The following is a 57,671-nucleotide window of genomic DNA, read 5'->3' as shown; positions in this document are numbered from 1 at the left end:
CGGAACCGCCCGCACTCGACCCTGGCGCCGAGGAGCCGAAGGAGATCGCCGCCGCCCGCAAGACGGCGGAGAAACTCGAAGCCCAGCGCGCCAAGGAGGCGCAGGAAGCCCAGCAGGCCGAAGAAGCCCAGCAGGCCCAAGAGACCCAGCAGGTTCAGAGAGAAGAAGAGGGGGAGGAGTGACACTCGCAGCCGCCGCGGCCCACTCCGCCCACTCCGGCTTCCTCTCCCCGACCGGCATCGAGATCGCTTTCGTCCTCGTCGGCATTGCCACCCTCGGCGCAGCCCTCGTCACGGTCACGACCAAGCAACTGGTGCATGCCGCCCTCTGGCTGGTCGCGGCGCTCGGCGGTCTCGCCGTCGAGTACCTCCTGCTCACCGCGGAGTTCATCGCCTGGGTGCAGGTACTGATCTACGTCGGTTCTGTGGTCGTTCTCCTTCTCTTCGGGCTGATGCTCACCAAGGCCCCCATCGGCCGCTCCCCGGACGCCGACTCGGGTAACCGCTGGGCGGCCCTCGGTGTGGCGGTCGCCGCCGCCGGCACGCTCGTCTGGGTCGTCGTCGACGCCTTCCGTGCCACCTGGATCGACCTGGACGGACCGGCCCAGGGCTCCACCGAGGTGACCGGCGCCTTCCTCTTCCGGCACTGGGTGCTGCCGTTCGAAGCGCTCTCCGTCCTGCTGCTCGCCGCCCTCGTCGGCGCGATCGTCCTGTCCCGCAAGCGCAGCAGGGAGCAGAGCTGATGCACCTCGCCTATCCCGCCGTGCTCGCCGCCCTCCTCTTCTGCACCGGGCTGTACGGAGTGCTCGCCCGCCGCAACGCGATCCTGGTTTTGATGTCCGTCGAGCTGATGCTCAACGCCGTCAACCTCAACCTGGTCGCCTTCGACGTCTGGCTCCGCGACACCCTGCACTCCGGCCAGGCCCTCACCCTCTTCACCATCGCCATCGCGGCGGCGGAGATCGGGATCGGCCTGGCGATCGTCCTCGCCGTCCACCGCAACCGCGGCAGCTCGGACGTCGACCGCCTCCGCGACACCGCCGAGACCGACGCCGCCGAAACCCTCCCCGGCGACGAGGCCGACGAGACCCACGGCACCGAAGACCAGGCCACTGCTCCGGCAGGGAAGGCAAAGAAGGCAGAGGCCACCGCGTGACCACCACGACCCTCGCCGTCCTCGTCCCCCTTCTTCCGTTCCTGGGCGCCGCGGCCGGTCTCCTTCTCGGACGCACCGCCCCCGGATACGTACGCCCCCTCGCCGTACTGCCCACCCTCGCCGCCTTCGTGCTCGCCGTCGTCGTCGCCTCGGACCAGGGCGGCGGCCGGGCCATCGACGCTGCGACCAGGCTCACCCCCACCGGCTCGGTCCCGATCGACCTCGCCCTGCACCTCGACGGTTTCGCGGTCCTCGTCGCCGTCCTGGTCGGGCTCGTCGCGACCTGTGTGCAGATCTATTCGACCGCCTACCTGCGCGACGACCCCCGCTACCCCTCGTACGCGGCTCTCGTCTCCCTCTTCACCGCCGCGATGCTGCTCGTCGTCTACTCCGGCGACCTGATGGTGCTCCTGGTCGGCTGGGAGATCATGGGCATCTGCTCGTACTTCCTCGTCGGCCACTACTGGGAGACGCCCGAAGCCCGCGCTGCCTCCCTCAAGGCCTTCCTGGTAACCAAGCTCGGCGACGTCCCCTTCCTGATCGGTCTGTTCGCGCTCGCCGCCGACACCGGCACGTTCCGCATCACCGGCATCCTGGGCGCCGTCGCGAACGGTGGCCTGGACCACCCCACCGTCGTCGCCCTGCTGCTCCTCGCGGGCGTCGCGGGCAAGTCCGCGCAGTTCCCCCTGCACACCTGGCTGCCCGACGCGATGGCCGGCCCCACCCCCGTCTCCGCGCTGATCCACGCCGCGACGATGGTCGCCGCCGGTATCTACTTCGTGGCCCGGCTCCTCCCCGTCTTCGCCCAGTCCGGCGCGGCCCTCGTCGTCCTCGCCGTGATTGCGGCGATCACGATGATCGGTTCGGGACTCGCCGCCCTCGCCCAGGACGACATCAAACGCGTCCTCGCCTACTCGACGATCGGCCAGCTCGGCTACATGTCCGGCGCGCTGGCCGTCGGCGACCGTGGTGCCGCTGTCTTCCACCTCCTCTCCCACGGTGCGTTCAAGGCCGTCCTCTTCCTCGCGGCGGGCGTCGTCATCCACGCCGCCGGGACCAACTCGTTGGCCGCCATGTCCCGTATGGGCGGCCTGACGAAGCGCATCCCGGACGCCTACTGGACGATGACCGTCGCCCTCCTCGCGCTCGCAGCCATCCCGCCGTTCGCCGGCTTCTTCTCCAAGGAAGCCATCCTCGTCGCCGCCGAGCACACCGCACTCGGGGATCGGCACGTTGCCCCGGCCGCCGCCGGCTGGACCGTCCTCGTCGCCGGACTGCTCGCCGCCGTCCTCACCGCCGCGTACGCCACCCGCCTCTGGCTCCTCGCCTTCCGAGGCCGCGGAGCCGAGGTCCCCGACCACGGCAGGCAGCCCGTCGCGATGACCACCGTCCTGTGGGTGCTCGCCGTCCCCACCATCGCCTTCGGACTGACCGTCGGCGCGATCACCGACTGGTTCGACGGCCACAGCCTCACCCCGTCCGTGACCACCGCCGTCCTCTCCACGGGCGTCGGCCTCGTCGGCGGCCTCGTCACCTACGGCGCCTGGCGCCACACATCGGCACTCGCCGCCCGCACCCCCGTCGGCACCGTCGTGGCCCACCCCGACGCCGAACCCGCCCTCGTCGAGGCCCAGGCCATGTCGGCACACACCGCCGCCTACGGCACCGACGGGGACGCCCCCGACCCGGCCGACCCCGGCCGCCTGCTGCTCGGCCCGCTCCACCGCCACGCCGCAGCCGGCTTCCACCTCGACGCCCTGTACACGGCCCTGTTCGTCCGCCCCGTCCAGGCCGCGGCGAGCCTCGTCCGCTTCCTGGACCGCGAGGTCGTCGACACCTACGTACGGGGCTCCGGCACCGGCGCACGCTGGCTCGGCACCGCCGTCCGCCGCGCCCAGACCGGCAATGTGCAGACCTACCTCAGCGCACTGCTCGCCGGTTCTCTAGTCCTGGCGATCGCCGCCGTCGTTTTTGCCAACGTCAACGCCGGGTCGTGAGCCGTGATCGATATCAGCGAATCCGTGATGCAGTTCCTTCTCGCGTTCATCGTCGTCGTCCCGCTCATCGGCGCCGTGGCCGCCCTTCTGCCGGCCCCGCCCGGGCTGAAGGGGACCAGCCCCGACCAGGCCGTGCTCCGCCACGGAGTGACCGTCACCGGTGCGATCCTCATCGCCGCGATCGTGCTCGCCGTCGGCTTCGACCGCGACCACCCGTCGAAGATGCAGGCCACCACCGACATCAGCTGGATCCCGGCGCTCGACGTCCGCATCCACCTCGGCATCGACGGCATCTCGCTCCCCCTTCTCGTACTGACCGCGCTGCTGACCTTCCTCTGCGCGCTCTACAGCTACTTCAAAATGCCTGAAGGCCCCTCCCCGAAGGCCTTCGTCGCACTCATCCTCGTCCTGGAGTCCGGCACCCTCGCGACCTTCGCCGTCCTCGATCTGCTGCTGTTCTTCCTGGCGTTCGAGATGGTGCTCATCCCGATGTACTTCCTCATCGCCCGCTGGGGCGGTGCGCAGAAGCAGGCTGCCGCCTGGAAGTTCATCCTCTACACGCTGCTCGGCTCGGTGATCATGCTGCTGGGCCTGCTCCTCATCGGACTGAAGAGCGGCACCTTCGACATGGTGGCACTCGCCACTGACAACGGCCGTGGGCTCACCTCGTCCGTGCAGGTCATTGCCGTTCTGGCGATCGGCATCGGGCTCGCCGTGAAGACCCCGATGTGGCCGCTGCACAGCTGGCTCCCGGACGCCCACACCGCCGCCCCGACCGTCGGCTCGGTCCTGCTCGCGGGAGTCCTGCTGAAGATGGGTACGTACGGATTCATCCGCATCCTGCTCCCCATCACCCCCGACGGCATGCACACCTTCGCGCCCTACCTCGCCGCCTTCGCGGTCGTCGGCATCGTCTACGGATCGCTCGCCTGCCTGGCGCTGGCCCGCCCGGGCTCCAAGGGCGACCTCAAGCGCCTGATCGCGTACTCCTCCGTCGGGCACATGGGCTTCGTACTCCTCGGCATCGCGAGCATGACCCCCACCGGAGTCAACGGCGCGCTCTTCGCCAACATCGCCCACGGTCTCATCACCGGCCTGCTGTTCTTCCTGGTCGGCGCGGTCAAGGACCGGTACGGCACCGCCGACCTCGACACCCTCTCCGGCGCCACCGGGGCCGCGCTCTACGGCCGCGCCCCCCGCCTCGGCGGCCTCCTCGCCTTCGCCGCCGTCGCCTCCCTGGGCCTGCCCGGGCTCGCCGGGTTCTGGGGCGAGATGCTCGCCCTGTTCGGCTCCTTCGACCCCGCCGACGGCCTCAGCCGCCCCGCCTTCCTCACCTTCATGTCGATCGCCGCGTTCGGCACCCTGCTCACCGCCGCGTACATGCTGATCGTCGTACGCCGGGTCTGCATGGGTGAGAAGCGGGAAGAGCCGCAGCAGCCGGCCGATGTCCAGACGTACGAATTCGCCGCCTGGACCCCGCTCGTCGCCCTCACCGTCCTCGCCGGTCTGTGGCCCGCCGTCCTCCTCGGCCTCACCGACCCGGCCGTGCAGAAGCTCCTCGCAGGAGGCAAGTCGTGACCACAGCCGTCGTCACCCCGGGCGTCGTCACCACAGCGGCCGAGAGCACCACCAGCCTCGTCCAGTCCGTCGACTGGCTCGCGATCGCGCCCCCGGTCGTCGTCGCGACCGTCGCCCTGATCGTCCTGGTCGCCGATCTCTTCCTGCCCGAGGAACGCAAGCCGCTCCTCGGCCCGGTCGCCATCGCCGGGCTCGTGGCCGCACTCGCCTTCCTCATCCCGCTGCGCGACGGCGACCGCTCCACCTTCTGCCTCACCGCAGCAACCACCGGCACCAGTGGTACCGGGGCCTGCAGCTACACCGCCGACCACTTCGCCCTCGTCATCCAGGCACTCGTACTCGGCGGCGCCCTGCTGACGGCGCTGCTCTCCCTCGGCGACACACGCAAACTCCCCGCGGGCGAGTTCTGGTTCCTCCTGCTGTCCTCCGCGTCCGGCGCCGCACTCCTGCCCGCCGCCCGCGACCTCGCCACCCTCGTCGTCGCCCTCGAAGTCGCCTCGCTGCCCGCCTTCGCCCTCGTCGGCATCAAGCGCGGCGACAGGCGCTCCTCCGAAGCCGCGCTGAAGTTCTTCCTCTCCTCCGTCGTCGCGACCGCCGTCATGCTGCTCGGCGTCAGCTTCGTGTACGCCACCACCGGCACCCTGCACCTCACGGAGATCGCCGCCCGGCTCGACGACGTACCCGGGCAGCTCGACACCCTCGCCCAGGCGGGTGTGGTCCTCACCCTGGTCGGCTTCGCCTTCAAGACGGCCGCCGCGCCCTTCCACTTCTGGGTTCCCGACACCTACGTCGGCGCGCCCCTGCCGGTCGCCGCCTACCTTTCGGTCGTCGGCAAGGCGGTCGGCTTCTCCGGCCTCATCCTCGTCACCGTGATCGCGTTCCCGGCGTACGCCGACGTCTGGGGACCGGCCCTCGCCGTCCTCGCCGCGCTCACCATGACGACCGGCAACGTCGCCGCCCTGCGCCAGAACGCCACCCGCGTCCGCAGCGCCGTACGCCTGCTCGCCTGGTCGTCCGTCGCCCAGGCCGGCTATCTCCTGGTGCCGATCGCCGCCGCCGCGTACTCCAGCGACGAGCACATCGGCTCCACCGTCGCCTACGCGCTCATGTACGCCGTCGTGAACCTCGGCGCATTCGCGGTCGCGGCCCTCGTCGCGCGTACGAACCCCGGAAACCGGATCTCCGACTACCGCGGCCTGTACGCCACCCGCCCCCTGACCGCCCTCGCGATGGCCTTCTTCCTGCTCTGCCTGGCCGGCCTGCCGCCCGGCATCGTCGGCCTCTTCGCCAAGGTCACGGTCTTCTCCGCGGCCGTCGACGCGGGACTCGGCTGGCTCGCCGTCGTCATGGCCGTCAATGTCGTGATCGCGCTCTACTACTACCTGCAGTGGACCGCGGCGCTCTTCCGCGCTCCGGAAGAGACCCCGGCGGACGAGGCCGCACCCGCCCCCACCAGGCACCGCGCCCCGGCCTCCCTCACTGCCGCGATCGCCCTCACCGCAGTCGTCGGCGTCGTACTCTCCGGTGCCCCGCAGACGGTCCTCAGGTTCGCCGCCGTCAATCTCTTCTGATGTACGCAAGATCGGTTTGCCCGGGACGACCCGTACAGGGCAAGGTCATGCCCGCACATCCCCACAAACGTACGCATGTCCCAGAGGAGCAAGAGCAGTGCTGAACGGGTTCAAGGACTTCATCCTGCGCGGAAACGTCATCTCCATGGCCATCGGGCTGGCCGTCGGAGCCGCGTTCACCGCGGTCGTCACCGGATTCAGCACCGCCTTCATCACCCCGCTGATCGGCCTCGCAACCGGTTCCGTCGGAGACTTCAGCGCGGCGGAGTTCTCGATCGAGGGCGCCATCTTCCCGTACGGGAAGTTCCTCGCCGCCGCCATCGCCTTCCTGATCACCGCGGCGGTGCTCTACTTCTGCGTCGTCGTCCCCATGACGAAGGTCCAGAACCGCTTCTCCAAGGCGGACGAGAAGGTCGACATCAAGGCCGCCGTGCGCGACTGCCCCCGCTGCTACACCGAGATCCCGGCCATCGCCTCCCGCTGCGCCCACTGCACCAGCGAGATCAAGCCGGACCCCGAGGCCCTCGCACTCGCCGGCCTCCCCGCCCAGCGCTGAGCCGCCCGACGCCGACCGGCACACGTGGATCCCTCCACCCGTACGGCCCAGGGCCTGATCCGGCCGCCAATGCCGGACAGGCCCTGTTCCCGTGGCCGCGCGCACAAGGGAACTAGCTCTCCTCGCCTGGCGTTGACCAGTACGGGAGGCTCCACTGGGGGAGTGGAGACCACCAAGCAAAGGGTTCCCCTGCCGCACCACTTGGAGGGCGTACCGTGCACCGCCGGCACAATGGGCTGAGAACCGCCGTACTCCTCGGGGGCCTGTCCGCACTCATCATCGTCATCGGAAGCTTCTTCGGACGTACAGGCCTGATCGTCGCGCTCCTCGTAGCCATCGGCACCAACGCCTACGCGTACTGGAACAGCGACAAGCTGGCGCTCAGGGCCATGCGCGCCCGCCCCGTCAGCGAATTCGAGGCGCCACAGCTCTACCGCATGGTCCGCGAGCTCTCAACAGCAGCCCGCCAGCCCATGCCCCGGCTCTACATCTCCCCGACACAGGCGCCCAACGCCTTCGCCACCGGCCGCAATCCACGCAACGCGGCGGTCTGTTGCACCGAGGGCATCCTGCAGATTCTGGACGAGCGAGAGCTGCGCGGAGTCCTTGGCCACGAGCTGAGCCATGTCTACAACCGCGACATCCTGATCTCGTCCGTCGCCGGGGCGCTCGCCTCCGTCGTCATGTTCCTGGTCAACTTCGCCTGGCTGATCCCGGTGGGCCGGTCCGACGACGACGAGGGCCCCGGCATCCTCGGCATGCTGCTGATCATGATCCTCGGCCCGCTGGCCGCCTCCGTCATCCAACTGGCCGTAAGCCGCTCCCGCGAATACGAGGCGGATGCCTCGGGCGCCCAGCTGACCGGCGACCCACTGGCCCTCGCCAGCGCCCTGCGGAAGCTCGAAGCCGGTACGAAACAGCTCCCTCTGCCCCCCGAGCCGAGGATCGAGACCGCGAGCCACATGATGATCGCGAATCCCTTCCGCCCCGGCCAGGGCATCTCCAAGATGTTCTCGACACACCCGCCGATGGCGGAGCGCATCGCACGCCTGGAGCAGATGGCAGGTCATCGTCCGTGAGGACGATCCGTGCGGACGCCGCCAGTGGAAGTCGGAGAAGAGCAGGCCGAAGAGAATCCACAGAGGAATACCGGGCACAACGAGCACGGCGATCGCCAGCCCGGTCAGGCAGCCGCACCCCGTCAGCCGGTTGCTGATTCTCCCGTACTCATCGTCGCTCCCACGCCGTCATTGAAGCGCGTCCCCTGCCAGGGGACGACGACAGCTGCCAGGATCTGTCCGACAGATGCTCATGGGGCCCGACGCGTCTGCACGGCAGCAGATGTGTGCGCCCCAGGCGCGTCGGCGGTTGTTGATGTCGACGCCTTGATCGGCGGGAGGGCGGCGGCAGGGCATGCGGGTGACAATGACGAGCGCTGCGGCGCGGGCCGGCCACGCGAACGAGGACTTCACTGGCGCCCTACCGACGGCAGCGGTGCTGATCGACGGCGCCGGCATCTCCGGTACCGAATCGATCTGCCGGCACGGCGTGGCCTGGTACGCCGGCCGCCTGGGAGGCAGCCTCCTCAGCCTCCTGTCACTCGTGCGGGACCGCGGTCTTTCGGCGCTGCTCGCCGAGGCCATCAAGCAGGCGACGGACGATCACCGGGGCACCTGCGACGTCGCCGACCCCATCAGTCCGTCGGCGACCGTAGCCATCCTGCGCCTGTACGACGGCCTCATTGAGTACTTGGTGCTCGGTGACTCGGTCCTCGTGCTCGACAGAGCAGACGGTGGGCCGCTCGTCGTCTCCGATCCCCGGGAGTTGATCATCAGTCGGCCGTACCGGTCCGCGCTCGAGGCCGCCACCGAGGGGACCGATGAGTACCACCGAGTCCTCCGAGACCTGCGTGCCAACCGGAACCGGCCGGGCGGCTTCTGGGTGGCCAAGGACGACCCGCGGGCGGCAGACGAGGCGATCACCGGAAGCCGTCCGATCTCCGAGCTGACCGGTGCCGTCCTGCTCAGCAATGGAGCCAGCCGCATCGTGGACCGGTTCCGGCTCGCCGACTGGCCAGAGGTCATGACCGTCTTGGCATCGAGCGGACCCGCCGAAATCATCCATCGTGTCCGGCAGGCGGAGGCGCGCCACGCGGTGACGGCGGACGATGCGACGATCGCGTACTGTACCGACCTCGGCGAGGCCTGACCGCCGCCGACGGAGTGCGCCCGGCTGTCCGGCGTGGTACCGCCTACTGCCGTCGGCGCCCCTGGGGGCAGCGATGGACGGCCTGGGGCCTGGCCGGTAATCGGGGTCGTCCGTGGCGGGATCACCACACTGACCTAGCGGGCTCCGAACGCTTCATCGGTCGTGACCACCTCTCGGCCCAGCGGCATGAGCGAGATGGGGATCATCTTCAGGTTTGCCCAGCCGAAGGGGATTCCGATGATCGACACGAACAGCGGGATGCTCGTGATCAGGTGCCCCAGTGCGAGCCACCACCCGGCGAAGATGAGCCAGATCACGTTACCGACGCATGAGGGCGCACCCGCGTCGGGCCGCTCCACGGTGGTCCGCCCGAATGGCCACAACACATAGCCGGCGATCCTCAGCGAGGCTATGCCGAACGGGATCGTCACGATCAGGATGAAGCAGATGATCGCGGCGAGCAGGTAGCCAAGGGCCATCCAGAACCCACAGAACACCACCCACAAGACGTTCAGGATCAGCTGTACGAGCTTCATGATCACTAGCCTTCCGCAAGTTTCGCCTGTCAGGGCTGTTCAAAGCCAGTATCGGTCCCGGAACCGAAGAGGGCTCGCCTGACTGTCAGTGCCGTCGTCCACCATGAACCCATGAACGACACCGAGCAGTTGCTGGCAGCCGCGGAGAAGACCGCACGCACCACCCCGCGCTGGGACAGGTACCCCCTTCCGGCACCCCTGACCGCCGAGGGCGTCGCGCGTGCCGAAGCCGCCCTCGGCTTTGCCCTGCCGCCGCTGCTCACCGCCCTGTACACCCGGATCGCCAACGGCGGCTTCGGGCCGGAGTACGGTCTGATGCCGCTGATCGGCGACCGGGCTCCGGACGGGGAGGAGTCCGTCGTCGCGCAGTATCTCGCCCACCGTCGGAGAGCAACCGAGGAGGGCGAGTGGCCGTGGCCGGAGGGCGTGCTGCCGATATGCAGCCTGGGCTGCGGGATGTTCTCCTGCGTGGACTGCCGCAGCGAACACACCACGGTGCTGCTCTTCGAGCCGAACGCCGACGAGCCGGAGCACGCCTGGTACGTGGACCAGCCCGACCTCGCACAATGGCTGCGCAGCTGGCTGGACGGCACTGCGTGGTACTCCGAGGAGTCCGAGGACGAAGGGGCCGACATGGCACCCTGGCCGGATTTCAGCGCCCGCGCATGACCCATGGACAGGCGGGTGCGGCCCGTTCGCAGACCGCGCACTGCAACCACCCGACCGGCAGGAACGTCTTGGATTCCAAGACCGAGTGACGGGTAGGTTCGCACGCATGAGCATCATTGGCTGGATCATTCTCGGACTGCTTGCCGGCGCCATCGCCAAGGTCCTGCTCCCGGGCCGCGACCCGGGCGGCCTGGTCGGCACCACCCTCATAGGGATCATCGGTGCCTTCCTCGGCGGCTGGATATCGTCGCGCTTCCTCGACCGGCCGATCTCCAACGACTTCTACGACACGGCCACTTGGGTCGCGGCCGTCGGCGGTTCGCTGGTCCTGCTGATCCTCTACCGGCTGCTCTTCGGGAACTCCCGCGAACGCCGCTGACGCCCGTCAGCGGATGGGGTGCCCAACCCGGTCTCGCGCAGGGTCAGATTGAGCCGGCCACGGCTCATCCCCGTCGCAGGATCGGCCGTCCCCGGACGGACCTTCGGTACGCCGTGGAACGCGAAGCGTGAAGGCCCGCCGAAGACGAACAGGTCACCGGAGGCCAACTCCACATCCGTGTAGGGCTTTCCACGGTTCTCCGTGTTCCCGAAGCGGAAGACACAGGTGTCGCCGATGCTGAGTGACACCACCGGAGCGCCGGACCGTTCCTCCTTGTCCTGGTGCATGCCCATCCGCGCCGCGCCGTCGTAGAAGTTGATGAGGGCGGCGTCCGGCGCGTACATCCGGGCCGCCGGGCTCTCGTCCCCGTACGCCTCGGCCAGCGCTTCCCGTCCCAACTCCGCCAGCCAGTCGGGGAAGTCGGCAACCCGCGCACCGTTCACATCGTCGGCCGTGCGCGAATACCGGTACGGCTGCCAGTGCCACCCCAGACAGACCGTCTGTACGGACATCACCCCGCCACCCGGCACCACCGTGTGCCGCAAGGGCACAGGCCCGCGCGCCCATTCCCGGCAGGCCGCCACCAACTCCCGTCGGCGCTCCGGCGGAAGCCAATCGGGCACATGCACGGCCCCCGGCGCGACGACGGCCCGCGGCCTCGGAAAGAGCCCGGACATGTCAGCGCACCGCCAAGGCGCCCTCTAGCCCCAGAAGCTGTTCCTTGCGCTCCAGGCCACCCGCGTACCCCCGCAAGGCGCCGTCCGCGCCGATCACCCGATGGCATGGCCGTACGACCAGCAGGGGATTGCGCCCGATCGCCGTACCCACGGCCCGCACGCCGGCCCCGGGCGTACCGATCCGTTCGGCGATCTGCCCGTACGACACGGTCTCCCCGTACGGGACAGTGTCCAGCGCCGCCCAGACCCGGCGCTGGAAGGCGGTGCCCAGGCCGTCCGCGTACACGATGTCGAAGTGGGTCAGCCGCCCCTCGAAGTACTCCCGCAGCTGTGCGGCGATACCCGCGAAGGCTTCCGGCGCGTGGATCCACCCGTCCTGGACGACTGCGGCGCCCTTCTGGCCGGGCAGCGAGAGTGAGGCGAGCGCGACTTCGCCGGCCGTGCCGGTGGCCTCCTCGCCGACCAGCAGCAGCTCACCCAGCGGGCTGTCGACCGTTGCGTACATGGTCATGACTGGTCCCTCTCCTTGCCCGGCAAGCCGGAAATCGACAGGATCGTCGTCCGGCATGGACAAGTCTGCGTCCCCCGCTCCGCCGCGACCGGCGGTATTCGGACATCGCATCCCGGGTGCGGGGCGGAGCGGCGCATCCGGCTCCGCGCCACCCCGCGCCCGGAAGGCACACGGCCTGCCGGAGACCTACCGGTAGTTCACGAACTGCACGGCGAAGTCGAAGTCCTGGCCCTTCAGCAGCGCCTGCACGGCCTGCAGATCGTCCCGGCTCTTCGAGCTGACCCGCAGCTCATCGCCCTGGACCTGCGCCTTGACGCCCTTCGGGCCCTCATCGCGAATGATCTTCGCCACCTTCTTGGCGTTCTCCTGGGAGATGCCCTCCTCGATCGTGGCGAAGATCTTGTACTCCTTGCCGGACAGCTGCGGCTCGCCCGCGTCCAGAGACTTCAGCGAGATGCCACGCTTGATCAGCTTGGACTGGAAGATGTCGAGGATCGCCTTGACCCGCTCCTCGCCGTTCGCCTCCATCAGGATCTTCTCGCCGGACCAGGAGATCGAGGCGCCGGTGCCCTTGAAGTCGTAACGCTGCGAGATTTCCTTGGCGGCCTGGTTGAGGGCGTTGTCGACCTCCTGCCGCTCGACCTTCGAGACGATGTCGAAACTGGAGTCGGCCATGACGTGTGGCTCCTTGTATCGGGGGTGCTGGGAAACGGGGTGCATACGGGCGGCTGCGGGCCTGCCGACCCCGCGCCGCCGATCAAAGCCTAGCCACCCACGCCCGATCGGGCCGCTGATCAATCCAGTGGCGTAGCACCCCCGGGCATCGGGTATCGTTTACGTCGTTGCCACGGAGCACCGCCGAAATGCGGTTCTCACGGCAGCAATCCCCGGCGGTGTGCCCGAGTGGCCAAAGGGAGCAGACTGTAAATCTGCCGGCTCAGCCTACCCAGGTTCGAACCCTGGCGCCGCCACATAGCAAGGCCCCTGTCCCAGGACAGGGGCCTTCTTTGTTTCTGCTGCGAGGGGTCGTGAAGAGGCTCGTGAACATGGAATCTGTGCTGGTCAGCGCCTGTCTGCACGGCGTGCCCTGCCGCTTCGACGGCCGCGGCAAGGCCTCCGCCGCAGTGACTGAGGCCATCGGGGACCGCCACCCCGTCGCCTTCTGTCCCGAGGTCGCGGCCGGACTGCCCACCCCGCGCCGCCCCGCCGAGATCGTCGGCGGCGACGGCCACGACGTGCTGGACGGTCGCGCCCGCGTCGTCGACGACACCGGGCACGACGTGACGGAGGAGTTCGTGGACGGCGCCCGGCGGGCGCTGGAGGCCGCGCGCAGGGCCGGGTGCACCGAGGCGCTGCTGATGGCGCGCAGCCCTTCCTGCGGGCGTGGCACGGTCTATGACGGTACGTTCACGGGCGAGTTCCGCGAGGGCGACGGCGTCACCGCCGCCCTGCTGGAGCGCCACGGCATCACGGTCCGCCCGGCGCCGGGCGGCTGAACCGTGGCGGCGGGCCGCCGCCACGGACCGGCCGTGCAGTCGTCGGAAAGCCGAACCAACGGCTCAGTTCCCCGCCACGTCCTTCACGGCGACCGACACTGGCATGTTCCCCGAGATGAGTTCCAGGGTCAGCCCCGCCGTCGCCGGGGTCTCCAGCAGCTCCAGCAGCGCCGCCGCCACATCGTCGCGCGGCACCGGTCCGCGGCCGGTCGAGGCGGTCAGGAGGACCATCCCCGTGCCCGCGTCGTTCGTCAGCATTCCGGGGCGCAGGATCGTCCAGTCGAGTGCGGTCCTGGAGCGCACGTACGCGTCCGCCGCGCCCTTCGCCCGCAGGTAGGCGTCGAAGACCTCGTCGCCCGGGTGGTCGGGGTCGGCGCCCATCGACGAGACCACTACATAACGCCGTACGCCTGCCCGTTCCGCCGCGTCCGCGAACAGCACCGCCGCGCCGCGATCCACCGTCTCCTTGCGTTCCGAGCCGCTGTTCGGGCCCGCACCGGCCGCGAAGACCGCTGCGTCGGCGCCACGCAGCACCTCCGCCACCTCCTCGACGGAGGCCGATTCGAGATCCAGGACGACCGGCTCGGCGCCTGCGGCCCGGAGGTCCTCGCTCTGTTGCGGATTCCGGATGACGCCTACGGCCTCGTCCCCGCGCGCGGCGAGCAGTCGCTCCAGCCGCAGCGCGATCTGACCATGTCCACCTGCGATGACAATGCGCATGGTCACGACCGTACGCCGCAGCGGGCCCACGCGCTCAGGGCCCGCCGCAGGGACCGGAATCCGGCCGGGCCTGGCGGGGCAGACCGAGGGCGACGACGGTCTCCGAGTCGCAGTACTCGCGCACCGCACTCGTCCGCGTCACGACCCGGCCGCGATGCACCACGACCCGGCTGTAGGCGAGCGACAGCACGCCCGAGAGCTGCTCCCCGCGTACGGCGAGCAGCTCGGCCGGGAAGCCGGCCTCGACCCTGACCTCGGGCAGCCCCATCGCCTTCCTCGCGACCGAGGAGACCGCCTCGTACGCCTCGTCGGCCCGCATCCCGCTCTGCGAGGCCAGCAGGTAGGCGGCCTCCAGCGGATCCCCGCGGCCCACAGGGTTTGCGACGTCCCGCAGCGCTCCGCTGCCCGCCGCGACCCGTACTCCGGCCGCCCGCAGCAGTCGTACGGGGGCGGTGCCCCGGCCTTCCACCCCGCAGCAGCCGCCCTGGGGAAGGCAGATCACCGTCACTTCGGCCGCGGCGAGCTGGTCGGCGGCGCGGGCCGCTGCCTGAGGAGGAAGCCGCGCGAGGCCGACGCACGGGCCGATGGAGACACCGGGCCGCAGCCCGCCCGCCATGGCGGCCAGTCGGCCGAGCCGGGCCGGATCGTCACCGTCCGTGTGCAGATCGACGGGGCAGCCCTGTTCGGCGGCGATCTCCAGGACGGCTTCCGCGTAGCCCGCCGGATCCGGGTCGAGGTCGGGGCAGCCGCCGACCGCGCCGGCCCCCATCTTCACGGCGTCACGCAGCATGGCCAGGTTGTCGGCGCCCGCGACGCCGGTGAGCAGGCGGGGTACGGCGACGGGGGTCAGCTCGGCGAGTCCGCGCAGCGAGCGGCGTGCCTGCAGTACGGCTTCGAGGGAGGTGAGGCCCTGGACGTCCCCGATCCGCACGTGTGTGCGCAGTGCGGTGGCGCCGTGGCCGAGCTGCAGCAGGGAGGCCTCGGTGGCGCGGCGCTGGATGTCCTCCCGGCGGTGCGACACGGGTCCCGGACTGTCGGGGCCCGCACCGTGCGCGGTGAGCGCGGTGTCGCTGTGGGCGTGGGGCTCGGCGGGGGCGGGGAGCAGCAGGTAGCCGCGCAGGTCCACCCGCGGGCCCGGTGCGGTCAGGCTGCCCGCGGTGCCGACGGCCTCGATGCGGCTGCCGCCGAGCCGTACGTCCACGATGCGGCCGTCGGTGAGACGGGCGCCGCAGAGCACCAGGGTGCCGGTCTCGGCGGTGGCGGCGGTGTCGGGGCTGCTGGTCGCGTCGGCGTCGTCGTCCGGCCGTCGCGGCTGGCTGTCGGGCATCGCGCTCCTGGGAAGGGGTACAAGATCACGCAGAGTGAGTCGAGCCTAGGGGTGTGTTCGGTCCGGTTCGAGGAGGAGCGAAATAGTCGTACCGGTGTGGCCCTGAGGGGTATCCGGGGCACGGGTGTACGGCTGGGGCCGCGGTGGCTCAACCGGTGGCCGAGGCGCTGTTGAAGCAGCTGGTGGGCGGGCCGGAAGGCCGCCGGTCTGGGGATCGGCGGGGTCTCGATCAAGGGCGCAGGTCGGGGCTTCGAAACGGATTTGGGCGATCGGCGACCGACCGTGTAATGTCTTCATCGCTCGCCCCAATAGCTCAGTCGGTAGAGCGTCTCCATGGTAAGGAGAAGGTCTGCGGTTCGATTCCGCATTGGGGCTCTGGTGATCGGGAAACCCCGCTTCGGCGGGGGGACTCGTCATCAAAGCGGTGTAGCTCAGTCGGTAGAGCAAGCGGCTCATAATCGCTGTGTCACCGGTTCAAGTCCGGTCACCGCTACTTACGGTAGCCGATTGTGGGGTCGGTCCTTCGATCGGCTACTCTTTTTTGCGTTCATCCGTCCATCCGTCCGTCCAAGGAGCACTCACGTGGCTGCCACCGACGTCCGCCCGAAGATCACGCTGGCCTGCGTGGAGTGCAAGGAGCGGAACTACATCACCAAGAAGAACCGGCGTAACAACCCGGACCGTCTTGAGATGAAGAAGCACTGCCCGCGCTGCAACTCTCACACTGCGCACCGCGAAACGCGCTGAAACAGGCTCGTACACGAGGCCGTCCCCACTGGGGGCGGCCTCGTGTCGTTGTATGGGGGCTGTCCTTCGGCCTTTTCAACTTTCATCAGGAGGTAGCGAGCTCATGGCGCTCGACCAGTCCTTCGTGGGGCGGATCTATCCGCCCACCCCGCCGTACGAGGTCGGCCGGGAGAAGATTCGCGAGTTCGCCGAGGCGGTGGGCGACACGAATCCGGTGTACGTCGACCCCGAGGCCGCCAAGGCGCTCGGCCACAGCGATGTGATCGCGCCGCCGACGTTCGTCTTCTCGATCACCTTCAAGGCCGCGGGACAGGTGGTGCAGGACCCGCAGCTGGGCCTGGATTACAGCCGCGTGGTGCACGGGGACCAGAAGTTCGCCTATGTGCGCCCCGTGCGGGCGGGGGACCGGCTGACGGTCACCTCGACGATCGAGGGCATCAAGTCCCTGGCGGGCAACGACGTCCTGGATATCCGTGGCGAGGTCCACGACGAATCCGGTGAGCACGTCGTGACCGCGTGGACGAAGCTGGTGGCGCGCGCCGCCGAGGAGGCGTGATGACGGCGAAGGTTGCTTACGAGTCGGTCGAGGTCGGTACGGAGCTGCCGGCGCAGTCCTTCCCGGTGAGCCGGGCGACGCTGGTGCAGTACGCAGGCGCTTCCGGTGACTTCAACCCGATCCACTGGAACGAGAAGTTCGCCCGCGAGGTCGGACTGCCGGATGTGATCGCGCACGGCATGTTCACCATGGCCGAGGCGATCCGGGTGGTCACGGACTGGGTCGGCGACCCGGGCGCGGTCATCGAGTACGGAGTGCGGTTCACCAAGCCGGTTGTCGTGCCGAACGACGACAAGGGCGCCCTGATCGAGGTCAGCGCCAAGGTGGCCGCCCTGCTGGACGACAAGCAGGTGCGGGTGGACCTGACGGCCATGAGCGAGGGCAAGAAGGTGCTGGGCATGTCCCGTGCGGTGGTGCGGCTCGGCTGAAGCCGTTGAGTGCGGCGTAAGGGGCACCGTCCATAGGGCGGTGCCCCTTACGTGTTTCTTGCACCTGCCCCTCCCGGCGTACCGGTTGACGAAGTTAGTGATTGACTACTAACTTAGTGGCATGGCAAGGATGAGTGCGGAAGAGCGGCGCGAGAGCGTCATTCGTGCGGCGATCACCGAGTTCGCCCGAGGCGGCTACGCCGCCACCTCCACCGAGGCGATCGCCAAGCGCGTCGGCGTCTCGCAGCCGTACCTGTTCCGCCTCTTCCCCAACAAGCAGGCCATGTTCCTCGCCGCCGCCGACCGCTGTCTCGCGGACACCCGGAAGGTCTTCTCCGATGCGGCCGAAGGGCTTGAGGGCGAAGAGGCGCTGCATGCCATGGCCACTGCGTATCAGCGTCTGATCGTCGACGATCCGGACAAGCTGCTCATGCAGATGCAGATGTACGCGGCCGTCGCGGCGGCCGAGGCCTCGGGGGATCACGAGTTCGGCGAGTCGGCTCGCGCCGGCTGGCTGCAGATGTGGGACGAGATCCATCCCGTGCTCGGCGCCGAGGTCAATGAGACGACGACGTTCCTCGCGTACGCCATGCTCGTCAACACGCTGACCTCGCTCGGCTTCCCGGCCGGTCACAGGGTCTGGTCGGGGTTCTATGACTCGGCCAGGCCGATCGCCTGAACAGTGCGACCCGGGTTCTGTCCGGTTTTCTGCCCAGAGAAGTTAGTCATTGATAACTAACCCCCAGGGGGAGCAGTGAACCAGCACACGGCAGGTCGCTCAGGAGCGGTCTGGGCCCTTGTCATCACCAGCGTCGCCGGATTCATGGCGGCCCTCGACAACCTCGTCGTCACCACCGCCCTGCCCTCCATCCGCAAGAGCCTCGGCGGCGAACTGGCGGAGCTCGAATGGACGGTGAACGCGTACACCCTCACCTTCGCCGTGCTGCTGATGCTCGGGGCAGCCCTCGGCGACCGGTTCGGCCGGCGTCGGCTCTTCCTCGCCGGGCTCACCGTCTTCACAGGTGCCTCCGCCGCGGCAGCACTCTCGCCCGGGATCAACGAACTGATCGCCTTCCGAGCCGTCCAGGGCGTGGGCGCCGCGATCATGATGCCGCTGACGCTCACGCTGCTCACGGCCGCCGTGCCGCCCGCACGCCGCGGTGCCGCGCTCGGCATCTTCGGCGCCGTCACCGGACTGGCCGTGGCCAGCGGACCGCTGATCGGCGGCAGCCTCACCGAGCACCTGTCCTGGCAGTGGATCTTCTGGCTGAACGTCCCGATCGGTCTGGTCCTGCTGCCGCTGGCGCGGCTGCGCCTGGCGGAGTCGCACGCGCCGGACTCGCGGCTCGACATACCCGGCACGCTCCTGGTCAGCGCCGGACTCTTCGGCATCGTCTACGGCTTGGTCAACGCCAACTCCGACGGCTGGACCAGCCCCACCGTCCTCACGGCCCTGTTCGCCGGCGCCGCGCTCATCGGCGGATTCATCCACCACGGCTTCCACGCGAAGAACCCGATGCTGCCCATGCGGCTCTTCCGCAGCCGTGCGTTCTTCGGGATCAACATGGCCGGCCTGCTGATGTTCCTCGGGATGTTCGGGTCGATCTTCCTGCTCAGCCAGTACTTCCAGGGCGTGCTGGGCTACTCGCCCACCGAGGCCGGTCTGCGGATGCTGCCCTGGACCGGAATGCCGATGCTGGTCGCGCCCGTCGCGGGGATGCTCTCCGACCGCTTCGGCGGTCGGCCCGTGGTGGTGGCCGGGCTCGTGCTCCAGGCGGTCGGCCTCGCCTTCTTCGCGATGGCTCTCGGCCCCGATGCCTCGTACGCCTCGCAACTGCCCGGTCTGATCGTCGGCGGCGTCGGCATGGCCCTGTACTTCGCGCCCGCCGCCAGCCTCGTGATGTCCAGCGTCCGCCCCGCCGAGCAGGGCATCGCCTCGGGCGCCAACAACGCCCTGCGTGAGGTCGGCGGATCCCTCGGGGTCGCCGTGCTCGCCACCGTCTTCTCCTCGCAGGGCGGTTACGACTCCGCGCAGTCCTTCACGGACGGGACCGTTCCGGCGGTGTGGATCGGCGCCGGTGCGGTGGCGCTGGCCGCCCTGGTCGCCCTGCTGATCCCCGGCCGCCGCAGTGCGGCCGCCCCAGGGCCCGAGGCAGCCGAGGAGCGCATCCTGACCGCAGCCTGAGCCACGGCTGCGCGTGTACGGTCCGTGGCCCCGCCCGAGCGGCGGGGCCACGGACCGTACTCTTGTCCCCGTGCAGGAACTCCACGACGCCCCCCTCGCCCCCCTGACCACCTTCCGGCTCGGCGGCCCCGCCGCCCGCCTTCTCACGGCGACGACCGACGCCGAGGTGATCGAAGCCGTGCGGGAGGCCGACGAGAGCGGCACCCCGCTCCTCGTCATCGGCGGCGGCAGCAACCTGGTCATCGGCGACAAGGGCTTCGACGGCACCGCCCTGCGCATCGCGACCGAGGGCTTCGCCCTGGACGGTACGACGCTGGAACTGGCCGCCGGGGAGGTCTGGACGGACGCCGTCGCCCGCACCGTCGAAGCCGGTCTCGCAGGCATCGAGTGCCTGGCCGGAATTCCGGGCTCCGCGGGGGCGACGCCGATCCAGAACGTGGGCGCCTACGGCCAGGAGGTGTCCTCCACCATCACGGAGGTCGTCGCCTACGACCGGTACACCCGCGAAACAGTCACCATCCCGAACGCCGAGTGCGCATTCTCGTACCGGCACAGTCGCTTCAAGGCAGAACCCGACCGCTTCGTGGTGCTGCGTGTCCGCTTCGAGCTGGAAGAGGCGGGCGGTCTGTCCGCGCCCCTGAAGTACCCCGAGACGGCCCGCGCCATGGGCGTCGAACAGGGCGAGCGCGTGCCCGCCGCGGCCGCCCGCGAAACCGTGCTCAGGCTCCGCGCCGGCAAGGGCATGGTGCTGGACCCGGAGGACCACGACTCCTGGTCGGCCGGTTCCTTCTTCACCAACCCGATCCTGGAGGAGGCGGAGTACGAGGCGTTCCTCGCCCGCGCCAAGGACCGGCTGGGCCCCGAGGTGACGCCACCCGCCTTCCCCGCGGACGGGGGACGCACCAAGACCTCCGCGGCCTGGCTCATCGACAAGGCCGGTTTCACCAAGGGATACGGCACGGGACCGGCCCGTATCTCCACCAAGCACACCCTCGCGCTCACCAACCGCGGCGGCGCGACCACCGAGGATCTCCTCGCGCTCGCCCGTGAGGTCGTCGCCGGGGTCCACGAGGCATTCGGCGTCACGCTCGTCAACGAACCCGTGACGGTCGGCGTGAGCCTGTAGCAGGCGCGCCGCTCAGTACGCCACGCCCACGCCCTGCTTCACCGCCGCCGGATCGTCGATCAGCGCCAGCATCGCGTGCGCCACGTCGGCCCGCGAGATGGACCGGCCGCTGCGTGGGTTGCTGCCGTAGACCGTGCGGTACGTCCCCGTCAGCGGCCCGTTGGTGAGCTTCGGCGGCCGTACGGACGTCCAGTCCGTCGCGCTGCGGGCCAGTGCGGCCTCCATCAGCGTCAGGTCCGCGTAGACCTCCTTGAGGATCGCCCCGATCGCCTTCAGCATCATCCGGTCCAGCAGCGGGTCGTCCGCGGGCTTCGGTGCGACCGGGGCCGCGCTGACCACCAGCAGCCGCCGGGTCCCCTCGGCCTCCATCGCCCGCAGCACCGACCGGGTGAGCCGCTCGGCGATCCCGTCGGCCTTCCGGCCGCGCGAGCCGAGACCGGAAAGCACCGCGTCCCGGCCCGCGACCGCCTCGCGCAGCGCCTCCGGGTCGTCGATGCGCGCCGCCGTGTGGACCTGTACGGCGGAGAGCGGGACGGGCAGTCGAGCCGGATCGCGGACCACCGCCGTCACTTCATGGCCCGCCGCCACCGCCTGGCGGACGATTTCCCGACCGACGCCGCCTGTCGCACCGAACACCGTGATCCTCATTGCGCACCCTCCCAGGGGTGAGTAAGTATTCACTCACCTCTAGAGTGAGCGGATACTCACCACCTCGTCAAGCTTCATTGGAGTGCACATGGAGCAGAAGCCGGCCCGCGTCCGCATCATCGACGCCGCCCATCAGCTGATGCTCACCATCGGCCTGGCCCGTGCCACCACCAAGGAGATCGCCAGAGCCGCAGGCTGCTCGGAGGCCGCGCTCTACAAGCACTTCCCCAGCAAGGAAGAGTTGTTCGTGGCCGTGCTCAAAGAGCGGCTGCCCAGGCTCAGCCCGCTGCTGAAGCGGCTCATCGCGACCCCTGGAGTGGGGGAGCGCACCGTTGAGCAGAACCTCACCGAGATCGCCCGCCAGGCCGCCCTCTTCTACGAACAGAGCTTCCCGATCGCCGCCTCGCTGTACGCCGAGCCCAGGCTCAAAGAACGCCACAACGCGGCGATGAGGGAGCTGGGCACCGGCCCGCACATGCCCATCCGCGGCCTGGACGCGTATCTGCGCTCCGAGCAGGCCGCCGGGCGGGTGCGGGCCGACGTGGACACCTATGCGGCCGCGTCGCTGCTCCTGGGGGCCTGCGCGCAGCGGGCGTTCGCCTACGAGGCCACGGAGGGCGGGGGGCCGCCGCAGTCCCTCGACGCGTTCGCCGCGTCCGTGGCCAGGACGCTCATACAGGGCGTCGGGGCGTAGGCCGGGCCCGTCCGGCGGCCGGGGGAGAACAATCCCGGACCAGGTTCCTGGCCCGCCGGCTTCGACAGCCAGTCATCGATGCCCGCCAGGAGCTCCGTCCGTACCGCGGCCGGAGCCGCGGAGCCCCGCACCGACTGCCGGGCCAGTTCCGCCAGCTCCTCGTCCGTGAACGCGTGGTGGTGCCGTACGAGGTCGTACTGTGCGGCCAGCCGCGAGCCGAAGAGCAGCGGATCGTCCGCGCCCAGCGCCATCGGCACCCCGGCCTCGAACAAAGTGCGCAGGGGTACGTCTGCGGGCTTCTCATAGACGCCCAGTGCCACGTTCGACGCCGGGCACACCTCGCAGGTCACTCCCCGCTCCGCCAGCCTGCGCAACAGCCGGGGATCCTCGGCGGCCCGTACGCCGTGCCCGATCCGGGCCGCGTCGAGATCGTCCAGACAGTCCCGCACGCTCGAAGGGCCGGCCAGCTCGCCGCCGTGCGGGGCCGCCAGCAGACCGCCGTCGCGGGCGATGGCGAAGGCCCGGTCGAAGTCCCGGGCCATCCCGCGCCGCTCGTCGTTGGAGAGCCCGAATCCGACCACGCCCCGGTCCGCGTACCGCACCGCGAGCCGCGCCAGGGTCCGGGCGTCCAGCGGGTGCTTCATCCGGTTCGCCGCGATCACCACCCGGATCGGCAGACCGGTCTCGCGCGACGCGCTGTCCACCGCGTCCAGGATGATCTCGATCGCCGGGATCAGCCCGCCGAGAAGCGGGGCGTACGAGGTCGGGTCGACCTGGATCTCCAGCCAGCCGGAGCCGTCCGCGACATCCTCCTGGGCCGTCTCGCGCACGAGCCGCCGGATGTCCTCGGGGGTCCTCAGACAGGACCGGGCGATGTCGTAGAGCCGCTGGAAGCGGAACCACCCGCGCTCGTCCGTGGCCCGCAGCCTGGGCGGCTCGCCGCCGGTCAGGGCCTCCGGCAGATGCACGCCGTACTTGTCGGCGAGTTCGAGCAGGGTCGTGGGCCGCATCGACCCGGTGAAATGCAGGTGCAGGTGGGCCTTGGGCAACAGCCGGACGTCACGATCCATGTCCGATCACCTTCTGTAGCTGCTACGCTCCGCACTGTGCCGAAAGGCATCGGGCAGGGCTTGTCCGTCACGAGGCCGATCATCAGGCCGAATGAGAAGCCCCCTGTTGTTGGGGGAGGAGTCACTCGAAGATCCTGCCGCAAGGATCTCGGCCCAGGCAGCCGGATTCATCGAACGAGCGCTTGCCTGAACGCATAAGCGGGCTCCCGGCTCGGCCGGGAGCCCGCTTATGTGCAACACGGAACGTCAGGCCTTGGCCTCGCCCAGCAGCTTCTGGAGCCGCGAGACGCCCTCGACGAGGTCGTCGTCGCCCAGGGCGTACGAGAGCCGCAGGTAGCCCGGCGTGCCGAAGGCCTCGCCCGGTACGACCGCGACCTCGGCCTCGTCCAGGATCAGCGCCGCCAGCTCGACCGAGGTGGCCGGGCGCTTGCCGCGGATCTCCTTGCCGAGCAGCTCCTTGACCGAGGGGTACGCGTAGAACGCGCCCTCGGGCTCCGGGCACAGCACGCCGTCGATCTCGTTGAGCATCCGGACGATGGTCTGCCGGCGCCGGTCGAACGCGGTCCGCATCTCGGCGACCGCGTCCAGGTCCCCGGAGACGGCGGCCAGCGCGGCGACCTGGGCGACGTTGGAGACGTTGGACGTGGCGTGCGACTGCAGGTTGGTCGCGGCCTTGACCACGTCCTTCGGGCCGATGAGCCAGCCCACCCGCCAGCCGGTCATCGCGTACGTCTTGGCGACGCCGTTGACCACGATGCACTTGTCGCGCAGCGCGGGAACGAGTGCCGGCAGCGAGGTGAACTTCGCGTCGCCGTAGACCAGGTGCTCGTAGATCTCGTCGGTGAGCACCCACAGGCCGTGCTCGACGGCCCACTCGCCGATCGCCTTGGCGTCGGCCTCGCTGTACACCGCACCGGTCGGGTTCGACGGGGAGACGAACAGGACGACCTTCGTACGCTCGGTGCGCGCGGCCTCCAGCTGCTCGACGGAGACCCGGTAACCGGTCGTCTCGTCGGCCACGACCTCCACCGGGACACCGCCGGCGAGACGGATGGACTCGGGGTAGGTGGTCCAGTACGGAGCCGGGACGATGACCTCGTCGCCCGGGTCGAGGATCGCGGCGAACGCCTGGTAGATGGCCTGCTTGCCGCCGTTGGTCACCAGGATCCGGGAGGCGTCGACCTCGTAGCCGGAGTCGCGCAGCGTCTTCTCCGCGATGGCGGCCTTGAGCTCCGGGAGCCCTCCCGCCGGGGTGTAACGGTGGTACTTCGGGTTGCGGCAGGCCTCGACCGCGGCCTCGACGATGTAGCCGGGGGTCGGGAAGTCGGGCTCACCGGCACCGAAGCCGATCACCGGACGGCCGGCGGCCTTGAGGGCCTTGGCCTTGGCGTCGACGGCGAGGGTGGCGGACTCGGAGATTGCACCGATGCGGGCGGAGACCCGGCGCTCGGAGGGAGAAGTTGCAGCGCTCATGGCCCCCATGGTCCCAGACCGCAATCCCTGTCGGCACAGGGGTTTCAGGGACCGGACAGGACTCGGACAGCATGTGGACAACATGCGACCAGGAGTTGTCGGGAGCTATCTGTTCGACGCCGGGCCGCTGAACACGTACACTCACCTGTCGTTGGCCTTCACCAGCCGCACCGTTCCTGCACCCGGAGCATCGGGGAAGATGCGGTAGGTTGGTGGAAACCACAAAGGGTCGTAGCTCAATTGGTAGAGCACTGGTCTCCAAAACCAGCGGTTGGGGGTTCAAGTCCCTCCGGCCCTGCTACACACTCCTTCGCCAGGATGTGTGCGCATGTACGTACTTCAATGCACCGCCGTGCGGCTCCACCGGGCGCGGCACGGCCATGACCCGGAATCAGGTGAGAAGCGTGACGGACGCCGTGGGCTCCATCGACATGCCTGATGCCGAGGATGAAGTGCCCGAGTCGAAGAAGAAGGCCCGGAAGGGCGGCAAGCGCGGCAAGAAGGGTCCTCTGGGCCGCCTCGCGCTGTTCTACCGCCAGATCGTCGCCGAGTTGCGCAAGGTTGTCTGGCCGACTCGTAATCAGCTGACGACATACACCTCAGTGGTGATTGTCTTCGTCGTCGTCATGATTGGTCTGGTGACCGTGATTGACTTCGGATTCCAGCGGGTCATCAAGTACGTCTTCGGCTGATCCCGCGGAGGGCGCCTCATGGGCGCCCCTTTCGCATGTTCCACCCATTTGTATCCAGGAAGAAGCAGCCACCGTGTCTGACCCGAACCTGAACGACGCCGTCGAGCCGACGGCGGGCGCCTTCGAGTCCGCCGAGGACGAGCTCGACATCGTCGAGGGGGCGGACGCCGAGGAGCCGGACCAGGCCGAAGCTGCCGACGCCGCCGCAGGTGAGCCCGCCGAGCAGGCCGCCCTGCACACCGAGGACGACGACGAGGCCGCGGAGGCCGACGCCGGTTCCGAGAACGACGACGAGCCCGCCGAGGGCGACGCCGGTTCCGAGAACGACGACGAGCCCGCCGAGGACGACGACGAGGAAGCCGGGGAAGAGGCCGAGCCGGCCGCCCCCGTCGACGCCGTCACCGCCCTGCGCGAGGAGCTGCGCGGCCTTCCCGGCGAGTGGTACGTCATCCACACGTACGCCGGTTACGAGAAGCGCGTGAAGGCCAACCTGGAGCAGCGCGCCGTCTCGCTCAACGTCGAGGAGTTCATCTACCAGGCCGAAGTGCCCGAGGAAGAGATCGTCCAGATCAAGAACGGCGAGCGCAAGAACGTCCGCCAGAACAAGCTCCCGGGCTATGTCCTGGTGCGCATGGACCTGACGAACGAGTCCTGGGGCGTCGTCCGTAACACCCCCGGCGTCACCGGCTTCGTGGGCAACGCCTACGACCCGTACCCGCTGACCCTGGACGAGATCGTCAAGATGCTCGCCCCGGAGGCCGAGGAGAAGGCCGCCCGCGAGGCCGCCGAGGCCGAGGGCAAGCCGGTTCCGTCCCGCAAGGTCGAGGTGCAGGTGCTCGACTTCGAGGTGGGCGACTCGGTCACCGTCACCGACGGCCCGTTCGCGACGCTGCAGGCGACGATCAACGAGATCAACGCGGACTCGAAGAAGGTCAAGGGTCTCGTCGAGATCTTCGGCCGCGAGACGCCGGTCGAGCTCAGCTTCGACCAGATCCAGAAGAACTAGCGGCTTCCCGCCAGTTTCTGGACACATGCCTACCCAGCAGGTCAGACCGGCTTCACAGCCGGTCTGACCTGCTCGGTTTTTGGTCGCGCAGCTATACCCGTTATCGTTGTGCGGTATGCCTCCATCCGGATGACCGGACGGCGGCGAAAAACTCTCACTAGGACCCGGAGAGAGCAATGCCTCCCAAGAAGAAGAAGGTCACGGGGCTTATCAAGCTCCAGATCAACGCCGGTGCGGCCAACCCGGCCCCGCCGGTCGGCCCCGCGCTCGGCCAGCACGGCGTCAACATCATGGAATTCTGCAAGGCCTACAACGCCGCGACCGAGTCGCAGCGTGGCATGGTCGTGCCGGTGGAGATCACGGTCTACGAAGACCGTTCCTTCACCTTCGTCACCAAGACTCCGCCGGCCGCGAAGCTGATCCTCAAGGCCGCGGGCGTGGAGAAGGGCTCCGGCGAGCCGCACAAGACCAAGGTCGCCAAGCTGACGGCTGCCCAGGTCCGTGAGATCGCCACGACGAAGCTCCCCGACCTGAACGCCAACGACCTCGACGCCGCGTCGAAGATCATCGCTGGCACCGCCCGTTCGATGGGCATCACGGTCGAAGGCTGATTCAGCCCCTCACGTCCTCAGTGGTAGGGCCAAGCGCTGGCCCGCACCACGACTCCACACCCTGAAACCACAGGAGTAGAAGTGAAGCGCAGCAAGAACCTCCGCGCTGCGGACGCCAAGATCGACCGGGCGCGCAACTACGCCCCGCTCGAGGCCGTCCGTCTCGCCAAGGAGACCGCCTCCACCAAGTTCGACGGCACCGTCGAGGTCGCGTTCTGCCTGGGCGTTGACCCTCGCAAGGCCGACCAGATGGTCCGTGGCACCGTGAACCTCCCGCACGGCACCGGCAAGACCGCCCGGGTCCTGGTCTTCGCGACCGGTGACCGTGCTGCGGCCGCGGAAGCCGCGGGCGCCGACATCGTCGGCGCCGACGAGCTCATCGACGAGGTGGCGAAGGGCCGTCTGGACTTCGACGCCGTCGTCGCCACCCCGGACCTCATGGGCAAGGTCGGCCGCCTCGGCCGGGTGCTCGGTCCGCGTGGTCTGATGCCGAACCCGAAGACCGGCACCGTCACCCCCGATGTCGCGAAGGCTGTCAACGACATCAAGGGCGGCAAGATCGAGTTCCGCGTCGACAAGCACTCGAACCTGCACTTCATCATCGGCAAGGTCTCGTTCGACGACACCAAGCTGGTGGAGAACTACGCAGCGGCGCTGGAGGAGATCCTCCGTCTGAAGCCGTCCGCCGCCAAGGGCCGCTACATCAAGAAGGCCACCCTGGCCACCACGATGGGCCCCGGCATCCCGCTGGACGCCAACCGCACCCGTAACCTCCTCGTCGAGGAGGACCCGGCCGCCGTCTGAGCCTCAGCGCTCGGCAGCAAGCCGCGTCACGTGTGACATTGACGGGCCCCGCAACCTTTCGAGGTGCGGGGCCCGTCCTCGTATCCGTATGTAACCGGTGGCTGTGTCGGAGCTGTGCGTTAGCGTGAGGCTTCGAGAGCCGAACGAGGGGTGGAAGCGGACATGAGGACCAGTACCGTGCGACGTTTGAGTCTGTCGATAGCGGTGGGGGCGGCGCTTACGTCGGTCGCGGCCTGCGGGGGATCGGACGGCAGCGGCGGCAACCGCGGCAGCGCCGTGGTGAAGGCCGACCCCATCGCCGCGTTGCGCGACGTACAGAAGAAGACCGGTGGGGAGAGCTCGGCGAAGGTCGAGGGCACCACCCAGATGGGCACCACCATGTCCATGAAGCAGAGCGGCACCATCGACTGGACCGACGGTCTCACCGGCACCATGGAGATCACGTACACCGGCGGCAGCATGGCGGACGCCATGAAGCAGAACGGTGCCAGCGGCACGATGCAGGCCCGCTATTTCAAGGACGGCTACGTCGTCAACATGGGCGACGCCTTCGCCAAGCAGGCCGGCGGCAAGCACTGGATCAACTACGGCTACGCCGACCTCGCCAAGCTCGCGGGCGCCTCCGGCGAGGCGATGAAGCAGCAGATGCAGAACACCACCCCCGACCAGGGTGTGAAGTCTCTGCTGGCCTCCGGTGACGTGAAGAAGGTCGGCCAGGAGGACGTACGCGGGGTCTCCGCCACGCACTACTCCGGCACCGTCGACGTCGCCGAACTGACCGCGAAGAATTCCGCGCTCGATGCCGACCAGCTCGACCAGCTGAAGAAGCAGCTGAGCGATGCCGGGATCACCACGGAGAAGGTCGACATCTGGGTCGACGAGAACAACCTGCTGGTCAAGAAGACCGAGCGCGGCCAGATGAAGACCGGCGAGCTCAATTCGACGGTGTACTACAGCGACTACGGCACCGAGGTCTCGGTCGAGAAGCCCCCGGCCGGCGACACGGTCGACTTCACCGATCTCGTGAAGCAGCAGCAGGGGGCCGGTTCGGGCGCGAGCTAAACCTCCCGCACCGCCCGAAGAGGGACGGATTTGCTCGGCGCGACCCCGGTCGCGTACTCTCCTACAGAAGCCAAAGACCGCTGGTCGTTGCTGTGCTCTCGCAAGAGGGAACAGCGACCGAAGGATCCGTTGAGTACGGGCGACCTGCGCAGGTGACTGTGGAAAGCTCCCGGACTTCGTTCGGTCGAGCTACGCCCTGGCGCCTGCGCCGGGGCGTTTCGTCTTTCCCGGCCCCTTCTGAGCGGTCCTCATCACCCGGAAGGAGGCCGACGCTCATGGCAAGGCCCGACAAGGCTGCCGCGGTAGCCGAGCTCGCGGATCAGTTCCGCAGCTCGAACGCCGCTGTGCTGACCGAGTACCGGGGTCTCACCGTGGCACAGCTCAAGCAGCTGCGCCGTTCGCTCGGTGAGAACGCCCAGTACGCCGTGGTGAAGAACACGCTGACCAAGATTGCGGCCAACGAGGCCGGGATCAACACGCTGGACGACCTGTTCGCAGGTCCGACGGCGGTTGCCTTCGTCACCGGTGACCCGGTGGAGTCGGCGAAGGGTCTTCGTGACTTCGCCAAGGACAACCCCAACCTCATCATCAAGGGCGGTGTCCTTGACGGTAAGGCGCTGACCGCGGATGAGATCAAGAAGCTCGCGGACCTCGAGTCCCGCGAGGTTCTGCTCGCCAAGGTGGCCGGTGGAATCAAGGCGTCGATGGCCAAGGCCGCGGCGACTTTCCAGGCCCCGCTGTCGGAGTTCGTCCGCACCGCGGACGCGCTTCGCGCCAAGGTCGAGCAGGGCGGTGCCGGTACGCCGGCTCCCGCCGACGCCGAGGTGGCGGAGTAACCCTCCGCTCCACGGCTCGCAGCGGGCCCGTACGCCCGCCTTCATATACACCCGGCACCTGCCGACTTAGTGGAAGGACGCCATCATGGCGAAGCTGTCCCAGGACGAGCTGCTCGAGCAGTTCGAGACCCTGACCCTCATCGAGCTCTCCGAGTTCGTCAAGGCGTTCGAGGAGAAGTTCGACGTCAAGGCTGCCGCTCCGGTCGCCGTTGCCGCCGCCGGTGGCGCTGCCGCCGCCGCTGAGGCCGTCGAGGAGCAGGACGAGTTCGACGTCATCCTCACGGGCGCCGGCGAGAAGAAGATCCAGGTCATCAAGGTCGTGCGTGAGCTGACCTCGCTGGGCCTGAAGGAGGCCAAGGACCTCGTCGACGGCACCCCGAAGCCGGTCCTCGAGAAGGTCGCCAAGGAGGCCGCCGAGAAGGCTGCCGAGTCCCTCAAGGCCGCCGGCGCTTCCGTCGAGGTCAAGTGACTCAGGGAGTCTGCTGACTCCTTCTGACTGACTGTGCCGCACGGCACGGACGTCAAAACGCGAAGGGCGATCACCCATCCGGGTGGTCGCCCTTCGGCGTACCCGCGGCGGCTGCCTTGCTCTTCCGGTGGCGACGAGTATGGTGATCTTCGCCGTTGCCTCGCGGGGGCGGCCGGCCGGCGCCGGGAGGCGGTCGGGTGAGGACCGCGCGGCGCTGTCCCGGCAGGGGGGCCTTGACGAACCGCACGCGGCGCGCAATTCTCAGGACGCGTCGTCATATCGATCCGAATCCGAGGCATGGATCGTGGGCGAAGAGGGCAGTAAAGAAGAGCGCACCGCGCACAAGGGCTAGCTATAGGTGTTGAGAACAGCTGTTGAGAGCAACGTGGGTCTCTGAGAACCCCGACTGGACATCAGTGTGCCGTTTGGCTACACTGACCCTTTGCGCTGCCTGTTAGCTGCCTCCTGCCCGTCACCAGAGGCATGCCCACGCTTGAGCACCGATGGCCGATCCTCCCTGACCTGGGATTTCTGTCTCCGTGTCCAACTTGGGACCGGTACGCGCGTAGTGAGTCCGAGCCCTCGGAAGGACCCCCTCTTGGCCGCCTCGCGCAACGCCTCGACCGCGAATACGAACAACGGTGCCAGCACCGCCCCGCTGCGCATCTCCTTTGCAAAGATCAAGGAGCCCCTCGAGGTTCCGAACCTCCTCGCGCTGCAGACCGAGAGCTTTGACTGGCTCCTCGGCAATGCCGCCTGGAAGGCTCGCGTCGAGGCTGCTCTGGACAGTGGACAAGACGTCCCCACCAAGTCCGGCCTGGAGGAAATCTTCGAGGAGATTTCACCGATCGAGGACTTCTCCGGGTCGATGTCGCTTACGTTCCGCGACCACCGCTTCGAGCCCCCGAAGAACTCGATCGACGAGTGCAAGGAGCGCGACTTCACGTTCGCCGCCCCGCTCTTCGTCACGGCCGAGTTCACCAACAACGAGACCGGCGAGATCAAGTCCCAGACGGTCTTCATGGGCGACTTCCCGCTCATGACCAACAAGGGCACCTTCGTCATCAACGGCACCGAGCGTGTCGTCGTGTCGCAGCTGGTCCGCTCGCCGGGTGTCTACTTCGACTCCTCCATCGACAAGACGTCCGACAAGGACATCTTCTCCGCCAAGATCATCCCGTCCCGGGGTGCCTGGCTGGAGATGGAGATCGACAAGCGCGACATGGTCGGTGTCCGCATCGACCGCAAGCGCAAGCAGTCCGTGACCGTTCTCCTGAAGGCTCTCGGTTGGACCACCGAGCAGATCCTCGAGGAGTTCGGCGAGTACGAGTCCATGCGCGCCACCCTGGAGAAGGACCACACCCAGGGCCAGGACGACGCGCTGCTCGACATCTACCGCAAGCTCCGCCCGGGCGAGCCGCCCACGCGCGAGGCTGCTCAGACGCTGCTCGAGAACCTCTACTTCAACCCGAAGCGCTACGACCTCGCGAAGGTCGGCCGCTACAAGGTGAACAAGAAGCTCGGCGCCGACGAGCCGCTGGACGCCGGCGTTCTCACCACCGACGACGTCATCGCGACCATCAAGTACCTGGTCAAGCTGCACGCCGGTGAGACCGAGACGGTCGGCGAGTCCGGTCGTTCGATCGTCGTCGAGACCGACGACATCGACCACTTCGGCAACCGTCGTCTGCGCAACGTCGGCGAGCTCATCCAGAACCAGGTCCGTACGGGTCTGGCCCGTATGGAGCGCGTCGTGCGTGAGCGCATGACGACCCAGGACGTCGAGGCGATCACGCCGCAGACCCTGATCAACATCCGGCCGGTCGTCGCCTCCATCAAGGAGTTCTTCGGTACCAGCCAGCTGTCCCAGTTCATGGACCAGAACAACCCGCTGTCGGGTCTGACGCACAAGCGTCGTCTCTCGGCTCTGGGTCCCGGTGGTCTGTCCCGTGAGCGGGCCGGCTTCGAGGTCCGTGACGTGCACCCGTCCCACTACGGACGCATGTGCCCGATCGAGACCCCTGAAGGCCCGAACATCGGTCTGATCGGTTCGCTCGCCTCGTACGGCCGCGTCAACGCGTTCGGCTTCATCGAGACGCCGTACCGCAAGGTCGTCGACGGCCAGGTCACCGACGAGGTCGACTACATCACGGCCGACGAGGAAGACCGCTACGTCATCGCTCAGGCGAACGCGACCCTCTCCGAGGAACTGCGTTTCGTCGAGCCCCGCGTCCTGGTCCGCCGCCGTGGCGGAGAGGTCGACTACGTGCCCGGCACGGACGTCGACTACATGGACGTCTCGCCGCGCCAGATGGTGTCCGTCGCCACCGCGATGATCCCCTTCCTGGAGCACGACGACGCCAACCGTGCCCTCATGGGCGCGAACATGATGCGTCAGGCGGTGCCGCTGATTAAGTCGGAGGCCCCGCTCGTCGGTACCGGCATGGAGTACCGCTGCGCCACCGACGCCGGTGACGTGCTGAAGGCCGAGAAGGACGGTGTGGTCCAGGAGGTCTCCGCGGACTACATCACCGTGACCAACGACGACGGCACGTACACCACGTACCGCATCGCCAAGTTCATGCGCTCCAACCAGGGCACCTCGGTCAACCAGAAGGTTGTCGTCTCCGAGGGCGACCGGGTCGTCGCCGACCAGGTCCTCGCCGACGGTCCGGCCACCGAGAACGGTGAGATGGCCCTCGGCAAGAACCTGCTCGTGGCGTTCATGCCGTGGGAGGGTCACAACTACGAGGACGCGATCATCCTGTCGCAGCGCCTCGTGCAGGACGACGTCCTCTCCTCGATCCACATCGAGGAGCACGAGGTCGACGCCCGTGACACCAAGCTCGGCCCGGAGGAGATCACCCGGGACATCCCGAACGTCTCCGAAGAGGTCCTCGCCGACCTCGACGAGCGCGGCATCATCCGTATCGGTGCCGAGGTCGTCGCCGGTGACATCCTCGTCGGCAAGGTCACGCCCAAGGGTGAGACCGAGCTGACCCCCGAGGAGCGCCTGCTCCGCGCGATCTTCGGTGAGAAGGCGCGCGAGGTGCGCGACACCTCGCTGAAGGTGCCGCACGGTGAGATCGGCAAGGTCATCGGCGTCCGCGTCTTCGACCGCGAAGAGGGCGACGAGCTGCCGCCGGGCGTGAACCAGCTGGTCCGCGTCTACGTCGCGCAGAAGCGCAAGATCACCGATGGTGACAAGCTCGCCGGCCGTCACGGCAACAAGGGCGTCATCTCGAAGATCCTCCCGATCGAGGACATGCCGTTCCTGGAGGACGGCACCCCGGTCGACATCATCCTCAACCCGCTGGGTGTCCCGTCCCGAATGAACCCGGGACAGGTCCTGGAGATCCACCTCGGCTGGCTCGCCAGCCGCGGCTGGGACGTCTCCGGCCTCGGTGACGAGTGGGCCAAGCGCCTGCAGGCCATCGGCGCCGACCAGGTCGCCCCCGGCACCAACGTCGCCACCCCCGTCTTCGACGGTGCGCGCGAGGACGAGATCTCCGGTCTCTTCGAGGCCACGATCCCGAACCGCGACGGCGACCGCCTGGTGCAGCCCTCCGGCAAGGCCCACCTGTACGACGGCCGCTCCGGCGAGCCGTTCCCGGAGCCGGTCTCGGTCGGCTACATGTACATCCTCAAGCTGCACCACCTCGTCGACGACAAGCTGCACGCTCGTTCGACGGGTCCGTACTCCATGATCACCCAGCAGCCGCTGGGTGGTAAGGCCCAGTTCGGTGGACAGCGCTTCGGTGAGATGGAGGTGTGGGCCCTTGAGGCTTACGGCGCCGCATACGCCCTCCAGGAACTGCTGACGATCAAGTCCGACGACGTGACCGGCCGCGTGAAGGTCTACGAGGCGATCGTCAAGGGCGAGAACATCCCCGAGCCCGGCATTCCCGAGTCCTTCAAGGTGCTCATCAAGGAAATGCAGTCGCTCTGCCTCAACGTGGAGGTGCTGTCCTCGGACGGCATGTCCATCGAGATGCGCGACACGGACGAGGACGTCTTCCGCGCGGCGGAGGAGCTCGGTATCGACCTGTCCCGGCGCGAGCCGAGCAGCGTCGAAGAGGTCTGACGGGTTGGCCGGCCGGATCCCCGTGATCCGGCCGGCTCTCCCCGGACCCGTTCAGACCATTGCTGAAGTGCCCCGATTTCTCGCGTGACGCGAGGGGGCTCGAACCCCCGAAAGAGGGATTGACGACAAGTGCTCGACGTCAACTTCTTCGACGAGCTGCGGATCGGCCTTGCCACCGCGGACGACATCCGGACCTGGTCCCACGGCGAAGTGAAGAAGCCGGAGACCATCAACTACCGCACGCTCAAGCCCGAAAAGGACGGACTCTTCTGCGAGAAGATCTTCGGTCCGACCCGGGACTGGGAGTGCTACTGCGGCAAGTACAAGCGTGTCCGCTTCAAGGGCATCATCTGTGAGCGCTGTGGCGTCGAGGTCACGCGCGCCAAGGTGCGCCGTGAGCGCATGGGTCACATCGAGCTTGCCGCTCCCGTCACCCACATCTGGTACTTCAAGGGCGTCCCGTCGCGCCTGGGCTACCTGCTGGACCTCGCGCCGAAGGACCTCGAGAAGGTCATCTACTTCGCCGCGTACATGATCACGTTCGTGGACGAGGAGCGCCGTACGCGTGACCTGCCCTCGCTGGAGGCACACGTCTCCGTCGAGCGTCAGCAGGTCGAGAACCGTCGCGACGCCGACCTTGAGGCCCGCGCCAAGAAGCTCGAGACCGACCTGGCCGAGCTCGAGGCCGAGGGTGCCAAGGCCGACGTGCGCCGCAAGGTGCGCGAAGGTGCCGAGCGTGAGATGAAGCAGCTGCGCGACCGTGCGCAGCGCGAGATCGACCGTCTCGACGAGGTGTGGAGCCGCTTCAAGAACCTCAAGGTCCAGGACCTGGAGGGCGACGAGCTGCTCTACCGCGAGCTGCGTGACCGCTTCGGCACGTACTTCGACGGCTGCATGGGTGCCGCTGCTCTGCAGAAGCGCCTTGAGTCGTTCGACCTCGACGAGGAGGCCGAGCGCCTCCGCGAGATCATCCGTACCGGCAAGGGCCAGAAGAAGACCCGTGCGCTCAAGCGCCTCAAGGTCGTCTCCGCGTTCCTGCAGACCAGCAACAAGCCCAAGGGCATGGTGCTCGACTGCGTGCCGGTCATCCCGCCGGACCTGCGTCCGATGGTGCAGCTGGACGGTGGCCGCTTCGCGACCTCCGACCTGAACGACCTGTACCGCCGTGTGATCAACCGCAACAACCGCCTCAAGCGTCTCCTTGACCTCGGCGCCCCCGAGATCATCGTGAACAACGAGAAGCGGATGCTGCAGGAGGCCGTCGACGCGCTGTTCGACAACGGCCGCCGCGGTCGCCCGGTCACCGGTCCCGGTAACCGCCCGCTCAAGTCCCTCAGCGACATGCTGAAGGGCAAGCAGGGTCGTTTCCGTCAGAACCTTCTCGGTAAGCGTGTGGACTACTCCGCGCGTTCCGTGATCGTCGTCGGTCCGCAGCTGAAGCTGCACCAGTGCGGTCTGCCCAAGGCCATGGCGCTGGAGCTCTTCAAGCCGTTCGTGATGAAGCGCCTGGTCGACCTGAACCACGCGCAGAACATCAAGTCGGCCAAGCGCATGGTCGAGCGTGGCCGCACCGTGGTGTACGACGTCCTCGAAGAGGTCATCGCCGAGCACCCGGTGCTGCTGAACCGTGCACCGACCCTGCACCGCCTCGGCATCCAGGCCTTCGAGCCGCAGCTCGTCGAGGGCAAGGCCATCCAGATCCACCCGCTCGTCTGCACCGCGTTCAACGCGGACTTCGACGGTGACCAGATGGCCGTGCACCTGCCGCTCTCCGCGGAGGCGCAGGCCGAGGCCCGCATCCTGATGCTGTCCTCGAACAACATCCTGAAGCCGGCCGACGGTCGTCCCGTCACCATGCCGACCCAGGACATGGTGCTGGGTCTGTTCTTCCTGACCACCGACGGTGAACTCCGTGACACCAAGGGCGAGGGCCGCGCGTTCGGCTCCACGGCCGAGGCGATCATGGCTTTCGACGCCGGCGAGCTGGCGCTCCAGTCGCCCGTCGACATCCGCTTCCCGGTGGGCACCATCCCGCCGCGTGGCTGGGTGCCGCCGGTCGCCGAGGAGGGCGAGCAGGAGTTCCAGCAGGGCGACACGTTCCGGCTGCGTACGTCCCTGGGCCGTGCGCTCTTCAACGAGCTGCTGCCCGAGGACTACCCGTTCGTCGACTACTCGGTCGGCAAGAAGCAGCTCTCCGAGATCGTCAACGACCTCGCCGAGCGCTACCCCAAGGTCATCGTGGCGGCGACGCTCGACAACCTGAAGGCGGCGGGCTTCTACTGGGCGACCCGTTCCGGTGTCACCGTGGCCATCTCCGACGTCGTGGTCCCCGAGGCCAAGAAGGCGATCGTCGCCGGCTACGAGGCGCAGGACGAGAAGGTCCAGAAGCAGTACGAGCGCGGTCTGATCACCAAGGACGAGCGCACGCAGGAACTCATCGCGATCTGGACCAAGGCGACCAACGAGGTTGCCGAGGCGATGAACGCGAACTTCCCCAAGACGAACCCCATCTTCATGATGGTTGACTCGGGTGCCCGAGGAAACATGATGCAGATGCGTCAGATCGCCGGTATGCGTGGTCTGGTGTCCAACGCCAAGAACGAGACGATCCCGCGTCCCATCAAGGCGTCCTTCCGTGAGGGCCTCACCGTTCTGGAGTACTTCATCTCCACGCACGGTGCCCGTAAGGGTCTGGCGGACACCGCCCTGCGTACCGCCGACTCGGGTTACCTGACCCGTCGTCTGGTGGACGTCTCGCAGGACGTGATCATTCGCGAGGAGGACTGCGGCACCGACCGTGGCCTCAAGCTGAAGATCGCCGTCAAGGGTGCGGACGGTGTGCTCCGCAAGACGGAGGACGTCGAGACCTCGGTCTACGCCCGCATGCTCGCCGAGGACGTCGTCGTCGACGGCAAGGTCATCGCGCCTGCCAACGTCGACCTCGGTGACGTCCTGATCGACGCCCTGGTGGGCGCCGGCGTCGAGGAGGTCAAGACCCGTTCGGTCCTGACCTGTGAGTCCGCGGTCGGCACCTGTGCCTTCTGCTACGGACGCTCGCTCGCCACCGGCAAGCTGGTCGACATCGGTGAGGCGGTCGGCATCATCGCCGCCCAGTCCATCGGTGAGCCCGGTACCCAGCTGACGATGCGTACCTTCCACACCGGTGGTGTGGCCGGTGACGACATCACCCAGGGTCTGCCCCGAGTCGTCGAGCTCTTCGAAGCCCGTACGCCCAAGGGTGTCGCCCCGATCTCGGAGGCGGCCGGCCGTATCCGTATCGAGGAGACCGAGAAGACCAAGAAGATCGTCGTCACCCCGGACGACGGCAGCGACGAGACGCCGTTCCCGATCTCGAAGCGTGCCCGTCTGCTGGTGGGCGAGGGCGACCACGTCGAGGTGGGCCAGAAGCTCACCGTGGGTGCCACCAACCCGCACGACGTGCTGCGGATCCTCGGTCAGCGCGCGGTCCAGGTCCACCTGGTCGGCGAGGTCCAGAAGGTCTACAACTCGCAGGGTGTGTCGATCCACGACAAGCACATCGAGATCATCATCCGGCAGATGCTGCGCCGCGTGACGATCATCGAGTCCGGCGACGCGGAGCTGCTGCCGGGCGAGCTCGTCGAGCGCTCGAAGTTCGAGACCGAGAACCGTCGTGTGGTCACCGAGGGCGGTCACCCCGCCTCCGGCCGTCCGCAGCTGATGGGTATCACCAAGGCCTCGCTCGCCACCGAGTCGTGGCTGTCGGCGGCGTCCTTCCAGGAGACGACCAGGGTTCTGACCGACGCGGCGATCAACGCCAAGTCGGACTCCCTGATCGGCCTCAAGGAGAACGTCATCATCGGTAAGCTCATCCCGGCCGGTACGGGTCTGTCCCGCTATCGCAACATCCGGGTCGAGCCGACCGAGGAGGCCAAGGCCGCGATGTACTCGGCCGTCGGCTACGACGACATCGACTACTCGCCGTTCGGCACGGGCTCCGGCCAGGCCGTTCCGCTGGAGGACTACGACTACGGTCCGTACAACCAGTAAGCGAGTCGCTTGATCGACCGGAGGGCGGTCACCCCGTTGTGTACGGGGTGACCGCCCTCCGGCGTACGCGCGAAGGCGCAAACTCGTTCCCCTCACCTCCGCGGTGACGGATCATGGGGGGATACAGATCGTCCGGGGGAGTTGGTTGTGTCGTATCCGCCGAGGCAGCCGGACCGGCTGCCTCGGCGCAGAGCCCGTCGATGCTGGCCTCGCACGCGGAGCGCGAGCGCGCTGTCGATGTGCTGCGGGCCGGTTTCGCCGAGGGGCGTCTTGATGACGAAGAGCTGGAGAAGCGGGTCGCGCGGGCCCACGAGGCCCGGACCGTGGGGGAACTGAGCCTTCTCGTCGACGACCTGCCCCAGGGCCCTGTCTTCTCCGGGCCCGCCCCCGCCGGCCACTACGGCCCCGCTGTGCCGGCGACCTTCCTGCCCGCGCCGCAGCTCAGGACGAACGGCAAGGCCAAGGGTGCGCTGGTCTTCGGCATCCTGGCCCCGGTGACCGCGGTGACGGGGGTGCCCGCGGTCGTTCTCGGGCACATGGCGCGCAAGGAGATACGGCGCAGTGACGAGCAGGGCGACGGCCTGGCGGTCGCCGGGCTCGTGCTGGGATGGGCGTCGATCATCGGCTGGATATTGCTCGTGGCCGGGTTCGTCACCGCCGTGATCGTCACGCGCTGAGGTCGTCGGCGTGCGGCGTGTGGAGGCGCGCCGCATTTGTTTTGACCGGAGTCGATGAGGTAGGTACGCTCAGACCTTGTGCCTGGGGTGTGCCTGGGCTCCTGTGCGTGTCCTCAACCGCATGCGAGTCCGTCACTGGCCACCGCGATCTGCAGCCTTCCCTGCCTTGCGGCAGGAGCTTGCAGCATTCGACACACCCGACCGCGTGGGTCGGTGACGTTCCAGGTTAGTTTCACGAACGGCACACAGAAACCGGAGAAGTAGTGCCTACGATCCAGCAGCTGGTCCGGAAGGGCCGGCAGGACAAGGTCGAGAAGAACAAGACGCCCGCACTCGAGGGTTCGCCCCAGCGCCGCGGCGTCTGCACGCGTGTGTTCACGACCACCCCGAAGAAGCCGAACTCGGCACTCCGTAAGGTCGCGCGTGTGCGTCTGACCTCCGGTATCGAGGTCACGGCCTACATCCCGGGTGAGGGACACAACCTGCAGGAGCACTCCATCGTGCTCGTGCGTGGTGGCCGTGTGAAGGACCTGCCGGGTGTTCGTTACAAGATCATCCGCGGCTCCCTTGACACCCAGGGTGTCAAGAACCGCAAGCAGGCCCGCAGCCGCTACGGCGCCAAGAAGGAGAAGTAAGAATGCCTCGTAAGGGCCCCGCCCCGAAGCGCCCGGTCATCATCGACCCGGTCTACGGTTCTCCTCTTGTCACCTCGCTGATCAACAAGATCCTGCTCAACGGCAAGCGTTCCACTGCCGAGCGGATCGTGTACGGCGCCATGGAAGGCCTCCGCGAGAAGACCGGCAACGACCCGGTCATCACGCTGAAGCGCGCGCTTGAGAACGTCAAGCCCTCGCTCGAGGTCAAGTCCCGCCGTGTCGGTGGCGCCACCTACCAGGTGCCGATCGAGGTCAAGCCCGGTCGCGCCTCCACCCTCGCGCTGCGCTGGCTCGTGGGTTACTCCCGCGCCCGCCGCGAGAAGACCATGACCGAGCGCCTCATGAACGAGCTGCTCGACGCCTCCAACGGTCTTGGCGCTGCTGTCAAGAAGCGAGAGGACACCCACAAGATGGCCGAGTCCAACAAGGCCTTCGCGCACTACCGCTGGTAGTCGCTACCCACATCGAGACCGAGAGAAGATTGAGCCTTATGGCCACCACTTCGCTTGACCTGGCCAAGGTCCGCAACATTGGGATCATGGCCCACATCGACGCGGGCAAGACGACCACCACTGAGCGGATCCTGTTCTACACCGGCGTTTCGTACAAGATCGGTGAAGTCCACGACGGCGCTGCCACGATGGACTGGATGGAGCAGGAGCAGGAGCGCGGCATCACGATCACGTCCGCCGCGACGACCTGTCACTGGCCGCTCAATGATGTTGACCACACCATCAACATCATCGACACCCCGGGTCACGTCGACTTCACCGTCGAGGTGGAGCGTTCGCTCCGCGTCCTCGACGGCGCTGTCACCGTGTTCGACGGTGTGGCGGGCGTCGAGCCCCAGTCCGAGACTGTCTGGCGTCAGGCGGACCGCTACGGCGTGCCGCGTATCTGCTTCGTCAACAAGCTCGACCGCACGGGTGCCGAGTTCCACCGTTGCGTCGACATGATCGTCGACCGCCTCGGTGCAGTCCCGCTCGTCATGCAGCTCCCCATCGGCGCCGAGGCCGACTTCAAGGGCGTCGTCGACCTCGTGTCGATGAAGGCCTTTGTGTGGCCGGAAGAGGCCGCCAAGGGTGAGATGTACGACACCGTCGACATCCCGGACACCCACATCGAGGCAGCTCAGGAGTGGCGCGGCAAGCTGCTCGAGGCCGTCTCCGAGAACGACGACCAGATGATGGAGCTGTACCTGGAGGGCGTCGAGCCCACCGAGGAGCAGCTGCACGAGGCGATCCGTCGGATCACCCTCGCATCGAAGGGCAGTGCCGACTCGGTCACCGTCACCCCGGTGTTCTGTGGCACGGCGTTCAAGAACAAGGGCGTCCAGCCCCTGCTCGACGCGGTCGTCCGCTACCTGCCTTCCCCCCTGGACGTCGAGGCCATCGAGGGCCACGACGTCAAGGACCCCGAGGTTGTCATCAAGCGCAAGCCTTCGGACGACGAGCCGTTCTCCGGCCTGGCGTTCAAGATCGCGAGCGACCCGCACCTCGGCAAGCTCACCTTCGTCCGGATCTACTCCGGCCGCCTCGAGGCCGGCACCGCGGTGCTGAACTCGGTCAAGGGCAAGAAGGAGCGCATCGGCAAGATCTACCGCATGCACGCGAACAAGCGTGAGGAGATCTCGTCGGTGGGCGCGGGCGACATCATCGCCGTCATGGGCCTGAAGCAGACCACCACCGGTGAGACGCTGTGTGACGACAAGAACCCGGTCATCCTGGAGTCCATGGACTTCCCGGCGCCGGTCATTCAGGTCGCCATCGAGCCCAAGTCCAAGGGCGACCAGGAGAAGCTGGGTGTCGCCATCCAGCGCCTCTCCGAGGAGGACCCGTCCTTCCAGGTGCACTCCGACGAGGAGACCGGCCAGACCATCATCGGTGGTATGGGCGAGCTTCACCTCGAGGTGCTGGTCGACCGCATGAAGCGCGAGTTCCGCGTCGAGGCGAACGTCGGCAAGCCGCAGGTCGCGTACCGCGAGACGATCCGCAAGGCCGTCGAGCGCATCGACTACACGCACAAGAAGCAGACTGGTGGTACCGGCCAGTTCGCGAAGGTGCAGATCGCCCTTGAGCCCATCGAGGGTGGCGACGCGTCCTACGAGTTCGTCAACAAGGTCACCGGTGGCCGCATCCCCCGTGAGTACATCCCCTCGGTGGACGCGGGTGCTCAGGAGGCCATGCAGTTCGGCATCCTGGCCGGCTACGAGATGGTGGGCGTCCGCGTCACCCTTCTCGACGGTGGTTACCACGAGGTCGACTCCTCCGAGCTCGCCTTCAAGATCGCCGGTTCGCAGGCGTTCAAGGAGGGTGCCCGCAAGGCATCCCCCGTGCTCCTCGAGCCGATGATGGCCGTCGAGGTCACCACGCCCGAGGACTACATGGGCGATGTCATCGGCGACCTCAACTCCCGCCGTGGCCAGATCCAGGCCATGGAGGAGCGCAGCGGCGCTCGCGTCGTGAAGGGCCTCGTGCCCCTCTCGGAGATGTTCGGCTACGTCGGAGACCTCCGCAGCAAGACCTCGGGTCGCGCAAGCTACTCGATGCAGTTCGACTCCTACGCCGAGGTTCCGCGGAACGTCGCCGAGGAGATCATCGCGAAGGCCAAGGGCGAGTAACTCTCCCGAGCTCACGCTTTAGGCTTGTCACCGGAGCCTGGTGGGGCATTCGTCGCAGAGCGCAAGCAATGCGTTGAATGCCCCCGGCCCCGGCATCCCAGCAAAGATCACCTGGCGCCGATGAAGCAAGGCGTACAGAACCACTCCACAGGAGGACCCAGTGGCGAAGGCGAAGTTCGAGCGGACTAAGCCGCACGTCAACATCGGCACCATCGGTCACATTGACCACGGTAAGACGACCCTCACGGCCGCCATTACCAAGGTGCTGCACGACGCGTACCCGGACCTGAACGAGGCCTCGGCCTTCGACCAGATCGACAAGGCTCCCGAGGAGCGCCAGCGCGGTATCACGATCTCGATCGCGCACGTCGAGTACCAGACGGAGTCGCGTCACTACGCGCACGTCGACTGCCCGGGTCACGCCGACTACATCAAGAACATGATCACGGGTGCGGCGCAGATGGACGGCGCCATCCTCGTGGTCGCCGCCACCGACGGCCCGATGCCGCAGACCAAGGAGCACGTGCTCCTGGCCCGCCAGGTCGGCGTTCCGTACATCGTTGTCGCCCTGAACAAGGCCGACATGGTGGACGACGAGGAGATCCTGGAGCTCGTCGAGCTCGAGGTCCGTGAGCTCCTCTCCGAGTACGAGTTCCCGGGCGACGACCTTCCGGTCGTCAAGGTCTCGGCGCTCAAGGCTCTTGAGGGCGACAAGGAGTGGGGCCAGACCGTCCTCGACCTGATGAAGGCCGTCGACGAGTCGATCCCGCAGCCCGAGCGCGACGTCGACAAGCCGTTCCTGATGCCGATCGAGGACGTCTTCACGATCACCGGTCGTGGCACCGTCGTCACCGGTCGTATCGAGCGTGGTGTCCTGAAGGTCAACGAGACCGTCGACATCGTCGGTATCAAGCAGGAGAAGACCACCACCACGGTCACCGGCATCGAGATGTTCCGCAAGCTGCTCGACGAGGGCCAGGCCGGTGAGAACGTCGGTCTGCTCCTCCGTGGCATCAAGCGCGAGGACGTCGAGCGCGGCCAGGTCATCATCAAGCCCGGTTCGGTCACGCCGCACACCGAGTTCGAGGCCCAGGCCTACATCCTGTCGAAGGACGAGGGTGGCCGTCACACCCCCTTCTTCAACAACTACCGCCCGCAGTTCTACTTCCGTACCACGGACGTGACGGGCGTTGTGACCCTTCCCGAGGGCACCGAGATGGTCATGCCGGGCGACAACACCGTCATGAACGTCACGCTGATCCAGCCGGTCGCCATGGAAGAGGGCCTGAAGTTCGCCATCCGTGAGGGTGGTCGGACCGTGGGCGCCGGCCAGGTCACCAAGATCGTCAAGTAATTACCTGACTGTCTGACCTGGTTGCTCCGCACAGAGCACCAAGAAGGGCCCCGGCCCGCCGCGCAAGCGGTGGACCGGGGCCCTTCGGCGTTGACCGACGTCATGCGGGCCCCGAGTCAGCCCACGGTGTCCCGTCGAGTTGCGGGGGCTCGTGGCGTGTCCGGGCGTCGGGTTCGGCCCGTGGTGCGGCTGCCGTTCGGCAGTGGCAGCCGCACCAGCAGACGGAAGTGTCCCGGTGACGGCCGCTCGGCGGTCACGGTTTTGCCGAGTGCGGCGCGCGGGCGGCGAGATGGGCGAGGCCGGTGCACGGAGCGGTCTTACCGGGGGAGTCGGGGGCGTCGTTGCCCACGGACAGTTCGACGGAGCGCTCGCGGGCAGTGGGCCGGCGGCTACCGGGTACCGCAAGATTCCGGACACGGGCGTCATATCCATCCGTGCCGCTCCCCGATGCGCACTGCGTCGACGAGGGTGCGCGCATGCAGCTTGTGGCGAGGGGGCCTGGGCCACGACTTCGATACCGGGTTCGCGCGTCAGCACGGAGACCAGTCCCTCCTGTACGACCGTCATGTCCTCGGCGATCAGCACCTTGAGCGTGATCAGAGGATGACAGCCGCTGTCCTTCGGCCTGTGCCCACCTGCGTCGTCAGGCCGGCCGGGGGCGCCAGAGCCAGGGGTGGGCGTCGACCCCCAGCGCCACCACCGTCGGCCGCCCGTCCCTGCCGACATGCAGCGCGGGCCCGTCCAGCGCCACCGGCCCGCGCTCGCGTACGGAGATCCCTTGGGACGTACGGAGCTGGATCAGGCCCTTCTCGGTGCGGCCGAGCAGCACCGGGCCGCGCGGCGACCCCGCGGCGGACACCGGCCCGTACCCGTCGAAGCCCACCCGGTCCTCGATCAGCCGCCCGTATCCGTCGATGCCGGTCTCGTCAGCCGTCTCCCCGGTCATTACGGTCGTCAGAGCGGCCTTCGCCGCCGCGCGGTAGAACAGCTCGACCGTCCCGTGCGCACCGGGCAGCGCGGCCGGGCCGTCCCCCGGCACCGGTACGCCGCTGATCTGGGTGCGTGCGGTGACCTCATCCCCGGGCGCGTCCTGGGTCCAGTGATGCACCGCGTAGCGGCCCGCCGCGAAGACATGGACACGTCCCGCGTCGTCCACCACAGCGGTCAGCCCGTCCTGGACCTCGCCCCCGCCGGTGTCCCGCCACCCGCTCCACCGGCCGTCCGTGTCCCGTACCCGCGTAGTGAGGCCCTTCTCCGCGTTCCGTACGAAGAGATGGACGCGCCCGTCGGGAGCGGCGACCGCGACCGGGACGCCGATCCGGCGCCCGGCGTCATAGGCGCGCTCCGGGTTCCCCAGCCCCTGCCAGGGACGGAAACCGCCGCCCGGAGAGCGCTGCTCCAGCGCGACGATCTCGCGCTCGTTGTCCGCCCCGTGCCCGCTGAGCGCCGCGAACCGCAGTCCGACGAGCAATTGCCGCCCGTCAGGCAGGGTCGCGCTGCCCAGGACCGGGGCGAGCGGGCCGCCGCCGAGGTCGTCCGGAGTGTCCCACACCCCGCTGCCCGGGGCGCTCTCGCGCCAGCGCACCGCCCGCAGCCCCAGCACCCCGTATGCGACGAGCCTGCCGTCCGGGTCGGTGGCGACGGCGGGCCGAGGGCCCGGGTAACGATAGTGGGTGGACCGTACCCAGCCCTTCCGGTTGGTCAGCGGCCGGTTGCCGCCCACGCCGTAGTCCCCGCAGCCCGCGGAGTTGCCGCAGCGCCAGTGGATCGAACCCCCGTACGGCACCAGGTGCGAGGCCTTCTCCGCCAGCACGGCGGGCGGCAGATTCTTCGGCCAGTGCCGGTTGTAGTAGCCGCGGAACGCCGTGGTGGCGAAGCTCGGCACCTCACCGCCGTCCTCGGTGGCCCGCGCCACCCACCGGATCAGCGCCGTCCAGGTGAACAGCGCGGCCGCGGTGTGGTCGGGGTGGTCGGAGTAGCCCGGCTGCTCGCTGTCCCGGCGGCGGACGAGTTCGCTGCTGTGCTGGACGTCGGGGTCCGGGTCCATGGTGTGCACCGTGCTGGGCCGGAACCGGTCGAACAGCCCGACCAGGACGTCGATCAGCCCGTCGTACGTGTACGAACCGGCTCGCTTCAGCGGGGAGTTGTCGGCGACGACGGTCGGCAGGCCGAGCCTTCGGTCCTGCCAGAGGCTGGGCAGCCCGAGACGCCCGTACGAGGTGTGCATGGCGGTGTTGATGAAGATCAGCTCGACCTTGCGGCCGCCGTTGCTGAGGCGGTTGATCTCGGCGCGGTGGTTGCCGTGCAGGTCGATGACGGACTTCTGCCAGTCCGTGAACCTGTCGAGGCCCAGCAGCGTCGCGTACGCCTGCCGGAGCCCCTGATGGCGGGAGGAGGAGTACGCGGCCTTGTCGGGGGCGGGCTGCGGGCGGCCGGGTGCGCGGTTGATGCCGGTGGCCTCGCCCGCGGTCAGATAGACACAGACCAGCGGCGTTCCGGTGTCGAGGGCCTGTTGCGTGTCCGGGTTCATGAAGTACAGGTCGTCGTCCGGGTGGGCGAGGATCTGCATCATCAGGGCCTGGTGCGAGGTGCTGATCGGCAGGCCGGGCGTCGGGTCCGCGGTGGGGTTGCGGCGGCGGGGCGGCGAAGGCGCGGTGCAGGCGCTCAGGACTGCCGGGCTCATCGCACCGGCCGCCGCCATCAGCAGAGTGCGCCGCGGTACTCCTGTGAGAGATGCGCGCAACGCAGGTCGATCCGTCACACCGTGCTCCGTCCACTTCCCCCGCAGCGGGCGGCTGTGCGGCCCTGTGCTGCGTACCGAATCCGTGCAGGCGGCGGCGGGGGGCCGACTGCTGCTGCGGGGGGATAGACGGAGATTCCCAGGGGTGGGTTGCCTGGGTTTTACGGGTGTGGGCCGAAGGGCCCGGACGGCCTAGCGTGCGGGCGTGCGCACCATGAACACGTCGATCGGGTCCTGTCGTTCCTCGGTGAACCCGTGCCGTTCGTAAAGCGCGCGGGCGGCGCTGCCCTGCAGTACGTCCAGGCGCACGGTCACGCCTTCCTCGTCGGCCCGCGCGAGCAGCGAGCGCAGCACGGCGGTGCCGATGCCGCGGCCCTGGAGCGTGGGGGAGAGGTAGAAGTTCTCCAGCCACAGCCCGTGCTCGACCGGCCGCAGGGTGACGCAGCCCGCGAACTCACCGTCCGCGACGACGACCGAGGTGTGCTCCGGTGCGTAGACGTCCCGCAGCCGCTGCCGTACGCGGTGCTCGTCGTAGCGCCCGAGCCGTTCCAGGTCGGGGCGCATCACGGTGGCCCTCAGCTCGGCCATGACCTCGACGTCCTCAGGCTCGGCGGGGCGCAGGGACCAGGCCGCAATGGTGCCGTTGTTCACGGACGGATTCTCGCAGGTGGGTTGCCGCCGGTTTCCGTCACCGCAGCTCGGGTGCCGCGCCCCGGCCCGTCCGGCGCAGGCCCGCTTCCGGGATGCCACGCAGCAGCCGGGCGCCGATTTCCACGAGCCGGGCCTCGTCCGGCGGGGTCCGTCCCAGGCCGATGGCGTACTGGATGTGGGACGCGTCCGCGCCGAACGGGCGGGGCCAGGCGTGGGCGTCCGGCCCGTGCCCCCAGGAGGGGTGCTGCACGGGGAGGCGCTCAGGCTCTGCGGAGAAGGCCGTCGGGGCCGGTCAGCCAGCGCAAGTGGTCTACCAGCCTGCCGACCGTCCGTGAGTCGTGCAGGATGACGCCGAGCTCGACGTTGCGGCTGAGGCCGCGACCCGTGAGGTTCGCGCTGCCCAACAGTGCCGTATGGCGATCTGCGGCGATGACCTTGGCATGAAGACTCGTGTGGTCGGCGCCGTCTGTACGGTGCCAGATCCGGACTTGTTCTCCGAGCGGACTGAAAGCGCGTGCTGCCGCAGTCGATTCTTCCAGGAGCAGATCGATGCGGACGTTCCGCTCGGCGGCTGCGCGGAGTTCCGCCACGATCTCAGTGATGCCGTAGGCCGCGAAGCTTGCTATGAGCAGGGATTCGCGGGCGGAACGTATGACGTCGACGGCGATGCCGCTCGTCAGACGGACCGGGATCGCTGGGCTTGTCGGACCGCTCACCACGAGCTCAGCAGGTGGGTCCATGCCCTCTTCGGCTGCGGCTGCCGTGGCCAGGGAAAGAGCGAGCGCTGCCCCGGGCAGCTGAGGGGACTCGTCCCGCCATGCCTTCCGTAGCATGCTCAAGTGGACCGAGAGGCCTGCTGCCGGATGGCCGGCGGACCACCGGTCGAGCAGTGGGCTGTCCGGGCCCTCAGCCGCGTTCAGGTGATGCACGAGATCGGCCAGCCGCTCGGACGGGAGGCGTCGGCCGAGCGCCGCGAGAAGTGCTGGCAGTCGGCCTGTCATGACAGCAAGGCACCGAGATCGCCGACCAGCGTCTCGACGAGCAGCGCGCGGTCCAGGTAGTGGTTGCCACGTTCGCACGAGGTCTCAGCGGCGAAGAGGCAGGCATGACAGGCTGCACCGTGCAGGCGTCCGTGTACCCGGGGGTCGTGTTCCGCGCACATCGGATCGGAGCTGCAGAGCCGGGCTTCTTCGAGTGCCTGGTCGATGACGGGCCCGAGCCGGTCCTTCCCGCCCAGGGAGACCAAACCGCCTAGGGTGCCCTCGCTGTCGGGGGCCGCAGTGTAGAGAAGGATGCCGGCCATGGGGTTCTTGCCGGAGCGTGCGTATACGCGTTCCGCGATTCCTGATGCACCGTATCCGCACTCCAGGGCGAAGCCGCGGATCAGGACATGCGCGAACGTGTGGAGGAGCACGTAGCGTATGCCGGGCCACTGGGGCTCCAAACCGCGTGCCAGACACCAGGTCACGTGTGCGGCTCTCAATACCTTCTCGCGGGCGATGACCTCCGGACGCTTTTCCCAGTCGGCCAGAAGCTTTTCTCGGAAGGCAAGGAACACGCCTTCGCCGCGGAGCTCGGCGCAGGGGACCCAGGTCGGCGGTTCCTTGGTGAGGGGAGCGGCCTTGATGGTGGGATCGTCATCCTGCGGTATCCATTCCGGGGCGTCGATCCGGGTGAATCCTGTGAGTGCCGAAACTTCGCGCAGACGATGAACGAGGATGACCCGCTCCAGCCACCGGGCCGCGGTGACGGGGACCTTCTCGGGCTCTGTGGTGAAATCGGGCAGCTCGTATCGGTGAGGCGCGGTGAATGCCTCCCATTCGGGTGTCGCCAGGTCGAATCCCTCGTCATCGGGTTCGGGATTGACGCCGGGCACAGCGCTGGAGGTGGCAGCCTCCTCGGTGACCGCCTTCCACACCTTGTCCACCCCGTACTCCTCCAGCACCGGCCAACAGGCCTGTGTGGGCAGCAGCATCCTGGCTGCCCCGGCGGGGATGCCGGCCAGTGGTGCGAGGAACTCCCAGTGCTCCCGCACCGCCTGCGTCAGCGGTTCGTCGGCCCGGGGCAGGCTGAAGACCCTCAGCTGGGAAGCGAACCAGCTGTTGGTGGCTCCGAGGGCGATGGTGCGGACGTTCTCGCCGCATGTGTCGAAGGTTCCCAGATGGGGATGGTGCCCCCGGCACGCGGGGAGTTCCTGCTCGCCCCGCTTGCCCATGGCCTCCGCCATCGAACGGTCGGCCACGTTCGGGCATGAGCACTGGACGAAGATGTTGGCGGCCTCGCCCGTCGTGCCCCGTTCAACCAGACTGAGCGTGCACTCGTGAGCGGGTGCGCCGCCTCGGTGGACGAAGTACTGCCAGGGAAAGTCGTCCATATGGCCGGCGGGACAGGCGATCAGGAAGCGGGCGGGCACCGCTGTGGGACGACGGCGACCAGTACCGAAACAGGTGTGGACGTAGCGGGTGTTCTCCGGGCGAAAGAAGTGCTCTTCCAGCTCGAAGAGTCCGGAGGAGGCGGGTGACAACTGGTTGCACTGCTCGCGTGAACAGCGCAGCCAGCGGGGGAAGAGCGCCACCGGGACACCGACGCGGGTCCATTCGCCGAACGGGTCGGAGCTTTCCTGCATCTGCGGCGGAGTCCGCAGCGTGGTCACCTGGGGGCCCAGACGCCTGCGTACGGCGGCGAGCAAGCGGTCCTCGGTGAGTTGGGTCGCCTGCAGGAGCTCCCAGTGGTCCAGCCCCAGCACCATCGTGGAGAGGTTGGGCAGGTCCGCGACCGATCCCACGCCGTAGGTGTGCAGCAGCTGGCTGGGGCGGAGCTCGCCCACGCGCAGTGCGCCATTGGCCGGTGTGCTCACGGCTGCTCCTGGAGAGTGCGGGAGGGGTCGGTGGAGTCGGTCTGCGGCCGGGCTACGAACGGTGGTTCGGATACGGGGTCCTGTCCGACGTCGCCCACGAACATCAGCTGCACCGGGGGCTCCACTTCTCGGAGAGAAGTGGGACAGGTCATCAGCTGCCACCGGCCACCGTCGGGCTTTTTGAGTAGGGGGGTGACATCTCCCTGGCGTGAGGCGGTGTTGTAGCCGAGGACTGCGCCCGGAGCCTTGCGGCGTCGGTCCCAGTGGTCGAGCCGCTGCTTGAGACGGACGCCGAGCTCGCGGCCGGCGTGCCGGTCGTCGGTGACATCCTCGGCACGCCGCTGGAGGGAACGCACGACATGGTCGGCCAGCTCTCCGCGGATGTCGAAGAACTGGGCTCCGCGGTTCCCGTTGTACTGCTGCTTGAGATTGCGGACAAGAGAGGCCAGCACTCCCGTGAGTCCCCGGTCCAGGGCCCGGTCCGCGAACGGTGTGACGGAGAGCGCCTCGACATGCTGGTAGACGGTGGCGTGGAAGGACTCGAACGTCTCGTAATGGGACAGGTCGCGGGGGCGGGCCCAGTTGAGAACGGTGAAGACGAGTCCCGGGGCGCGTCGGCCCACTCGGCTGGTGGCCTGGATGTACTCGGCGGTGGACTTGGGCTGGTTGTTGACCACCATGGCGCCTAGGCGGGAGACATCGACGCCGACAGCGATCATGTTGGTGGCGAGCAGCACGTCGATGGGGCGGGCCGCGCCCTTCTTCCTGGTGCCTTCGAAGGAGAGCTCGAGTTTCTCCAGGATGTCGGGGATGGCGTCCGAGGACATCCGGGAGGTGAGCTCTGCGGGTTCCCCGATGAAGCGGGTGGCGAGGCTGCGCCGGTCGGCGCGGGTGAGCCGGGTGGAGATGTCGTCCTCCACCAGCCTGCGCATGCCGCCCAGGTCGCGGAGGCTGTTGAAGTACCCGACGAGTGTCATGTACGGATCGGTGAGCTCAGTGCGGCCGTAGCGGTTGTGGAGCAGCTCCGCGGCGGCGAGCTGAGCGACGTACACCCGGATCGCCACGGACTTGGTCCGTACTCCTTGCGCGCAGATGCCTACATATCGGCGGCCGGGTTTGTCCTTGGTCTCCCGGCGTCGGGCGAAGAAGTTGTCGTCCGCGGTGAGGCCCGAGGGCGGGAAGACCGCGGTTCTGCGGCTGAACAGGTCGTTGATCTGTCGTTCGGCCCGGCGAACCGTGGCCGTGGAGGCGATGACCTTGGGGCGTACGGTGTGTCCCGGTTCGATGTCCCAGCAGGAGAGCCGGTCGATCGCGGCTTCGTAGAGCCCGGTCAGGGAGCCGAGGGGGCCGGAGATCAGGTGGAGTTCGTCCTGGACGATGAGGTCCGGCGGACGGACTCGGGGCACGTCGACCGTGGTGGCCGCCGGATGATTACCGTGGGCAGGGTGACTGTGCCGTTCCCATTCGCTGTCCACGGCGTCGGCGGTGACGTATCCATGGCGGGTGCAGCGCTTGGAGACCTGACCGAACAGTGCCTGCGTCTCGCCCTTCCACGGGAGTTGGGCGAACTTGTCGACGGTGGCGATGACGAGGCTGGGCGGCAGTCGGTAGATCTCCTCGTCGACGACGAGGACCGGGAGCCCTCGCTCGTCGGCGGCGAGACCGAAGGCCCCCTCGCCGAACGGACAGGCGAAGACGTCGGGGCAGGTGATGAGTGTGCGGCGCAGGGTGGTGTCGACGGTGATGTCCCGGCCGGCGTCCATCTTGGTGCCGCACCAGGGGCAGCTGGTCAGCTGGTGGGGTGATCCGGACCGGCTGCGCCTGCCGCGCCCTTTCTCTTTGCGTCGGTCCTTGAGCCAGGCGTTCGCCTGGTCGGTGTTGTTCGGCGTGACACTTCCGCCGACCCACAGGCCGATGCGGAACGGGACGGTGCCCCACAGGGCGGGTTCGGCCCGCCGGATCGTCTCGCACGCGCAGATGAGGGCCGCCGCGCGCTGGAACTGCTGGATGGTGAGCAGCCGCAGGGTGTAGCGCATCAAGACGGCCACGCCGTGCTCGGCGTCCAGGCCGCCGAGGTCGGGCAGCCGGCGCCGTATCGCCAGAGTGAACGCGGTGAGTCCGAGGTAGGCCTCGGTTTTGCCACCGCCGGTGGGGAACCAGAGCAGGTCGGCGAGAGCCGCCTGTCCCTCGTCGGTGCGCTCGGGGTGACCGGGGTCGGCCAGGGCCGGCAGGTTGAGCAGGATGAACGCGAGCTGGAACGGACGCCAGCTGCGGTTCTTCGGCTGATCGGCAGCGAGCACCGCCGCGTCGAGGGGGAGCTCGGGCTCACGTCGGCGGTCGGCGGCGGCGATGGTGTGCACACGCTGTTGCCACATGGCCCGGTTGGCGAAGCGGAAGGCATCGAGCGCCGGGCCGTCGTCGAGCAGCCGGATTCCCGCCTCGATGCGGTCGGCGGCCGTGGTGGCGCGTTCGAGATTCTCTCGGGCTTCCTTCTCGAACCCTTCGAGCCGGGCCGCGGGGTCGTCGATGGTCCGGCCGGTCCGCTCGATCCACGCGCGGTATCCGTCGACCAGGGGCAACAGAGCGGTACGCAACGCGTCCGCGGGGAGCTCGGACAGGACCCGCATGTCGAGCACCAGGCCCTGGAGTTCGACCAGGTCTTTGTCGTGCTTACCGAGCGGGTCGGGGACGTCCGTGTGAGGGATCTCGTACGTCGGGGCGGCGGTGGTACGGATCACGGCGGCCCGCATCGGGTCGTCCGGGCTCGGTTCGGCGTGCACGCCCGTGCCATGGCCGACCGCGAACTCCGGGAGAAAGCGGTACCCCATGGCAAGCGAGCGCCGCTCCGCGTGCTCTGCGGGGTCGCTGCCGGAGCGAACTGTGGCGCGGCGGGGGAGAAACGGCGCGCTGGCGGGCGGACCGCTGACGGCGAGCTCCGCCTGGAACAGCCAGTTCCGTGAACCGCCCTGGATGTCCTGGGCGTTGACGAGGAAGAGCGAGACCAGTCGGTCGCCCTCATGCATCCGTGTGCGGCCGCGCACGATCACTCCGGGGAACTCCCCGGGCAGTACTTCCTGGGTCTCGACCGTGCCGTCTGCGAGCAGTTTGACGGGCAGCGTCTTCGTATGGGCGGTCCTGTGCCAGACGGAGCGGGCGCCCGTGTATTCGGGGTCCTTGGACGGACCCGGCTTGTACTGGGCCCAGGAGCAGTGCACCCGCAGTTCGTCCGTGCCTCCGTCGATCCGGAAGGTGAGCCCGAGGCTGGAGGGCTGGAGGCTGGGCACATTGGGCGAGTGCGGGTCGGGGTCGCCCTCCTCCACGTCCGGCACGCCGGCGAGGGCCGCCTCGTCGAACTGGGCGGGTTCCAGGGGCATTCCGGCGAGGCTTGTCCCGCCTTCGACGGCGACTCCGCCCGGGGCCAGCCTCCCGATGATGTAGTGCTCGACGGGATTGCCCTTGAGCTCTTCCTCCGGGCCTCCGATGGGGCCGAGCAGGTCCGTGACGACGAGCTCCGCGAGCTCGTCGCGGAGCTTCTGCGGGCTGGGCGCGTCAAGGACGGGTCCGGCGCTGTGACTGCCGGCCCCGGGCGGGGAATCGTGTCGCTGGCTCACAGGGCTCACGATAGGCGCGCTCACTGACAACAGTGGTGGATCGGGCCGAAATTCGATCTTCCCCTGCCGGCCTGTCGGATCCTGCGGATACTCTGTGCCACCGGTCGGAGCCCAGTGCGACATGGGGGTGTGGATGAACGAGCGTCCGGCGAAGGACCGCGCGTTCTACGGCGTGCCGTTGCAGGGTGGCGCCGATGAGCGGGGTGTGCCGGACGACGCGGCAGCGACCGGGCTTCCGCATCCCGCAGGCCCGGTTGATGCGAGCGGTGCGGCGGGGCCCTGGCTGGAGCCGGTGCCGATGGGGGACAACAACCACAAGGGCGATTTCGGCGAGCAGTTCGTCCGGGCGCTGGCGACAGCCGCGAATCTCAACATATCCAGCTCCCGTGACCGTCTGGGCGTCGACTGGGAGTTGACCTATCCAGGACGTGGCGGCACCAGGAAGTACCCGCAGATCCAGGCCCAGGTGAAGTGCTGGAACCGGCCGACCGACGCAGGCAGCTCCTGGCGCTACCCCCTGCGGGTCCACAACTACAACCTGCTCTCCGGCCGGGACTTCTACGTCCCGCGCTTCCTGTTCCTGGTCGTGGTGCCGGAGGACTCCGGCGAGTGGGTGCAGGCGACCCACGAGGGGCTGCTGCTGAGGCATGCCGCCTACTGGGCGTGCTTCCACGACCACGAAACCACGGACCGACCCAAGGAGAGCCGCTTGACGGTGTCGGTGCCGAAGGCCAATCTGCTCACCACGGAGACCTTGCACGGTCTCTTCGGCCCTGAGTTCCGAGAGAAGCTGGGGGTGTCGTGATCGCGATCTCCGATGCGGAGTTCAGTCAGGTGAACGACCTGGCCACGTCCTCTCTGCTGCGCTATCTGCGGGGCCATGGCTGGTCACCCTTCAGGGACTATGGCCGTGGGCAGCTCTGGGTGCTGGACGCCCCGGGGGAGTCCGGCGAACCGTACGAGGTGATGGTGCCGCTGGACCGTGGCCCTCGTGACTATGCGGACCGCGTCGCCGATCTGGTGGAGACCCTGTCCGTGGTGGAGGCCCGCAGGCCCGCCGACGTACTGCGTGAGATGGCGCTCCCTTCCGCCGACTGGCAGTTCCTCCGGCTCACTCCGCCGGGACCGTCCGGAACCGCTCCACTGGTGGAGCTGGTCCCTGCCCTGGCCGGCCTCAGGGATCTGATGACATCGGCCGCGGCCGCGGTGGCGGCGCCGGAGCCCCAGCCGGTGCAGCCTGCCAACAAGCCGCAGCTGGTCAAGGACCATGTCGCCTCGGTGCGGCTGGACCAGACCCGGGTGGGCAGCTATGTCGTCGCCGTGCACACCCCGCTGCCCGAGCCCCCCGCTCAGGCCTTCCTGTTCGACCACGGCTCCCGCGCGGAGCCGTTCGCGAGGAGGGTCACCCGGGGTCTGTACGCGGCATTGATCTGCGCCAGGGAGGCAGCGGACCTCACCCTTCAGTACGACGAGCTGGCCGATTTCTCACGGTTCACCCCCGGTGGTCTGTCGGCGAATCTCTGCGAGGCCCTGGTCAAGATCGGCGGTGAAGAAGGGCCGGGGTTCTCACTCGACTTCACCTGGTCGGCGGATCTGCCGGTGGAGCAGGCAACCGAGCGCATCCGGCTCACCACCTCCCAGCTAGCAGCCCTGGACGCCGGGGCCAAGGACCTGCGGGCCCGGCTGGGGCACACGGACATGACATTGCTGGGGTCAGTGGTCCGCCTGCACCGTGAGCTTCCCTACGGGCCGGGCGCGGTCACCATCGCCGGGTACTTCGACGACCGGGACGGCCGCAGGGCGCGCAGGGTCAGGATGTCCCTGGACGAGCGCGACTACGGCAAGGCGGCCGAGGCCCACCGCCGGGGCGACGAGGTCATAGTGCGGGGTGACGTCACGGCCCAGAGCGGGGTCGCAGGGATGGAGAACATCGTTTCGTTCACGGTGCGTCATGTATCCGAGTGAGGACAGCCAGGCGCGGGGCACGGAGGGGGCGTCGACCAGATCGAGGTCGAATGGCAGGGCAAGACCGGGAAGGCCTACAGGGGTTTCACCGAGGGGCGGCTGAGAACCTCGTGCGAATCCGCGGGTCCACCTGGATACGCATGAGTAATTGCACTTGTTCGGCACTGCCGCATGGTCCCTGGCGCGACGAACCGCAAGGGCGCAATATTCGATCGGAAGGAATACGGGGATGGCATGGGACGAGTGGGAGCAGGCCAAGGCCGGGATCGCTGAACGGCATTCGGCGCAGATGCAGCTTAATAAGGCTGGTCCGGGCCCCAGCGGTAGCCCGGGGGGAGTGAGATCCAGCAAGGCTGCGTGGACGCGAGCGGGCGAGGGCGTCGGCACGCTGAGAGGCAACATCAGGAACGCCCTGTCGAAGTTGGATCAGGAGCAGAAGGGCGCTGAGGTCAACTGTGAGGTGCTGAGCGCGGCGGCTCAGCACGAGGCCCATCAGCCTTGGAGTGAGTACCTCACGAAAGTGCGCGGCAGATGCGGTGCCCTGCAGAATCTGTTGGAGAAGACGGGGCATGACCAGTTAAAGAACGACGACGCGATCCGCGAAGCGTTCAATGCGCTGGGAGAGCGGTATGAGGATACGGCCGGCGGCGACCACGGCCGGGGTCGGTGATCTGGGACAGTGGACTACGCCACTCTCAAGGACCTCAAGCCCTCTGAGTTCGAGAACGCGGCGGATGGATACCGCGAGGTCAGCAACATGGCCAGCCAGGCCAAGGATCAGCTCAACAACCAGGTTATCCCTGGGATGCAGAAGTCTCTTGAGGGTGAAGCCCTGGACGCGGCTGTCACGCAGCTTCGGGAACTGTCGAAGAACTTTCAGTATGCCCAGGTCGAGTGCGGCCTGATCAGTGCTGCTCTCAACGCCCTCGCTCTGGAACTACGGACGGCCAAGGTCAAGCTTGACCTGGCAGTCGATGACGCAGGGGACGCGAACCTCAAGGTGCGAGAGGACGGGTCGGTCAGCTACTCCGCCTGGAGCGAGAAGCCCGGCGGCACAAGTATTCCAGGCGGCAACGTATCGGGCGGCAACTCACTGGTGCAGGGGCCAGGCATCAACCCGAACCATAACGTGGCGCAAGCCTACGCCAGCCGCATTGCTGAGGCTGTCAAAGAGGCGGCTGAGGCGGACGCGGAATGGGCTCCGAAGCTGAGGAATCTGAAGGCAGATGATGACCCGACGGTCTCCCACCGCGACTGGGCTGACACTCAGAAAGACATGCGAGGTACCCGAAAGGGTGCTGGGGATTACATGGACCTCATCCTCGAACCACCCAAGGATGGAACCCCACAAGAGAATGCGAAGTGGTGGAAGGCGCTTTCCGAGGAGCAGAGGAGTGACTACGTCTCACTCAATCTCGCTACCGTTGGCACCCTTGACGGACTTCCATCGGAGGTTCGGGACGAGGGGAACCGCTACGTTCTGCGGACATCCACTGCCGACCTGGAGCTCGAGCGCGCAAATTTGGTTGGTCAACGCGACATGCTCTCGCCAAATGGAAGATATTCGGTCAGTGCCACCACCGGGCGGATCAAGGATATCGACAAGAAACTGGCGGGATTGGAGCAGGTTCAAGAACATCTCGATTCCGCCGGAAAGAAAGATGTGCCAGAACTTTATCTCCTTGGTATCGACAACGAGAAAAATGGGCATGCCATCATTTCCGTAGGAAACCCTGACGGGGCAGACAATGTGACAACATACGTCCCTGGTATGAATACCAAACTCGAAACGATCGGTAAAGATATCGACAGGGCGGAAAGTCTTTATAGTCAATCGGTTGCGATGGGAGATCCGGATAAGAAATATGCGTCGCTGATGTGGCTTGACTATGATGCCCCACAGAATCCCGTGTCGGTTGCCCAGGAGAAGCTGGCGGATCAGGGGGCTCCTGTTCTCAATGAATTTCTCGACGGATTGCAGGTCTCGCATCAAGGGGAGCCTGCTCATGACACGCTGCTAGGGCATAGCTACGGTTCGCTCGTGTCGGGAAAAATGCTCTCTGGGGACGAGACCCCGCCTGTTGATGCCGCTATCTTCGTAGGTAGCCCCGGAGTGGGAGTGGATCGTGCTGATGACCTCAACCTCTCGCCGGACAGTGTATGGGCGGGGAAATCTGCGAATGATGTTGTGGCAGGTCTCCCGACGCGGACGATCTATAACCCGTGGAGCTGGGGGGAACGCCCTTTCGGTGTCGACCCCACGGCTCCAGAATTTGGCGGCAACAGGTTCGGGGTTCAAGATGGAAGTAAATGGCCCCTATTTTCTGCACACAGCCTGTACTGGGACGAAAACTCCGAGTCCTTGAAGAATATGGCACTGATTGTGAATGGGGAGTATCCGATGAGTGGGACGGTGCCTGAGTGAAAATAAGACACCTGCTCGGATTCCTTATCGCCACGTCTTTCCTTGCGGCCGGTTGTGGGGCAGGCAGTGAGGGTGAGCCGGTAGGGCCTAACGCGTCGAGTGGCCCCGCTGCTGAACATGGAGGCGCAAGAATGGACATGAGTCAGGCCGAGCGGACGGCTGAAGACTTGATTCAAGAGGCGATTCGTGGGGTGAGTCCCGAGCCACGTCTTGAG

At 67.9% G+C, this 57,671-nt stretch carries 52 protein-coding genes, 4 tRNA genes and 1 pseudogene (2 of these 57 running past the window's edge); 42 read left to right on the top strand and 15 right to left on the bottom strand.

Going from position 1 to position 57,671, the window contains the following annotated elements; all coding sequences use genetic code 11:
- From OG609_RS16760 to OG609_RS16720, 9 genes are all read left to right on the top strand, one after another.
- Positions 1–182, top strand: partial view of a NuoI/complex I 23 kDa subunit family protein gene (locus tag OG609_RS16760; RefSeq protein ID WP_327273548.1) — the 3' end only. It extends 460 nt beyond the left edge of the window; 182 of the gene's 642 nt are visible here — the last part of the coding sequence; the start codon falls outside the window, past its left edge; it ends in the stop codon at positions 180–182.
- Entirely contained in the window at positions 179–742 is a 564-nt protein-coding gene (locus tag OG609_RS16755) for an NADH-quinone oxidoreductase subunit J family protein (RefSeq protein ID WP_327273547.1), read from the top strand. The genes OG609_RS16760 and OG609_RS16755 overlap by 4 nt, the downstream gene beginning before the upstream one ends.
- Entirely contained in the window at positions 742–1,155 is a 414-nt protein-coding gene (gene nuoK, locus OG609_RS16750) for an NADH-quinone oxidoreductase subunit NuoK (protein ID WP_327273546.1), read from the top strand. Before OG609_RS16755 ends, nuoK begins: the two co-directional genes overlap by 1 nt.
- Positions 1,152–3,152 (top strand): NADH-quinone oxidoreductase subunit 5 family protein, encoded by a 2,001-nt coding sequence (locus OG609_RS16745; RefSeq protein ID WP_327273545.1) that lies wholly within the window; start codon positions 1,152–1,154, stop codon positions 3,150–3,152. Before nuoK ends, OG609_RS16745 begins: the two co-directional genes overlap by 4 nt.
- Before the next feature lie 27 nt (positions 3,153–3,179).
- Positions 3,180–4,730: a complex I subunit 4 family protein gene (locus tag OG609_RS16740; RefSeq protein WP_327278078.1), complete on the top strand. Its 1,551-nt coding sequence runs from the start codon at positions 3,180–3,182 to the stop codon at positions 4,728–4,730.
- Positions 4,727–6,301 carry an NADH-quinone oxidoreductase subunit N gene (locus OG609_RS16735; RefSeq protein ID WP_327273544.1) on the top strand — a complete coding sequence of 525 codons (1,575 nt, stop codon included), beginning with the start codon at positions 4,727–4,729 and terminating at the stop codon, positions 6,299–6,301. Before OG609_RS16740 ends, OG609_RS16735 begins: the two co-directional genes overlap by 4 nt.
- A gap of 97 nt (positions 6,302–6,398) precedes the next feature.
- Positions 6,399–6,857, top strand: a complete 459-nt coding sequence (gene mscL, locus OG609_RS16730) for a large conductance mechanosensitive channel protein MscL (protein ID WP_327273543.1) — start codon at positions 6,399–6,401, stop codon at positions 6,855–6,857.
- A 215-nt stretch (positions 6,858–7,072) separates the two neighbouring features.
- Positions 7,073–7,936: a zinc metalloprotease HtpX gene (gene htpX, locus OG609_RS16725; RefSeq protein WP_327273542.1), complete on the top strand. Its 864-nt coding sequence runs from the start codon at positions 7,073–7,075 to the stop codon at positions 7,934–7,936.
- A 334-nt stretch (positions 7,937–8,270) separates the two neighbouring features.
- Positions 8,271–9,065, top strand: a complete 795-nt coding sequence (locus OG609_RS16720) for an integrase (protein WP_327273541.1) — start codon at positions 8,271–8,273, stop codon at positions 9,063–9,065.
- A 134-nt stretch (positions 9,066–9,199) separates the two neighbouring features.
- Here the strand turns inward: OG609_RS16720 and OG609_RS16715 are convergent, their stop codons facing one another.
- Positions 9,200–9,601, bottom strand: coding sequence for a YccF domain-containing protein (locus OG609_RS16715; protein ID WP_327273540.1), 402 nt, complete (start codon positions 9,599–9,601; stop codon positions 9,200–9,202).
- 111 nt (positions 9,602–9,712) lie between these two features.
- Between OG609_RS16715 and OG609_RS16710 the strand changes: the two genes are divergently transcribed.
- Entirely contained in the window at positions 9,713–10,270 is a 558-nt protein-coding gene (locus tag OG609_RS16710; RefSeq protein ID WP_327273539.1) for an SMI1/KNR4 family protein, read from the top strand.
- 106 nt (positions 10,271–10,376) lie between these two features.
- Complete coding sequence (locus tag OG609_RS16705; protein ID WP_327273538.1) at positions 10,377–10,649, top strand: GlsB/YeaQ/YmgE family stress response membrane protein; 273 nt, start codon at positions 10,377–10,379, stop codon at positions 10,647–10,649.
- On the opposite strand, the gene OG609_RS16700 is transcribed toward OG609_RS16705, so the two are convergent.
- From OG609_RS16700 to OG609_RS16690, 3 genes are all read right to left on the bottom strand, one after another.
- The gene (locus tag OG609_RS16700; protein WP_327273537.1) at positions 10,610–11,326 is read right to left on the bottom strand and encodes an alpha-ketoglutarate-dependent dioxygenase AlkB family protein; all 717 of its coding nucleotides are present in this window, start codon (positions 11,324–11,326) and stop codon (positions 10,610–10,612) included. The genes OG609_RS16705 and OG609_RS16700 overlap by 40 nt on opposite strands.
- A 1-nt stretch (position 11,327) precedes the next feature.
- Positions 11,328–11,837, bottom strand: a complete 510-nt coding sequence (locus OG609_RS16695) for a methylated-DNA--[protein]-cysteine S-methyltransferase (protein WP_327273536.1) — start codon at positions 11,835–11,837, stop codon at positions 11,328–11,330.
- 186 nt (positions 11,838–12,023) lie between these two features.
- On the bottom strand, positions 12,024–12,512 hold the full coding sequence (locus OG609_RS16690) for a YajQ family cyclic di-GMP-binding protein (protein ID WP_030926258.1): 489 nt from the start codon (positions 12,510–12,512) through the stop codon (positions 12,024–12,026).
- A 214-nt stretch (positions 12,513–12,726) separates the two neighbouring features.
- Between OG609_RS16690 and OG609_RS16685 the strand changes: the two genes are divergently transcribed.
- A tRNA-Tyr gene (locus OG609_RS16685) sits at positions 12,727–12,808 on the top strand.
- A 75-nt stretch (positions 12,809–12,883) separates the two neighbouring features.
- Positions 12,884–13,333 (top strand): DUF523 domain-containing protein, encoded by a 450-nt coding sequence (locus OG609_RS16680; protein WP_327273535.1) that lies wholly within the window; start codon positions 12,884–12,886, stop codon positions 13,331–13,333.
- Positions 13,334–13,396: 63 nt separating this feature from the next.
- Here OG609_RS16680 and OG609_RS16675 read toward each other — a convergent pair whose 3' ends face one another.
- Both OG609_RS16675 and OG609_RS16670 read right to left on the bottom strand, forming a co-directional pair.
- Positions 13,397–14,053 carry an SDR family oxidoreductase gene (locus OG609_RS16675; protein ID WP_327273534.1) on the bottom strand — a complete coding sequence of 219 codons (657 nt, stop codon included), beginning with the start codon at positions 14,051–14,053 and terminating at the stop codon, positions 13,397–13,399.
- Positions 14,054–14,087: 34 nt separating this feature from the next.
- Positions 14,088–15,380 carry an amidohydrolase family protein gene (locus tag OG609_RS16670; protein ID WP_327273533.1) on the bottom strand — a complete coding sequence of 431 codons (1,293 nt, stop codon included), beginning with the start codon at positions 15,378–15,380 and terminating at the stop codon, positions 14,088–14,090.
- A gap of 302 nt (positions 15,381–15,682) precedes the next feature.
- Between OG609_RS16670 and OG609_RS16665 the strand changes: the two genes are divergently transcribed.
- The 8 genes from OG609_RS16665 (at position 15,683) to OG609_RS16630 (ending at position 20,422) form a co-directional block, all read left to right on the top strand.
- Positions 15,683–15,755: transfer RNA gene (locus OG609_RS16665), tRNA-Thr, on the top strand.
- 45 nt (positions 15,756–15,800) lie between these two features.
- Positions 15,801–15,873: transfer RNA gene (locus OG609_RS16660), tRNA-Met, on the top strand.
- An 89-nt stretch (positions 15,874–15,962) separates the two neighbouring features.
- A complete protein-coding gene (rpmG, locus tag OG609_RS16655) occupies positions 15,963–16,127 on the top strand; it encodes a 50S ribosomal protein L33 (protein WP_003956487.1) in 165 nt (54 codons plus the stop codon).
- Positions 16,128–16,230: 103 nt separating this feature from the next.
- Positions 16,231–16,683 (top strand): MaoC family dehydratase N-terminal domain-containing protein, encoded by a 453-nt coding sequence (locus OG609_RS16650; RefSeq protein ID WP_093897220.1) that lies wholly within the window; start codon positions 16,231–16,233, stop codon positions 16,681–16,683.
- Positions 16,683–17,111 (top strand): MaoC family dehydratase, encoded by a 429-nt coding sequence (locus OG609_RS16645; protein WP_327273532.1) that lies wholly within the window; start codon positions 16,683–16,685, stop codon positions 17,109–17,111. Before OG609_RS16650 ends, OG609_RS16645 begins: the two co-directional genes overlap by 1 nt.
- Before the next feature lie 130 nt (positions 17,112–17,241).
- Positions 17,242–17,790 carry a TetR/AcrR family transcriptional regulator gene (locus OG609_RS16640; protein ID WP_327278077.1) on the top strand — a complete coding sequence of 183 codons (549 nt, stop codon included), beginning with the start codon at positions 17,242–17,244 and terminating at the stop codon, positions 17,788–17,790.
- Positions 17,791–17,865: 75 nt separating this feature from the next.
- Positions 17,866–19,296: a DHA2 family efflux MFS transporter permease subunit gene (locus tag OG609_RS16635; protein ID WP_327273531.1), complete on the top strand. Its 1,431-nt coding sequence runs from the start codon at positions 17,866–17,868 to the stop codon at positions 19,294–19,296.
- A gap of 70 nt (positions 19,297–19,366) precedes the next feature.
- Positions 19,367–20,422: a UDP-N-acetylmuramate dehydrogenase gene (locus OG609_RS16630; RefSeq protein WP_327273530.1), complete on the top strand. Its 1,056-nt coding sequence runs from the start codon at positions 19,367–19,369 to the stop codon at positions 20,420–20,422.
- A 12-nt stretch (positions 20,423–20,434) separates the two neighbouring features.
- Here the strand turns inward: OG609_RS16630 and OG609_RS16625 are convergent, their stop codons facing one another.
- Positions 20,435–21,070, bottom strand: coding sequence for an NAD(P)-dependent oxidoreductase (locus OG609_RS16625; RefSeq protein WP_327273529.1), 636 nt, complete (start codon positions 21,068–21,070; stop codon positions 20,435–20,437).
- A gap of 88 nt (positions 21,071–21,158) precedes the next feature.
- On the opposite strand from OG609_RS16625, the gene OG609_RS16620 reads away from it, so the two are divergent.
- Entirely contained in the window at positions 21,159–21,764 is a 606-nt protein-coding gene (locus OG609_RS16620; protein ID WP_327273528.1) for a TetR/AcrR family transcriptional regulator, read from the top strand.
- A gap of 62 nt (positions 21,765–21,826) precedes the next feature.
- Here OG609_RS16620 and OG609_RS16615 read toward each other — a convergent pair.
- Positions 21,827–22,834 (bottom strand): annotated as a pseudogene (locus OG609_RS16615) (adenosine deaminase); the annotation flags it as partial.
- Between the two features lie 246 nt (positions 22,835–23,080).
- The gene (locus OG609_RS16610) at positions 23,081–24,307 is read right to left on the bottom strand and encodes a pyridoxal phosphate-dependent aminotransferase (RefSeq protein ID WP_327273527.1); all 1,227 of its coding nucleotides are present in this window, start codon (positions 24,305–24,307) and stop codon (positions 23,081–23,083) included.
- Between the two features lie 225 nt (positions 24,308–24,532).
- On the opposite strand from OG609_RS16610, the gene OG609_RS16605 reads away from it, so the two are divergent.
- The 15 genes from OG609_RS16605 (at position 24,533) to tuf (ending at position 43,207) form a co-directional block, all read left to right on the top strand.
- Positions 24,533–24,605 (top strand) — tRNA-Trp (locus OG609_RS16605).
- Positions 24,606–24,711: 106 nt separating this feature from the next.
- Positions 24,712–24,999 (top strand): preprotein translocase subunit SecE, encoded by a 288-nt coding sequence (gene secE / locus OG609_RS16600; RefSeq protein WP_327273526.1) that lies wholly within the window; start codon positions 24,712–24,714, stop codon positions 24,997–24,999.
- Between the two features lie 73 nt (positions 25,000–25,072).
- Positions 25,073–26,005 (top strand): transcription termination/antitermination protein NusG, encoded by a 933-nt coding sequence (gene nusG, locus OG609_RS16595; protein ID WP_327273525.1) that lies wholly within the window; start codon positions 25,073–25,075, stop codon positions 26,003–26,005.
- 176 nt (positions 26,006–26,181) lie between these two features.
- A complete protein-coding gene (gene rplK / locus OG609_RS16590; RefSeq protein WP_006126872.1) occupies positions 26,182–26,616 on the top strand; it encodes a 50S ribosomal protein L11 in 435 nt (144 codons plus the stop codon).
- 81 nt (positions 26,617–26,697) lie between these two features.
- Entirely contained in the window at positions 26,698–27,420 is a 723-nt protein-coding gene (gene rplA / locus OG609_RS16585; RefSeq protein ID WP_266358741.1) for a 50S ribosomal protein L1, read from the top strand.
- 162 nt (positions 27,421–27,582) lie between these two features.
- Complete coding sequence (locus tag OG609_RS16580) at positions 27,583–28,482, top strand: hypothetical protein (RefSeq protein WP_327273524.1); 900 nt, start codon at positions 27,583–27,585, stop codon at positions 28,480–28,482.
- A 275-nt stretch (positions 28,483–28,757) separates the two neighbouring features.
- Entirely contained in the window at positions 28,758–29,318 is a 561-nt protein-coding gene (gene rplJ / locus OG609_RS16575) for a 50S ribosomal protein L10 (RefSeq protein ID WP_327273523.1), read from the top strand.
- Between the two features lie 85 nt (positions 29,319–29,403).
- Positions 29,404–29,787 carry a 50S ribosomal protein L7/L12 gene (gene rplL, locus OG609_RS16570; RefSeq protein WP_030914109.1) on the top strand — a complete coding sequence of 128 codons (384 nt, stop codon included), beginning with the start codon at positions 29,404–29,406 and terminating at the stop codon, positions 29,785–29,787.
- Between the two features lie 598 nt (positions 29,788–30,385).
- Positions 30,386–33,871, top strand: coding sequence for a DNA-directed RNA polymerase subunit beta (gene rpoB, locus OG609_RS16565; protein ID WP_327273522.1), 3,486 nt, complete (start codon positions 30,386–30,388; stop codon positions 33,869–33,871).
- A 129-nt stretch (positions 33,872–34,000) separates the two neighbouring features.
- The gene (locus OG609_RS16560; RefSeq protein WP_327273521.1) at positions 34,001–37,900 is read left to right on the top strand and encodes a DNA-directed RNA polymerase subunit beta'; all 3,900 of its coding nucleotides are present in this window, start codon (positions 34,001–34,003) and stop codon (positions 37,898–37,900) included.
- 200 nt (positions 37,901–38,100) lie between these two features.
- Complete coding sequence (locus OG609_RS16555) at positions 38,101–38,577, top strand: DUF1707 and DUF4190 domain-containing protein (RefSeq protein ID WP_327273520.1); 477 nt, start codon at positions 38,101–38,103, stop codon at positions 38,575–38,577.
- Positions 38,578–38,840: 263 nt separating this feature from the next.
- Positions 38,841–39,212: a 30S ribosomal protein S12 gene (rpsL, locus tag OG609_RS16550; protein WP_003948652.1), complete on the top strand. Its 372-nt coding sequence runs from the start codon at positions 38,841–38,843 to the stop codon at positions 39,210–39,212.
- A gap of 2 nt (positions 39,213–39,214) precedes the next feature.
- Positions 39,215–39,685 carry a 30S ribosomal protein S7 gene (gene rpsG / locus OG609_RS16545; RefSeq protein ID WP_093897234.1) on the top strand — a complete coding sequence of 157 codons (471 nt, stop codon included), beginning with the start codon at positions 39,215–39,217 and terminating at the stop codon, positions 39,683–39,685.
- 38 nt (positions 39,686–39,723) lie between these two features.
- The gene (fusA, locus tag OG609_RS16540) at positions 39,724–41,853 is read left to right on the top strand and encodes an elongation factor G (RefSeq protein WP_327273519.1); all 2,130 of its coding nucleotides are present in this window, start codon (positions 39,724–39,726) and stop codon (positions 41,851–41,853) included.
- A 160-nt stretch (positions 41,854–42,013) separates the two neighbouring features.
- Positions 42,014–43,207, top strand: a complete 1,194-nt coding sequence (gene tuf / locus OG609_RS16535; protein ID WP_327273518.1) for an elongation factor Tu — start codon at positions 42,014–42,016, stop codon at positions 43,205–43,207.
- Between the two features lie 643 nt (positions 43,208–43,850).
- On the opposite strand, the gene OG609_RS16530 is transcribed toward tuf, so the two are convergent.
- The 6 genes from OG609_RS16530 to drmA all read right to left on the bottom strand — a co-directional run bounded on the left by OG609_RS16530 (position 43,851) and on the right by drmA (position 53,066).
- Entirely contained in the window at positions 43,851–45,908 is a 2,058-nt protein-coding gene (locus OG609_RS16530; protein ID WP_327278076.1) for a PIG-L family deacetylase, read from the bottom strand.
- Positions 45,909–46,139: 231 nt separating this feature from the next.
- Positions 46,140–46,535: a GNAT family N-acetyltransferase gene (locus OG609_RS16525; RefSeq protein ID WP_442818077.1), complete on the bottom strand. Its 396-nt coding sequence runs from the start codon at positions 46,533–46,535 to the stop codon at positions 46,140–46,142.
- A gap of 100 nt (positions 46,536–46,635) precedes the next feature.
- A complete protein-coding gene (locus tag OG609_RS16520; RefSeq protein WP_327273516.1) occupies positions 46,636–46,848 on the bottom strand; it encodes a hypothetical protein in 213 nt (70 codons plus the stop codon).
- A 10-nt stretch (positions 46,849–46,858) separates the two neighbouring features.
- Entirely contained in the window at positions 46,859–47,599 is a 741-nt protein-coding gene (drmC, locus tag OG609_RS16515) for a DISARM system phospholipase D-like protein DrmC (RefSeq protein ID WP_327273515.1), read from the bottom strand.
- Complete coding sequence (locus OG609_RS16510; protein WP_327273514.1) at positions 47,596–49,455, bottom strand: DUF1998 domain-containing protein; 1,860 nt, start codon at positions 49,453–49,455, stop codon at positions 47,596–47,598. The genes drmC and OG609_RS16510 overlap by 4 nt, the downstream gene beginning before the upstream one ends.
- The gene (gene drmA, locus OG609_RS16505) at positions 49,452–53,066 is read right to left on the bottom strand and encodes a DISARM system helicase DrmA (RefSeq protein WP_327273513.1); all 3,615 of its coding nucleotides are present in this window, start codon (positions 53,064–53,066) and stop codon (positions 49,452–49,454) included. The genes OG609_RS16510 and drmA overlap by 4 nt, the downstream gene beginning before the upstream one ends.
- Positions 53,067–53,199: 133 nt before the next feature.
- On the opposite strand from drmA, the gene OG609_RS16500 reads away from it, so the two are divergent.
- The 5 genes from OG609_RS16500 to OG609_RS16480 all read left to right on the top strand — a co-directional run.
- Positions 53,200–53,871: a DUF4365 domain-containing protein gene (locus OG609_RS16500; RefSeq protein WP_327273512.1), complete on the top strand. Its 672-nt coding sequence runs from the start codon at positions 53,200–53,202 to the stop codon at positions 53,869–53,871.
- Positions 53,868–55,031 carry a hypothetical protein gene (locus OG609_RS16495; protein ID WP_327273511.1) on the top strand — a complete coding sequence of 388 codons (1,164 nt, stop codon included), beginning with the start codon at positions 53,868–53,870 and terminating at the stop codon, positions 55,029–55,031. Before OG609_RS16500 ends, OG609_RS16495 begins: the two co-directional genes overlap by 4 nt.
- 229 nt (positions 55,032–55,260) lie before the next feature.
- Positions 55,261–55,701: a hypothetical protein gene (locus OG609_RS16490; RefSeq protein ID WP_327273510.1), complete on the top strand. Its 441-nt coding sequence runs from the start codon at positions 55,261–55,263 to the stop codon at positions 55,699–55,701.
- Positions 55,702–55,710: 9 nt separating this feature from the next.
- Positions 55,711–57,456, top strand: coding sequence for an alpha/beta hydrolase (locus OG609_RS16485; protein WP_327273509.1), 1,746 nt, complete (start codon positions 55,711–55,713; stop codon positions 57,454–57,456).
- Between the two features lie 131 nt (positions 57,457–57,587).
- On the top strand, positions 57,588–57,671 hold the 5' end (the start) of the coding sequence (locus OG609_RS16480; RefSeq protein WP_327273508.1) for a hypothetical protein. It continues 762 nt past the right edge of the window; the window shows 84 of its 846 coding nt (coding positions 1–84); it begins with the start codon at positions 57,588–57,590; its stop codon lies beyond the right edge, outside the window.

Source organism: Streptomyces sp. NBC_01224 (genome assembly GCF_036002945.1).
Classification (GTDB): Bacteria; Actinomycetota; Actinomycetes; order Streptomycetales; family Streptomycetaceae; genus Streptomyces.
Note: the sequence above shows the minus strand (reverse complement) of the source record. Positions and strands in the feature narration are given on the sequence as shown.

Coding starts and splice junctions, on each gene's coding strand:
- OG609_RS16500 (WP_327273512.1), top strand. CDS start 53,200: ATGAACGAGCGTCCGGCGAAGGACCGCGCGTTCTACGGCGTGCCGTTG.
- OG609_RS16740 (WP_327278078.1), top strand. CDS start 3,180: ATGCAGTTCCTTCTCGCGTTCATCGTCGTCGTCCCGCTCATCGGCGCC.
- OG609_RS16580 (WP_327273524.1), top strand. CDS start 27,583: ATGAGGACCAGTACCGTGCGACGTTTGAGTCTGTCGATAGCGGTGGGG.
- OG609_RS16650 (WP_093897220.1), top strand. CDS start 16,231: ATGGCGCTCGACCAGTCCTTCGTGGGGCGGATCTATCCGCCCACCCCG.
- OG609_RS16720 (WP_327273541.1), top strand. CDS start 8,271: ATGCGGGTGACAATGACGAGCGCTGCGGCGCGGGCCGGCCACGCGAAC.
- OG609_RS16680 (WP_327273535.1), top strand. CDS start 12,884: ATGGAATCTGTGCTGGTCAGCGCCTGTCTGCACGGCGTGCCCTGCCGC.
- OG609_RS16695 (WP_327273536.1), bottom strand. CDS start 11,837: ATGACCATGTACGCAACGGTCGACAGCCCGCTGGGTGAGCTGCTGCTG.
- OG609_RS16625 (WP_327273529.1), bottom strand. CDS start 21,070: ATGAGGATCACGGTGTTCGGTGCGACAGGCGGCGTCGGTCGGGAAATC.
- OG609_RS16530 (WP_327278076.1), bottom strand. CDS start 45,908: ATGGCGGCGGCCGGTGCGATGAGCCCGGCAGTCCTGAGCGCCTGCACC.
- OG609_RS16700 (WP_327273537.1), bottom strand. CDS start 11,326: ATGTCCGGGCTCTTTCCGAGGCCGCGGGCCGTCGTCGCGCCGGGGGCC.
- OG609_RS16555 (WP_327273520.1), top strand. CDS start 38,101: ATGCTGGCCTCGCACGCGGAGCGCGAGCGCGCTGTCGATGTGCTGCGG.
- OG609_RS16705 (WP_327273538.1), top strand. CDS start 10,377: ATGAGCATCATTGGCTGGATCATTCTCGGACTGCTTGCCGGCGCCATC.
- OG609_RS16690 (WP_030926258.1), bottom strand. CDS start 12,512: ATGGCCGACTCCAGTTTCGACATCGTCTCGAAGGTCGAGCGGCAGGAG.
- fusA (WP_327273519.1), top strand. CDS start 39,724: ATGGCCACCACTTCGCTTGACCTGGCCAAGGTCCGCAACATTGGGATC.
- OG609_RS16710 (WP_327273539.1), top strand. CDS start 9,713: ATGAACGACACCGAGCAGTTGCTGGCAGCCGCGGAGAAGACCGCACGC.
- OG609_RS16610 (WP_327273527.1), bottom strand. CDS start 24,307: ATGAGCGCTGCAACTTCTCCCTCCGAGCGCCGGGTCTCCGCCCGCATC.
- OG609_RS16490 (WP_327273510.1), top strand. CDS start 55,261: ATGGCATGGGACGAGTGGGAGCAGGCCAAGGCCGGGATCGCTGAACGG.
- OG609_RS16715 (WP_327273540.1), bottom strand. CDS start 9,601: ATGAAGCTCGTACAGCTGATCCTGAACGTCTTGTGGGTGGTGTTCTGT.
- rpsG (WP_093897234.1), top strand. CDS start 39,215: ATGCCTCGTAAGGGCCCCGCCCCGAAGCGCCCGGTCATCATCGACCCG.
- rplL (WP_030914109.1), top strand. CDS start 29,404: ATGGCGAAGCTGTCCCAGGACGAGCTGCTCGAGCAGTTCGAGACCCTG.
- OG609_RS16640 (WP_327278077.1), top strand. CDS start 17,242: ATGAGTGCGGAAGAGCGGCGCGAGAGCGTCATTCGTGCGGCGATCACC.
- OG609_RS16645 (WP_327273532.1), top strand. CDS start 16,683: ATGACGGCGAAGGTTGCTTACGAGTCGGTCGAGGTCGGTACGGAGCTG.
- OG609_RS16670 (WP_327273533.1), bottom strand. CDS start 15,380: ATGCCCGACAGCCAGCCGCGACGGCCGGACGACGACGCCGACGCGACC.
- drmC (WP_327273515.1), bottom strand. CDS start 47,599: ATGACAGGCCGACTGCCAGCACTTCTCGCGGCGCTCGGCCGACGCCTC.
- OG609_RS16525 (WP_442818077.1), bottom strand. CDS start 46,535: ATGGCCGAGCTGAGGGCCACCGTGATGCGCCCCGACCTGGAACGGCTC.
- OG609_RS16675 (WP_327273534.1), bottom strand. CDS start 14,053: ATGCGCATTGTCATCGCAGGTGGACATGGTCAGATCGCGCTGCGGCTG.
- nuoK (WP_327273546.1), top strand. CDS start 742: ATGCACCTCGCCTATCCCGCCGTGCTCGCCGCCCTCCTCTTCTGCACC.
- OG609_RS16620 (WP_327273528.1), top strand. CDS start 21,159: ATGGAGCAGAAGCCGGCCCGCGTCCGCATCATCGACGCCGCCCATCAG.
- rplJ (WP_327273523.1), top strand. CDS start 28,758: ATGGCAAGGCCCGACAAGGCTGCCGCGGTAGCCGAGCTCGCGGATCAG.
- rplK (WP_006126872.1), top strand. CDS start 26,182: ATGCCTCCCAAGAAGAAGAAGGTCACGGGGCTTATCAAGCTCCAGATC.